This is a genomic window from Acidovorax sp. sic0104 (assembly GCF_019219095.1).
Lineage (GTDB): Bacteria > Pseudomonadota > Gammaproteobacteria > Burkholderiales > Burkholderiaceae_C > Acidovorax.
The window spans coordinates 112,127-166,298 of record NZ_JAHUWH010000005.1 but is presented as its reverse complement, the minus strand read 5'-3'; the positions used below and the strand labels follow the sequence as shown (position 1 = coordinate 166,298).

The window sequence follows — 54,172 nt, the reverse complement described above, 5'->3', positions numbered from 1 at the left end:
GCCAGCGAAGCGGCGAGTGCGTCGCTCATTGCTCCCACCAGAACGATCTTGTCTTTGACGCTGCCCGGTGCGAATCGGCCCTGGATCACGTGGGTCAAGGAGGTCAATGGGAAGGCGGAAGCCGCACCCTCGCCAGGCGCAGGGAATCTTGGGCGCAGTCTTGCAAGGGCATCGGTAGCGACGTGCAAGCCCCCCAGCCGGAGTCCTGTGGCTCCGCCGTCGACGCGGACCTGACCGGGGCCCAGGTGCAGGCTGTGGCGTGCTGCCAGCACGGCAAGGGACGGCATTGCAGACTGTCCGTGGCGCAACAGCATAGGCACCTGCCGCACGACGCCATCCGCGTCTGCTTCCGTTGCGAGGTGGCCTACTCCCGCCGCCACTGCACCCAGCGTTTCGATGGGATGCTGCCCCATCGCCGCAGAGGCAGCGAGGGCTCCGGGGTCCTGCAACGCGCTGCGCTGGGCAAAGGGAGGGAGTGGGGGGACGGCGCCCGTGTGAGCGGGCGTGTAGCGTGACACCAGAAACACATTTCCTGCCCGCTCCATGCTTGCGGCCAGGCGAGCATCGGTGTCCAGGCTGCTTTCAGCTTCAGCGCCCAGGCGGGCAATCTCGACGGCTGCGGCAGATGTGTCGCCACTGCGCGCCAGCGCCTCCCGGATCTTGCGGACGTGCGCGAGGCCACGATCAGACTGGGGCTCGAAGAAGGGGTCCGTCAGTACGATCGTCTTGGCGCCCGCCGCGGCCAGCCGGTCAACCACCTGGGCATACACGTCGCGGGCCCAGGGCTGGGGGCCCAGGGCCTTGATGCTGGCGTCATCGATACCAACGATGGCGATCTCTGCCAACGGGGGCTGCGACGAAGTGCTGACTGCGGTGTCATAGAGCCGGTTTTCCAGCTGGGTGACAGTGCCGCTGGCGGCCAGCAGCGCAGTAGCTGCGGCCGCCATCAGAACGGCCAGAAAACCGTCGGTACGCCAGGTGCCGCGTTGCCGTCCCGAGGTTGTTCGTCCCACTTGCTATCGTTCCGCTCTGATCAATGGAGCAACTTCGAAGCAATATCCGCGCCCAACGGTGAACGATGCTTTTCGTGGCCCGCCGGTGCCGGGCGCAGTGTCTTGGTCGGCCTGTGGTGCCGTTCTTGTCGCGCCCGCAAAAGATGGCAGCGATCCGCTGCCATTTTTGTCACACACGTGGCGTGTGTGCCTGCGGCTCAGGCGGCGGCTTTGCGGGAGCGATGGGCCCAGAACTTGCCCGCGCCGACGACGAGCGCCGCGCCCAGGGCGGCCGCCACGTAGTGCAGCGAGGGGTGCGCCACCACATAGCCGTGCAAGGCGGCGTCGTTGGCAATGGTTTCACCGCCCACCCAGCCGATCAGGGCGGCGCCCAGCAGCACGATGACGGGAAAGCGCTCCATCAGCTTGATCATCAACGTACTGCCGAAGATCACGAGTGGAATGCTGATGGCCAGGCCCAGCACCAGCAGCACCACATTGCCGTGGGCGGCCGCGGCGACGGCGATCACGTTGTCCAGGCTCATCACCAGATCGGCGATCAGGATGGTGCGCACGGCGGCCATGAGACTGCCGTAGGTCTTGGACTCGCCCTCGTCCTCCTCGTCATCGCTGAGCAGCTGAAAGCCGATCCACAGCAGCAGGCAGCCGCCGATGATCTGCAGGAACGACAGCTCCAGCAGCTTGGCTGCAACGACGGTCAGCAAAATCCGCAGCACCACGGCCGCGCCAGAGCCCCAGAAGACTGCTTTTCTTTGCTGATGCGGGGGGAGCGAGCGGGCCGCGAGGGCGATGACCACGGCGTTGTCGCCCGAAAGAATGATGTTGATCCAGACGATCTTCATCAGGCCGATCCAGAAATCGGCACTTTGCACGAACTCCATACTGAACTCCACTGTTATGAATGCAAGAAGCGCCGGGAACCAGGGTTCCGAGCGCTTCTCTTTTTATTGGAGTGGCCAGTTTATCTGGCCTGATGGCGGCAGGCGTCCGTAATTGTGCTTACGAATGCCCTCGCCGATGTGTGGCTGCTTACTTGAGCTGAGCCTTGAGCAGCTTGCCCAGTTCCGAAGGGTTGCGGGTGATGATGAAGCCCGACTCTTCCATGATGGCCAGCTTGGCATCGGCCGTGTCGGCACCGCCGGAGATCAGGGCGCCCGCATGGCCCATGCGCTTGCCGGGAGGTGCGGTCACGCCAGCGATGAAGCCCACGATAGGCTTCTTCATGTTGGCCTTGCACCACTGGGCGGCTTCGGCTTCATCGGGGCCGCCGATTTCGCCGATCATGATCACGGCGTCGGTATCGGGATCGTCGTTGAAAGCCTTCATCACATCGATGTGCTTCAGGCCGTTGATGGGGTCGCCACCAATGCCCACGGCGCTCGACTGGCCCAGGCCCACTTCGGTCAGCATGGCCACGGCTTCGTACGTCAGCGTGCCGGAACGGCTCACGACGCCGATGCGGCCCTTGCGGTGGATGTGGCCGGGCATGATGCCGATCTTGATCTCGTCGGGCGTGATCAGGCCAGGGCAGTTGGGGCCCAGCAGCAGGGTCTTCTTGCCGCCGGCAGCTTCCTTGGCCTTCATCTTGTTGCGCACTTCCAGCATGTCGCGCACAGGGATGCCTTCGGTGATGCAGATGGCCATGTCCAGATCGGCTTCGACGGCTTCCCAGATCGCGGCGGCAGCGCCTGCAGGCGGCACGTAGATCACCGACACGGTCGCGCCGGTCTGCGTCGCAGCTTCCTTGACGGAGGCGTAGATCGGGATGTTGAAGATCGACTCACCGGCCTTCTTGGGGTTCACGCCTGCCACGAAGGCGTTCTTGCCGTTCGCGTATTCCTGGCACTTTTCGGTGTGGAACTGGCCAGTCTTGCCCGTGATGCCCTGGGTGATGACCTTGGTGTCTTTGTTGATGTAGATCGACATGTGTGTTCTCCGGGCTTACTTGACGGCAGCAACGATCTTGGTCGCGGCTTCGGCCATGGTGTCTGCAGCGATGATGGGCAGGCCGGACTCGGCCAGCATCTTCTTGCCCAGCTCTTCGTTGGTGCCCTTCATGCGCACGACCAGCGGCACGTTCAGGTTCACGGCCTTGCAGGCGGTGATCACGCCGGTGGCGATGGTGTCGCACTTCATGATGCCGCCGAAGATGTTGACCAGGATGCCTTCGACCTTGGGGTTCTTCAGCATGATCTTGAAGGCTTCAGTCACCTTCTCGGGGGTGGCACCGCCGCCCACGTCCAGGAAGTTGGCAGGCTCGCCGCCGAACAGCTTGATGGTGTCCATGGTGGCCATGGCCAGGCCGGCGCCGTTGACCAGGCAGCCGATGTTGCCATCCAGGCTGATGTAGGCCAGGTCGAATTTGGAGGCTTCCACCTCGGCCGGATCTTCTTCGTCCAGGTCACGGAAGGCCACGATTTCGGGGTGGCGGAACAGCGCGTTGGCGTCGAAGTTGAACTTCGCGTCCAGGGCCATCAGGTTGCCCTTGGAGTCGCAGTTCAGCGGGTTGATTTCCACCAGCGACGCGTCGGTTTCCATGTAGCACTTGTAGATCTTGGCGAAGATGTCCACAGCCTGGTCGATGGAAGCGCCGGTCAGGCCGATGGCTGCTGCCACCTTGCGGCTCTGCGCTTCGGTGATGCCGGTCAGCGGATCGATCATCTCGGTGATGATCTTCTCGGGCGTGGAGTGGGCCACTTCCTCGATGTCCATACCGCCTTCGCTCGAAGCGATCAGGGCGACCTTCTGCGTGGCGCGGTCGGTGACCAGCGACACATACAGTTCGTTCTTGATGTCGGCGCCGTCTTCGATGTACAGGCGGCGGACCTTCTGGCCTTCAGGGCCGGTCTGGTGGGTCTTGAGCTGCATGCCCAGGATGTCGCCGGCCAGCTTCTTGACGTCGTCAATGGTCTTGGCAACCTTCACGCCGCCGCCCTTGCCACGGCCACCGGCGTGGATCTGGGCCTTCACGACCCACACGGGGCCGCCGAGCTTCTGGGCTGCTTCGACGGCTTCTTGCACCGTGAATGCGGGAATGCCACGCGGAACGGGCACACCAAAATTGCGCAAGATTTCCTTGCCTTGGTATTCGTGAATCTTCATGAGGTCTCTCTCAGGGAAGGGTGGTAGTTACCCGTTTGCCATGAACATTTGTCTGGCCGCGGGCTTGGGACATGGCAACCCGCGACTGTATCATGCTGCAACGCACCATCCTTGTGCAGACCTGACGACCCCAGGGTCACCCCGTGGGGATCCACCTTGTTTCCAGCGGTGATCTCGCCGCCTTTCTTGCAGGAGCAACTCATGTCCAAAGTCTTTATCGATGGCGAAGCCGGCACCACGGGCTTGCAGATCCGTGAGCGCCTGCAGTCCATGCCGCAGGTCGAGCTGGTGAGTATCGCGCCTGAGCTGCGCAAGGACCCTTCCGCCAAGCGCGACCTGATCGCGGGCGTGGACCTGGTGGTGCTGTGCCTGCACGACGATGCTGCTCGCGACACCGTGGCGATGGTGGACGGCATCACGCAAAGCACTGGCCGCAGGATCAAGATCATCGATGCCAGCACCGCGCACCGCACCGCGCCGGGCTGGGTGTTCGGCTTTCCCGAACTGGCCGCAGGGCAGGCGCAGGCTGTGGCGCAGGCGGATCGGGTATCCAACCCCGGCTGCTACGCCACGGGCGCGATAGCGATGCTGCGCCCCCTGGTGGATGCGGGCCTGGTGCCCAAGGACTTTCCGCTCGCGCTGCCTGCGGTGAGCGGCTATTCGGGCGGCGGCCGCACCATGATCGAAGCGTACGAAGCAGGCACCGCTGCGCTGTTCGAGGCGTACGCGCTCACACTGCAGCACAAGCACTTGCCCGAGATCCTGCGCTACACCGGCCTCACCCGCCGGCCCATCTTCGTGCCATCGGTAGGCAACTTCCGCCAGGGCATGCTGGTGCAGCTGCCCTTGCACTTGGACCAGCTGCCCGGCGCGCCCAAGGCGGCCGACCTGCACGACGCGCTGGCGGCGCACTATGCCAAGAGCAATACGTCCGAGCAGTGGGTCAGCGTGCTGCCCCCCACGGCCGACGGGAAGCTCGACGCCACCGCCCTCAACGACACCAACAAGCTGGAGCTGCGCGTGTTCGCGAACGAAGAGCATCGCCACGCCGTGCTGATCGCGCGCCTTGATAACCTGGGCAAGGGCGCCAGCGGTGCCGCCGTGCAGAACCTCAAGTTGATGCTGGGGCTCTGAGGGGCTCTCTGCGCTCGGGCGACCCGTTGCTGGTGGCCTAAACCTCCGGCGCCTCGCCGCGCACTACGCGCGATGTGATCTCGCTGGAGAACCCGCGCGTCATCAGAAACCGTACCTGCCGCGCGCGCTGCCGTGGGTCTTCGGCCACTGCGCCGAACTTGCGCTGCCATACGGCGTACGCGCGGACCCATTCGGTGTCCTGCAATTGGGCGAGCGCATGTTGCACGGCGTCAGCGTCGATCCCCTTGGCTTGCAGTTCCTGGCGGATGCGGCTGGCGCCCAGGCGGCTGGCGCGCTGGTGGAGCACCGACTCCACCACCCTGTCCTGGCTGATGAAATCGCGGGCCTGCAGGTCGTCCAGCAGGGCCGCCAGGTCGTCGCCCTCCTGCACATGGGGGCTGAGCTTGCGCTGCAGTTCACAGCGCGAGTGTTCGCGCTGGCTTAACAGCCGCAGCGCTCGCCCTTTGAGCGACAGTGTGGTGAAACCCATGGCCGGTTGCTATTGTATTAATAGCTAAAGCCGCTTGCCAATCAAGCGGTAGCGGGCTATTTTCTTGAGAATTCGCGCTTTTTCGGTCTGGCTTACTCGTCGCTCGCGCCGGCTACCAGCGCTGCGGGCAGCAAGGCCACGCCCAAGCCTTCGCGCACCTTGTTCTCGATTTCGCGGGCCAGATCGGGGTTCTCGCGCAGGAACTCGCGGGCGTTGTCGCGGCCCTGGCCGATCTTCTCGCCGTTGTAGGCATACCAGGCGCCCGACTTCTCCACGATCTTGGCCGTCACGCCCATGTCGATGATCTCGCCCTCGCGGCTGATGCCTTCGCCGAACAGGATGTCGAACTCGGCGGTCTTGAAGGGCGGGCTCACCTTGTTCTTGACCACCTTGACCTTGGTTTCGTTGCCGATGGCTTCGTCGCCCTTCTTGATGGTGCCGGTGCGGCGGATATCCAGGCGCACCGAGGCGTAGAACTTGAGCGCATTGCCGCCGGTGGTGGTTTCGGGGCTTCCGAACATCACGCCGATCTTCATGCGGATCTGGTTGATGAAGATGACCATGCAATTGGTCTTCTTGATCGTGGCCGTGAGCTTGCGCAGCGCCTGGCTCATCAGGCGGGCCTGCAGGCCGGGCAGCGAGTCGCCCATTTCGCCTTCGATTTCCGCCTTGGGCGTGAGCGCGGCCACTGAGTCCACGACGATCAGGTCCACCGCGCCCGAGCGCACCAGGCTGTCCACGATTTCCAGCGCCTGTTCACCGGTATCGGGCTGGCTGATGAGCAGGTCGGGCACGTGCACCCCCAGCTTTTGGGCGTACTGGATGTCCAGCGCGTGCTCTGCATCGACGAAGGCGCAGGTGCCGCCCTGCTTTTGCATCTCGGAGATGACCTGCAGCGTGAGCGTGGTCTTGCCCGACGATTCCGGGCCGTAGATCTCGACCACCCGGCCGCGGGGCAGGCCGCCGACGCCCAGGGCCACGTCCAGGCCCAGCGAGCCGGTGGATACCACCTGGATGTCTTCGATCACCTCGCCTTCGCCCAGGCGCATGATCGTGCCCTTGCCGAACTGTTTTTCGATCTGGGCCAGCGCAGCCGCCAGCGCCTTGGCCTTTTCGGTGTTTGCGGGGTTGGTGCCTTTGACTGCGACGTCCATGAAAAACTCCTAGTAAAAACAACGGGTTGGATGGTTGCATCCGTTCTGCGGTTAATCACAGGCTGGATGCTTGAACAGTAGTTTATGCGACCTGTTTCGCCAAAACCAAGTGGTATTTAGTCAGTTTGCCTGACAATGTGGCATGGCCGAAAGCTCCCCGCCCAGCACCCCTGCCCACCCTCCGTCCGGGGTTGCCTGGGCCCGCGCCGACGACGGCTGGCGCCAGACCCACCTCGGTCGTCTGCTGGGGCATGCGATGCGTCGCTTCGACGCGCGGGTGCTGGAGCTCATGGCGCACAACGTGGAGGTACCGCTGGCGCTGTCCAACCTCGCAGCGCGCGACCAGGTGACGGCAGCGCATGTGCACATCACCCGCCACCTGGCGCTTTCGGGCGACCGGCTGACCGACCTGGCCCAGCGTGCCGGCATGACCAAGCAGGCCATGGCCAACCTGGTCGACCAGTGCGAAGCCTGGGGTCTGGTCACGCGCGAGGCCGACCCGCGCGATGCGCGCGCCCGGCGCGTGTCCTTCACACCCACGGGGCTGGCATGGCTGCAGGCATTCCACGACGCGGTGGCTCAGGCCGAGGCTGAGTTCCGCAGCGAAGTGGGCAACGAAGTGGCGACGGTGGTGGCCATCGGGCTGGAGGCCTACGCAGGTGGCGACGCGCAATGGCTGGTCCGCGACCGCGCGGGCTGAAGGTGTCCCGCGGGCTGCGGGCGTTCGCGGCCACGCACTTGCCCCCTGGCGCTGCCATGGATGGCGCCGTGTCGGCCTGGTGGGTCGGGCCAGTGCCCGCACCCCATGCGATCCCCCGAAAAGATCTTGAACGGGTTCTCAGCAGTCGCGCAGTGTGCTGCCGAGCGCTGCGGGGCTGGCGGGACCCGCGCCCGCAGGCTCGGCGCAGGCCAGCAGCCACCGCAGGAAGCATTGCAGCGCATGTAGCTGGGTGCGGCCTTCCGGATAGCAGAACCAATAGCCCATGTCGCTCTGGTAACCGCCGCGCAGAGGCTGTTCGGCCAGGGGCTCGCGCACCAGCCCGGCGGTGATCTCGTCCTGCACCAGGCAACGCGGCACCAGCGCCAGCCCCATGCCGGCCATTACCGCGCGGATCATGGTCTGGAACTGGTCGAACTGCGGCCCGGCCAGCGGGTCGACCAGACCCTGTACCCCGTGCGTTTCACTCCAGCGCAGCCAGGCGTCGGGCACCGTCACGTGACGTAGCAGCGTGTGTCGTGCAAGGTCTCTGGGGCTGTGCAACGCCCAGTCGGCCACGCGGGTGCGCGGGGCGATCAGCGCCACGTCGTTGCCGGTGAGGTAGTGCGCATGCGCACCGGGCCAATGGCCTTCGCCGAAGAGGATGGAGCAATCGAGCTCGGGCCGCTCGAAGTCGTAGCTGTGCACGTAGGGCACGAAGTGCAGCGTGACCTGCGGGTGTTGCTGCTGGAACTGCGGCAGGCGCGGAATGAGCCACTTGGCCCCGAAGGTGGGCAGGCTGGACAGATGCAACGCTCCGCCGCCGTCATCGCTGGTGATCAGTTCCAGCGTGGCGGCTTCGAGCTGGGCCAGCACGGAGCGCACCGCCTTCTCATAGCGCTCGCCTGCCGGGGTCAGCGCCAGGCGTTTGCGGCTGCGCTCGAACAGCATCACGCCCACCCAGCCCTCCAGTTCCTTGACCTGCTTGCTCACGGCGCTCTGCGTGAGGTGCAGGGCGTCGGCGGCGCGCGAGACGCTGCCAAACCTCGCCACCGTGGAGAAAGCCCGCAAGAGGTGCAGAGGGGGCGCGAGGCGCCGCAAGCTGGACATTACCCATCTCCTTTCATTCCTTAATGGAATGTTATCAGGCCAATCTTTTGTTTGTCCATGGCGGTTTCGCGGCGTACGCTCAGGCAGTCTATCAATGGAGAAGCCCCATGCAACGCCGTCACGTGCTTTCTGTTCTGGCTGCAACAACTTTCGCATCCGGAATGATCTCTGCCCAGGAGTCCAAGCCTTTGCGCATCATCGTGCCGTTCCCGCCCGGCGGCGCCACCGACATCACGGCGCGCAGCCTGCAGGAGCCGCTGGCCCGCATCCTCAAGCAGCCCGTAGTGCTGGAAAACCGGGGCGGAGCGGGTGGCTCGATCGGCATGGCCGAGGTCGCACGCGCGCCGGCCGACGGGCTGGTCCTGGGAGTGGCCACGCTGTCCACGCATGGTGTGAATCCCGCCGTGTACAGCAAACTTCCGTACGATCCCCTCAAGGACTTCGTCGGCGTGACCGAGATCGTCCGCGCGCCTGGCGTGATCGTCGTCAACCCGGCAGTGCTGCCGGTCAAGGACCTCGCGGAGCTCGTGAAATACCTCAAGGCCAACCCGGGCAAGGTTTCGTACGCCACCCCTGGCAACGGCACCATAGGCCACATGTGGGGCGAACTGTTCAAGCGCAGCTCAGGCACCTCCATGGTCCACATCGCCTACCGAGGCGCGGGACCGGCCATCAACGACGTCCTGGCGGGGCAGGTGGGCGTGTACTTTGATCAGGTGGCCTCGTCGCTGCCGCACATCAAGGCCGGCAAGCTCAAGGCGCTGGCGGTTTCCTGGCCTGTGCGGCTGGACGTCCTGCCCGATGTTCCCACGTATGCCGCCTTGGGCTACAAGCAGGCCAATGAGCCTTCCTGGTTCGGCCTGGTGGCCCCGGCGGGCACACCGGCAGCGGCGGTGGACCGCATTCAGCAAGCCGTGGCGCAGGCGCTGAAGGAGCCTCCCGTGCGCGACCGTTTGGCAGGGCAGGGCCTTTATCCTTCGGGGACGACCTCCCGGGAATTCACCGCACAAATCGCCCATGAGATCGACAAAATGAAGGGTGTTGCGGCCTACGCCAAGGTAGCGCTGGACTGAGAGGCGGCCGCGCCCTGCGAACTCAGCCGCGATCCTTTCTTGCCCGATGCGCACACCTTGGCGCCCCGAATAACCCCAGCCCCAGCCCGGTCGGGCTGGGCGTGCAGTCTCCCCTTGCGCACACTCTGCCTATGCATTCAGCCTTGAAACTGATCCAGACCCGATTTCTTCATTCCCAACCGGGCGCCAGTGGCCAGTCCAGCCCGGCCAGGGGCGTCGCCGCGCCCATGGTGACGGCCGTGCCCGGCACCACGCCACTGGTGCTCGACTCGCCGCACAGCGGCACGCAGTACCCGGCCGATTTCGGCTCGGCGTGCGATCTGCCCACCCTGCGACGTGCCGAAGACACGCACGTCGAGAAGATCTACGCCTTCGCCCCCGCGATGGGCGCGGCCTGGGTCGAGGCCCACTTCCCCCGCATCTACCTCGATGCCAACCGCGACACCACCGAGCTTGACACCTCCCTGCTCGATGGAGAGTGGTCCGACCCCGTCTCCACCGACCCCAAGGTGCTCAGCAAGGTGCGCCTGGGCAAGGGCCTGGTCTGGAAGTTCACCGACGAAGGCGAGCCCATCTACAACCGCCTGCTCACCGTGGCCGAAGTGCGCGCGCGCATCGACCGCTGCTGGCGCCCTTACCACCAGGCCGTGGCCCGGGCCATCGACGCCGCCCACGCGCGGCATGGCTACAGCATCCACCTCAACTGCCACTCGATGCCTGCTGTAGCCGGCCGCTTCGCCACCGAATTTCCGGGGCTCGAACATGCCGACTTCGTGGTGGGCGACCGCGACGGCACCACCGCCAGCCCCGCGCTGTCGGCACTGATCTGCGAGCACCTGCGCGCCTGCGGCTACAGCGTGGAATACAACCACCCCTACAAGGGCGTCGAACTGGTGCGCCGCTACGGCAACCCCGCGCAGCACCGCCACAGCATCCAGGTCGAGATCAACCGCAAGCTCTATATGGATGAGAAGACGCTCGCGCAGAACCCCGAAGGCATGGCCCGGCTGCAGGCCGACCTCAAAGCCCTGGTGGAAAAGCTGCTGGCGCACGACCCGCGCTGAGCGGCTCGCTGGCCCCGCAGCCGCCGGGGCCGGCGCGATGGTGCTCAAGACCTCCTCGGTGCGGTGCTGCCCGCCTAGAATCGGCAGCAGGCGCGGCGCCAGACCGCGCACCCACCAGGAGACCCCCGCATGCGCATCCTCATTGCCGAAGACGACCAGGTGCTGGCCGATGGCCTGCTGCGCACTCTGCGGGCATCCGGTGCCGTGGTGGACCATGTGGCCAGCGGCACCGAGGCTGACGCCGCGCTGCTCACCAACAACGAGTTCGACCTGCTCATCCTGGACCTGGGCCTGCCCAAGCTGCATGGCCTGGAAGTGCTCAAGAAGCTGCGCAGCCGGGGCTCGGCGCTGCCGGTGCTCATCCTCACCGCGGCCGACAGCGTGGAAGAGCGCGTCAAGGGCCTGGACTTCGGGGCCGACGACTACATGGCCAAGCCCTTCTCGCTGCAGGAGCTCGAAGCCCGCGTGCGGGCCCTCACGCGACGGGGCATGGGCGGCACCAGCAGCGCCATCAAGCACGGCCCCCTGGTGTACGACCAGGCCGGCCGCGTGGCCACCATCGACGGCAAGATGATCGAGCTGTCGGCGCGCGAGCTGGGCCTGCTGGAAGTGCTGCTGCAGCGCGCCGGCCGGCTGGTGAGCAAGGAACAACTGGTGGAGCGCCTGTGCGAATGGGGCGAAGAGGTCAGCAACAACGCCATCGAGGTCTACATCCACCGCCTGCGCAAGAAGATCGAAGGCGGGCCCATCCGCATCGCGACCGTGCGCGGCCTGGGGTACTGCCTCGAGAAAATCCCGGGGTAGGAAACCCCTTGAGTCGCTGCGCGCCTTCCCCCGCAGGGGACGCACCCGGTGGTCTGGCGGAGCCAGTTCCACGGGTGCACTGGCCTTGAGCACGCCAGTTTCGGCGGCAGCGGTGCCAGGTGATGTCTGAGTTATTTGCAATAAAAATGATAGCTGCTGGCGCTTGATGGATAAGCGGTAGCGGCCCAAAAACCTTGAAAATCTTCCAGCGAGAGCAGCGCTCCCTCTTCGGCGAGATCCTTGACTGGATGCTCACGCCGCTGCTGCTGCTGTGGCCCGTGAGCCTGGCGCTCACCTGGCTGGTGGCCCAGGGCCTGGCCAACAAGCCGTTCGACCGCGCGCTCGAATACAACGCCCATGCGCTGGCGCAGCTGGTGTCGGTGTCCGGCGGCAAGGTGCAGTTCAACCTGCCCCAGCCCGCCAGCGAGATCCTGCGGGCCGACGACTCCGACATCGTCTACTACCAGGTCATCGCGCCCGGCGGCGAATTCCTGTCGGGCGAGCGCGAGCTGCCCGAGCCGGCCAGCGACGAAGTGCCCCAGTCCGGCGAGGTGCGCCTGCGCGACGCCGAGATGCGCGGCATCGAGATCCGCGTGGCCTACATCTGGGTGCGCCTGCCGCTCGAAGGCACGCCCATGGCCCTGGTGCAGGTGGCCGAGACGCGCGAGAAGCGCAGCGTGCTGGCCACCGAAATCATCAAGGGCGTGATGCTGCCGCAGTTCGTCATCCTGCCGCTGGCGGTGCTGCTGGTGTGGCTCGCGCTGGCGCGCGGCATCCAGCCGCTGAACCAGCTGGAGCAGCGCATCCGTGCGCGCAACCCTGACGATTTGTCGCCGCTGGACGACCGCACCGTGCCGCTCGAAGTCGCGCCGCTGGTCTCGTCGGTGAACGACCTGCTGCAGCGCCTGAACGATTCGCTGGCGACGCAAAAGCGCTTTCTGGCCGATGCCGCGCACCAGCTCAAGACCCCGCTGGCAGGCCTGCGCATGCAGGCCGACCTGGCCCAGCGCGAGGGCACCAGCACCGAAGAGCTCAAGCGCTCGCTGCAGCAGATCGGGCGCTCCAGCATCCGCGCCACGCACACCGTCAACCAGTTGCTGGCCCTGGCGCGTGCCGAGGGCAGCGGCGTGGGCATTGCGCGCCAGCCCTGCGACCTGGCGCGGCTGGTGATCGAGGTGGTGCGCGACTCGGTGCCGCGCGCGCTCGACAAGCACATCGACCTGGGCTACGACGGCGCCGAGCCCGGCTCGCCCGGCGTCCTGCTGGACGGCAACCCCACGCTCCTCAAGGAGCTGGTGCGCAACCTGCTCGACAACGCCATCAACTACACGCCCTCCACACCGGCCAGGCCCGGCGTGGTCACGGCCCGCGTGCTGGCCGACACCTTCGGCCACGTGCTGCTGCTGCAGGTGGAGGACTCGGGCCCCGGCGTGCCCGAGGCCGAGCGCGAGCTGGTGTTCCAGCCGTTCTACCGGGCCCTGGGCAGCGAGGCCGACGGATCGGGCCTGGGCCTGCCCATCGTGCTGGAGATCGCGCGCAAGCACGGTGCCGAGGTCACGCTCGAAGATGCGCGCCCCGGCCACCAGCCGCCCGGCGCGCGCTTCAGCGTGCGGTTTGCGGCGCGGGATGTCGCGGCGGGGGGCTGAGCGCCGGACTTCACGGCAGCCATCAACGCCCGTCTTGCAGCGTCTCTCGGTGCCCTCTGTGCCCAGCTGAGCCTGCTCCCCCACAACGCCCCCTCATCGCTGGGCCGGGTGACCCCGGTCCGCCTGCCCGGAGAGTTTGCCGCGCAGCGCATCACCCTGGGCTCATCAGCCCCCACGCGCCTGTCGTTCGCGCAGCAGCGGCTGCCCGCCGCAAGGGGGATTTCGGGACCTGGCGCCCAACCAGTCAGCGTCAATAGCTATCTTTTCAATAGCAATCGGTCATCCGCAGTTGCGCAGCGTCTTGCCCGCCATGGCCGTGCGCAGCACCTCCAGCTGCGGGCGCAGAGCGTCGGTCACTGCGGGCAGGCGCAGGGTAAAGCCCGCCGTGTCGGGCCGCTCCTGGATCACGCGGGCCGTGCGCACGCCTTTGGTGGCCAGGTTGGCCAGCTCGCGCTCGGCGGCGTCCTTGGAGGCAAAACGGCCCAGCGACAAGCCGAACTCCAGCGTGCCGCCGGCGCGGTCGTGGTCCACCTTGCGGGCGCGCAGCTCCGCGCGCTTGCGGTCCAGCGCTTCCTGGTCTTCGAAGCGGCCCATGTAGACCATCCAGCGGCCGGGCACGGGTGTCGGGTCCAGCACCCAGCTGCCCTGCGGCAGGGGGGCCGCAGCCGTGCGCAGCGCCTCGGCCTGGCGGTCGTCGAACACGCCGGCCTGCAGGCATTCGGCGGATTCGGAGGGCGGGGTGGGCAGGGCGGAGGTGGCATCGGCCGATGCGGTGGCCGTGCCCGAGGGAGAAGCCGGGGAGCCCGGCGAAGATGAAGAAGTGCCCGAAGACGAGGGCGGCGGGGAAGTCTTGCCCGGGTTCACGCGCAGGATCTGCAGCGTCTCGGGGCGGATCTGCTGGTCCATGCGCTGGGGTTCCGCCTGCTCCTGCGGGGCCAGTCCCCAGCTCTTGAGGAGCCCCTGCGACCACGCGTAATAGCCCGCATTGGCCAGCAGCAGCACGATCACGGCAAGTCGCAGCATGGGGTCCTTTCAGTCATGGTGCCCGACCAGCGCAAGTCCAATGCGCCTGCCCTCAAAACTGGCGCTACATCCGCCAGCGCCACCGTGGAACTGGCTCTGCCAGGCCACGGGTGGCGTCCCCCTTTGGGGGATGACGCGAAGCGGCTCAGGGGGAGTCTCATGCCACCGGCCGCACGCTGATCTCGGAACTGGTGACCGCCTGCATGCCACCGGCCGTGTGCACCAGCAGCGCGCCGTCCTCGCCCACGCCATGGGCCGTGCCCGCCGTGCCGTCGCTCAGCGTCACCGCGCGGCCCTGCAGCACGTCGCGCGCCGCAAAGCGGGGCTGCATGGGACCGAAGCCGTAGCCTTCGAACGAGCGCAGCAGGCTCACCAGCGGCGGCATGATGCGCAGCAGTGCGGTGGGTGCATCCAGGCCCGGCTCAACGTCCTGCAGGCTGCCGGGGGGCATGCTCATGCCATCGCCGCTGCGCGGCAGCACGTTGATGCCGACGCCCACCACCACATAGCGAGCGGTACTGGCCGAAGGGGCGCAGGCCGTGCCATCCTGCGGGGCGACAAAGCTGGCCGTCTCGACCAGGATGCCGCCCAGCTTGCGGTCGCCGCCGGCGCCACCCAGCCACAAGTCGTTGGGCCACTTCAGGCCCACGCGGGCCGGCTGGCCCGCCTGCGCAGGCGGCAGCACGGGCTGCAGGCTTTCGGCCACGCTCACGCCAACAGCCAGAGACAAACCCGACCAGTCGGCAGGCGCCAATGGCAGGCCCAGGGACATCATCAGCGACGATCCGACATCGCTTTGCCATGCCCTCCCCATGCGACCACGGCCGGCGGTCTGCTGCTCGGCCACCAGCAGCGTGGGATCGCACAGGCCGGAGCGCGCACGGCGCATGAGCTCCGTGTTGGTCGAATCGATGCTGGGCAGCACCTCGACCGTAAAACCGGGTAACAGCGGTGACACCGCTTCCCACACGGCCTCGGCGGGCCAGCGGATGGGGGCGATCACAGGCGGTGGCCCTTGGCGGGCTTTGCGGTTTTTGCGGCTTTCACGGGCTTGGGGGCCTCTGCAGTTTTCGTGGCCCTTTTGGCCGATTTCGCAGCCTTCGCTGGGCTGGGCGGCACAGGCGGCGCCCAGCCGCGCTTGGGCGCCAGCAGCGTGCCGCGGCAGTTGGCGCTGCCGCACCAGCAGGGGTACTCGGCCTTGAGCTTCGGGGTGTAGCGCTCTTCGATGATCAGGCCGTAGTCGTAATTGAGCTCTTCGCCTGCCTTGATATTGCGCAGCGCCGTGATGAAAATGCGGCCGTCCCGTTCGTCTGCGTAGCAGTTGGGGTTGCAGCTGTGGTTGATCCAGCGCGACGAATTGCCGCCGAACTTTGCGTCGATCACGCGGTCTTCATCCACATGGAAGTAGAAGGTGTGGTTCGGTTGCAGGGGGTCGTGCGGGTGGCGGTCCTGCGCCTCCTGCCAGGTGATGACCTCGCCGGTGTACTCCACCAGCACTTCGCCTTCGGCGATGTCCTGCACGGCGAACACGCCGTTGCCATGGACGCCCGAGCGCCGGGTCTGGATGCGGCGGCCCGGTGCAACAACAGGGGCGGCGGGCGGTGCGAAGCGGGGCATGGCAAAAACTCTGTTAACTTGATGGTGCACACACATGTGTGCGTGCGCGTGCGTGTATGCGTACGTACATGCGCGCGAAACCCGAATTGTAGAAGCGCCCGGGCCGGACCCGGGCGCCAGGCCCCAGAACATAGAACGAACGACGACAGGCAAGAGCCCCCCCAAAAATGACCAAGACCCTGGTAATTGCAGAGAAACCCTCCGTGGCGCAGGACATCGTGCGCGCGCTCACACCCGTGGCTGGCAAGTTCGACAAGCACGAAGACCATTTCGAGAACGACCGCTATGTGGTCACCAGCGCCGTAGGCCACCTGGTGGAGATCCAGGCGCCCGAGCAGTTCGACGTCAAGCGCGGCAAGTGGAGCTTTGCCCACCTGCCCGTGATCCCGCCGTACTTTGACTTGAAGCCCGTGGACAAGACCAAGACGCGCCTGAACGCCGTGGTCAAGCAGGCCAAGCGCAAGGACGTCACGCAACTCATCAATGCATGCGACGCGGGCCGCGAGGGCGAGCTGATCTTCCGGCTGATCGAGCAGTACGCCGGCGGCGCCAAGCCCCTGGGCAAGCCCGTCAAGCGCCTGTGGCTGCAGTCCATGACGCCCCAGGCCATCCGCGACGGCTTCGACGCCCTGCGCACCGAGCAGCAGATGGCGGGCCTGGCCAGCGCCGCGCGCAGCCGTTCCGAGGCCGACTGGCTGGTGGGCATCAACGGCACCCGCGCCATGACGGCGTTCAACTCGCGCGACGGCGGCTTCTTCCTGACCACCGTGGGCCGGGTGCAGACGCCCACGCTGTCGCTGGTGGTGGAGCGCGAAGAAAAGATCCGCAAGTTCGTGAGCCGCGACTACTGGGAAATCCACGCCACCTTCGGTGCCGAAGCGGGCGAGTACCCCGCCAAGTGGTTCGACCCCAAGTGGAAGAAGGGCGAGGATGTGGAAATGCGCGCGGACCGCGTCTGGTCTGTCGCCGAAGCCCAGGCCATCGCCAACGCCGTGCGCGGCAAGCAGGCCACGGTCACCGAGGAAAGCAAGCCCACCACGCAGGCGTCGCCCCTCCTGTTCGACCTGACCAGCCTGCAGCGCGAGGCCAACGGAAAGTTCGGCTTCTCGGCCAAGACCACGCTGGCCCTGGCGCAGAGCCTGTACGAGCGCCACAAGGCCCTGACCTACCCGCGTACCGACTCGCGCGCGCTGCCCGAGGACTATCTGCCGGTGGCCAAGCAGACCTTCGAGATGCTGGCCGACAGCGGCATGCGGCACCTCGCGCCGCACGCGCTCACCGCGCTGAACAACAACTACGTGCGCCCATCCAAGCGCATCTTCGACAACAGCAAGGTGAGCGATCACTTTGCCATCATCCCCACGCTGCAGGCGCCCAGCGGCCTCTCCGAAGCCGAGCAGAAGCTGTACGACCTGGTCGTGCGCCGCTTCATGGCCGTGTTCTTCCCCAGCGCTGAATACACCGTCACCACCCGCATTTCGGCCGTGGCGCCCCACAGCTTCAAGACCGAAGGCAAGGTGCTGGTCAAGCCCGGCTGGCTGGCCATCTACGGCAAGGAAGCTGCCGACGAGGTGGAAGGCGGCAAGGATGGCGACAAGGGCCAGAACCTGGTGCCGGTAAAGCCCGGCGAAAGCGTCAACACCCTGCAGGTCGACCCCAAGGGCCTCAAGACCAAGCCCCCCGCACGCTACTCCGAAGCCACGCTGCTGGGCGCGATGGAAAGCGCCGGCAAGCAGATCGACGACGAGGAACTGCGCTCTGCCATGCAGGAAAAAGGCCTGGGCACGCCGGCCACCCGCGCGGCCATCATCGAAGGCCTGCTGACTGAAAAGTACATGCTGCGCGAAGGCCGCGAGATCATCCCCACGGCCAAGGCCTTCCAGCTCATGACGCTGCTGCGCGGGCTGGAGGTCGAGGAGCTGTGCCGCGCCGACCTGACCGGCGAGTGGGAGTACAAGCTCTCGCAGATGGAAAAGGGCCAGCTCAGCCGCGAAGCCTTCATGGCCGAGATCGCCGCGATGACCGAGCGCATGGTCAAGAAGGCCAAGGAGTACGACCGCGACACCATCCCCGGCGACTACGCCACGCTCGAATCACCCTGCCCCAACTGCGGCGGCGTGGTGAAGGAAAACTATCGCCGTTTCGCCTGCGTGGGCAAGCCGGGTGCGGAAGGCTGCGGCTTCAGCTTCGGCAAGTCGCCGGCGGGCCGCACTTTCGAGACGGCCGAGGCCAACGCCCTGCTGCGCGACAAGAAGATCGGCCCGCTGGAGGGTTTCCGTTCCAAGGCGGGCTGGCCCTTCACGTCCGAGATCGTCATCAAGTACGACGATGAGGCGCACAACTACAAGCTCGAATTCGACTTTGGCGACGACAGGAAGGGCGAGGAGTCCGGCGAGATCGTGGAGTTTGAAGACGCGTCGCTCGGCGCCTGCCCCATCTGCGGGTCGGAAGTGCACGAGCACGGCAGCAACTATGTGTGCAGCAAGGCGGTTCCCACTGCGGCGCAGCCCACACCGAGCTGCAGCTTCAAGAGCGGCAAGATCATCCTGCAGCAGCCGGTGGAGCGCGAGCAGATGACCAAGCTGCTCGAGACCGGCAAGACCGACCTGCTCGACAAGTTCGTGAGCATGCGCACCCGCCGCAACTTCAAGGCCCACCTGGCCTGGGACAAGGACGCGGGCAAGGTCAACTTCGAGTTCGCTCCGAGCAAATTCCCGCCACGCCCGGGCGCTGCTGCAAAAACAGTAGCAGCAAAGGCAAGCAAGACGGGCGCCGTGGCCAAAAAAGCCCCTGCAAAGAAGGCCGCCGCCAAAACCACTGCCGCCAAAACCGCGCGCAAGGCCGCCGCCGGCAAGGCGCCCAGCGCTGCCCTGGCCGCCGTGATTGGCAACGAACCCGTGGCCCGCCCCGAGGCCGTGAAGAAGCTGTGGGAGTACATCAAGGCCCACAACCTGCAGGACCCGAAGGACAAGCGCACCATCGTTGCCGACGACAAGCTGCGTGCGGTGTTCGGCAAGGCCAGCGCGGGCATGTTCGAACTGGCGGGCATCCTGGGCAACCACCTGGGGGGTGACGAGTGAAAAAGCCTCACGCCACACTTGTGCCATCGCGTGCCCGGAGCCTGTGGCGCACCGCGCTGGCGGCCCTGGCTGTCGTCGGTGCGCTCGGTGGCTGCAGCAGCACATCGGGCTCCGCGCGCTCCAGCGACCCCGCCAGCCAGCAGCCCCGGCAGGGCGCCAGCGGGGTCACCGTGTTCGGCGACATCGATGTGAACGTGACGCGGGAGCGCACGCGCTGAGATGCTGGCTTGATCGGGTCGCCAGTGAACGGGGGATGTGATGGGCGAAGCGGCAGCACTGTCCTTGCAGATCGCGACCACCTTCCACCATCGCATTCACACGGTCACGGTGCGCATGGATTCGGTGGGCTGGGTGGTGTCGGGCACCAAACACCTCGTCACACCGGGCGGCGGGCACCGTTACCCCAGCGGGCGGGTGTTTGTGCTGCCGCGTGGCGCGCAGTGGGAGATCGTCAATGACCCGGCCCCGCAGGGCCGTTACGTGGCGCGGCTCCTGTGTTTTGCGCCCGAGCTGGTGGAGCAGTTCCACCGCCAGTTCGGCCAGTTTGCAGCCGTGCCCGCAGTGCAAGGCTGTGCGGGCCTGGCAGCCGATGCGGCGTTTGAAGACAGCTACATGCGTGCCGTGGCCGCGCTGGAGAGCGAGGCCAGCTCGCAGGCGCTGCGCGAGCACCGCGCACTCGAAGTGCTGCTGTTGCTGGCCGAGGTGGGCATCGTCTTCGCCCCGCCGGGCGAGCTGGGCTGGGCCGAGCGTGTGCGCCGCCTCATCGGCCCCAGCCCCCAGGCCGACTGGACGCTGGAGCGCATCGCCGCCGCCTTTGCCACCAGCCCCAGCACCTTGCAGCGCCGCCTGGCGCAAGAGGGCGAAACCGTGAGCCAGTGCCTGCGCGATGTGCGGCTGGAGACGGGCCTGGTGCTGCTGCAAAGTTCTGCGCTGCAGGTGTCCGAGATTGCAGCCCGCTGTGGGTACGAATCGCACAGCCGCTTCAGCGCCGCCTTCCGCGAACGGTTTGGATTTCCGCCTTCGCAACTTCGGCCCTGATGCGGGGGCCGGTGCCGGTCGCCATTCAAAAAGGCCAATCCGTCCATTGAGTGCATTCGATGCGCAGCACAGGGCTTCGACAGGCTCAGCCCGAACGGTGTTGGTGCGTTGAACGCGCATCGCCTCTGACGCGCCGCGCACAGCCTTTGACGCCGCCGGGCCAGTGCCATGGCCTGCCGCGCCGCACCATCAAGGCCTTGTGTCACCCCGCTATCGCAAGGAGCTTTCGGATGTCTTTTCCTCTGTCGCGCCCCCTCCGCGCCCTGTCCGTCGTCGCCACCCTGGGCCTGGCACTGGCGGCCCAGTCCCAGGCCCAGGCCTTCACCCTCACCAGCCCCGACTTTGCCGAAGGCAGCACCTTGCCCCAGCGTTTTGAATTCAAAGGCTTTGGCTGTGCGGGCGACAACCAGTCGCCCGCCCTGCGCTGGATCGGCGCACCCGCGGGCACGCAGAGCTTTGCCGTCACCATGTACGACCCCGACGCGCCCACGGGTTCGGGCTGGTGGCATTGGTCGGTGGTCAACATCCCCGCCAGCGTGACCGAGCTGCGGCCCGACGCGGGCGCTGCGGGCGGCGCCAAGCTGCCCGCAGGTGCGAGCCATGTGCGCATCGACTACGGCGTTGCCGCCTGGGGCGGCGCCTGCCCGCCCGAGGGCGATGTGCCACACCGCTACATCTTCACCGTGCATGCACTCAAGGTGCCGCGCCTGGATCTGCCGGCCGACGCCACCGCCGCGCTGGCTGGGTACATGATCAACGCCAACAGCCTGGGCAAGGCCACGCTCACGGCACGCTACGGGCGCCCTGCGGCCAAAGGCAAGCAGCCGTGACCGTGTGGGGTGGGGCGCTGTGATGTTTTAAGCTTGGTGGTCATCCACCACACCAAAGGCCCACCCCATGCGCAGCACCCGCGAACGAGCCCTCTGGTCCCTTCTGGCCGCACTGCTGCTGGCCGCCGCAGTGGCGGCCTGGTGGACGTCTGACCGGTGGTGGCCCCAGGCCGGGCCCTGGACCGAACAGGCCTGGCAGAAAATCACCCGTCCCGTGCCAGAGTCCCTGCCACCCGGCAGCCGCCCTGCTGCCACCCAGGCCCGCCCCGCGCAGGCGGGTGCGTCCCAGCCCCTGGCTCCGCAGCCCCGCAAATGTGTGCGGGATGGCCGCGCCACCTACACCGACCAGCCCTGCCCCAAGGGCAGCCAGGAGCTGCCGGTGGACGGGGCCGTCACCTCGCTGCCGCCCGCGAAGTAGGCGGGCTGGCGGCCAGGCCGTCGTCGTGAGAGCCCGTGGTGGGCATGTCGCTTTTTTCCTAGCCCGCAAGGCGGCTGCGCGGATTCAATCGGTGCACCGATCCACTACCCCCGGCTCCTCACTCTTCTGGGGCCGCATGCACCGATGCACCACCACCAACACCTGCGCGTTTTTCTTCTTCTGCTGGCCGCGCTGGGCCTGGCCATTCCCTGGTACTTCAACATCCTGTACTTTCTGGCCGGCGGCAGCGTGATGCCCGATGTCTTCTGGCGCGATGCCTTTGCCAATCCGCTCACCACCGGCATCACCTGTGACGTATACCTGGCCGCCGTGGCGTTCTCGGCCTGGGTGGCGGCCGACCGCCGCCTGGGCGCGTGGCGCTGGGCCTGCATCGCGGCCTGCTTTGGCATCGGCCTTGCGTTCGTGATGCCGCTGTACCTGGCTCAGCGCTTGCGGATGGATGCAGGCCGCTACGCCGGTTGATCCGTGCGCGTTTGCGCTCCGACCTGCAGCGGCCAGTGCGCGCTGAGCGGGCTGCGGCTGCCCTGCACCAGGGCCTGCAGTGGCTGGCCTGTCAGCCTGCGCACATCCCGCGCCATGTGCGACTGGTCGTAGTAGCCCTGACCCAATGCCAGATCGACCACAGGATCATCGGGCGCCGTCAGGGCGCCGCCCAGCGTGCTGTTCAACCGTGCGATCACCTGGAACTGCTTGGGCGTCATGCCCCAGTGCGCCACGAAGCGCCGCTCGAACTGCCGCTGGCTCAATCCCAGACGCTGGCTCGGGCCTGGGTCGTTGCCCGTGGCGTTGCCCGGGTCGTTGCCCGTGGCGCTGCCGGTTGCCGCCTGCAGCAAGGCCAGCGCCTGTTGCCGCCGCGTTTCGCAGGGCGATGGCGGCGCAACCAACTGCCGGACGAAGGCGCACAGCACCTGCAGCCGCGCACCGTCATCCGTGGCCGCCTGCACCGCGTGTTCCACCTCGGCCCACCCGGGGCCCGCCAGTTCTTCCAGCGGCCGCAGCGTGTCCACCAGCCCGCGCGTGCCGGCAAACAGCGCCGCAGCAGCCTCGGGCTTGAGCACCAGCCCCACGGCCCGCACCGGACCGCTGTGCTCGTACACCGTGGCCGTGGTGCTGGCGCTCATCCAGGCCGCTGGCGGCACGGGCTCGCCCCGGCACGCAACCTGCCCGGCCAGCCGCACCACCAGCATGCTCGCTACCATGGCCGGGAAATGCGACCGCGCCAGCGCTGCCGGGGCATCGACCACCACGGCGGCGGTCAGCCAGGGCTGTAGATCGGAGGGAACGGGCACCACACGCTGCATGCCCGGATTCTGCACACCTCGGGGCAAGCCCCGTGGGCAATGCCCCGGCCATGAGCAGGTGCGCAAGCCACCCGCGCGACACGCGCATGCCGCAGGGCCGGACTATGCTGTGCGCTTCGCCACCTGGCCCACCGCACCCCTGTGCCACGCACCATGCAGCCCGCACCGACACGATCCTTGCCCCTTGCGGGCGCCACCAACTTCCGCGACATCGGCGGCTATGCAGGCCACGGCGGGCGCACGGTCAAGTGGCGGCATATCTTCCGCTCGGACCATCTGGCCGGGCTCACGCCGCAGGACCAGACGCTGCTGGCCCAGCTGGGCGTCACGCGCGCCGTCGACTTCCGCGGCCAGGCCGAAAGCGCCGCCCATGCCTACGCCCTGCCCGGCGTGGCCTACCACCCCCTGGTGATCGAGCCCACCGTGGTACAGCGCGCGCTGGAGCTGCAGCGCACCGGCCGCCAGCTCACCGCACAAGACGCCGTCGGGCTCATGCAGGACACCTACCGGGGCTTCGTGCACGACAACGCTCCGCGCTTCGCCGCGCTTTTCCAATTGCTGCTCGAAGGCAGCCAGCCTTCGCCCCTGGTCTTTCACTGCACCGCAGGCAAGGACCGCACCGGCTTTGCCGCCGCCCTGATCCTGCTGGCCCTGGGCGTGCCGCGCGACGTGGTCATGCAGGACTACCTGCTCACCAACACCCTGTACCGCCGCCCCGAAGGCATGGGCAGCCATGCGCCGGAGGAAGTGCTGTCCGTACTGTGGCGCGTGCAGGAAGAATTTCTGGATGCCGCGCTGCACATGGTGGACAACGACTTCGGGGGCGTGCAGACGTATCTGGTGGATGTGATGGGGGTGGATGCGACGGCGCAGAGGGAGCTGGCGGGGCGGTATCTGCAGGAGGGGGTTTAGGCAGTCTGCATCAGCCCTCCCCGAAGGCCCATCCGCAGCGTTGCCAACGCATCACTGGGGCTGTACCCCAGCTTCGTTTGGCGCCTGGCGCCGGCAATAGGCGTGCTTTTCGTCGCATTCGTGGGCGCTGCACGGAGGCTGGCCATCAAGCCTGCGCAGTGAGAGTGCGTGCCTCTCGAATCGCGCCGCCCTGCCAAGTGCCCGCTATGCTCCCCCACCAACGCAAAACGACCCACACACAAGGCACCTGCCATGCACGACATCATCTGCCCCCACTGCAACAAGGCGTTCAAGGTCGACGAGACCGGGTATGCCGACATCCTCAAGCAGGTGCGCGACGCGGATTTCAGCGCGCAGCTGCACGAGCGGCTGGAGCTGGCCGAACAGGACAAGCGCAATGCGGTAGCGCTGGCACAGGCGCAAGTGGCCCATGAACTGCAGAAGTCGGCGGCCGCCAAGGACACCGAGATTCAAGCCCTGCAGGCCCAGCTCGGCGCGGGCGCGGTAGAGCGCGATCTGGCGGTGGCACAGGCCTTGAGCGTGGTGGAAAAGCAGCGCGACGCCATCGCCAGTGAGCTGGAGCAGGTGCGGCTGGTGCACCAGGCGGCGCACCAGATGGCCGAGGCGCGCCTCGCGCAGGCGCTGCAGGGCGCGGCGGCCAGCAAGGAGGCGGAGGTTCAGGCGCTGCAGGCCCAGCTGGATTCCGCCGAGGTCGCGCGCAAGCTCGCCGTGTCGGAGGCTCTGGGCTCCGTGAATCAGGAGCGCGATGCGCTGGCGAGTCAGCTGGAGCGTGCGCAACAGGCGCTGCAGGCGGCGCAACAGCTGGCACAAGCGCGGCTGGAGCAGGAACTGCAGGGCGTGGCCGCCCAAAAGGATGCGCAGATCCAGCAGCTGAAATCGCAGCTGGAGGCGGCCGAGGTGGCTCGCCGGCTGGCGGTGACCGAGGCGGTCACGGTGGTGGCGCGAGAGCGCGACGAGATCAGGAACGACCTGAACCTGGTGGTGGTGAAAAAGCAGCTGGAGGAGAACGCCATCAAGGAGCAATACGCCCTGCAGTTGCGCGACCGCGACGGCGAGATCGCGCGGCTGCGGGACATGAAGGCGCGGCTGTCGACCAAGATGGTGGGCGAGACGCTGGAGCAGCACTGCGAGACGGAGTTCAACCGCATCCGCGCCACGGCGTTTCCCCGCGCGTATTTCGAGAAGGACAACGACGCGCGCAGCGGCAGCAAGGGCGACTACATCTTTCGCGATGCGGACGAGGCGGGCAACGAGATCGTCTCGATCATGTTCGAGATGAAGAACGAGAGCGACGAGACCGCCACCAAGAAGCGCAACGAAGACTTCTTGAAAGAGCTGGACAAGGACCGTGCCGAGAAAGGCTGCGAATACGCCGTGCTGGTGTCGCTGCTGGAGCCCGAGAGCGAGCTGTACAACACCGGCATCGTGGACATGTTCTACCGCTACCCCAAGATGTACGTGGTGCGGCCGCAGTTCTTCATCCCCATCATCACGCTGCTGCGCAACGCCGCGATGAAGTCGCTGCAGTACAAGTCGGAGCTGGCGCTGGTGAAGGCACAGAACCTGGACATCACCAGGTTCGAATCGCAGCTGGAGGAGTTCAAGGGCGCCTTCGGGCGCAACTGGCGCCTTGCGTCGGACGGGTTCGAGGAGGCCGTCAAGCGCATTGACGAGGCCATCAAGGACCTGGAGAAGACCAAGGAGGCGCTGCACAAGTCGGCCAACAATTTGCGCCTGGCCAACGACAAGGCCGAAGACCTCACGATCAAGAAGCTGACCCGCGGCAACCCGACGATGGCGGCCAAGTTCGCCGACCTCAAGCAGATGGAGATTCCCGGCGGGGAGTGATGCCCGGTGACGTTGTGGGCGAGCAGCGCGTGGGTCGGAGCGCGTCAAGCTGGACTGCGTCCAGCTCGCGAGGGGCTCCTGTATGTATAGCTTTCAGCGCTTGCTGCATAAGCGTTTGAGGCCAATCTGGCCTGAAATTTTTCACTCCCAGGCACCTGGTAGCGCCCGGCTGCCCTGGCCGTCACGACTCCCGGCGTGTGGCGAGACCAGGTCGGGCCGCGCCCAGTAACATCCACCCGCCTGCAACCCGCCCCGAAGGGGCTCCAAGGAGACAAATCTATGTTCAGCCACATCATGGTCGGCGTGACCGACCTCGAAAAATCTCGCCGGTTCTATGACGCATTGCTCGCAACCATCGGCGTGCCGCCGGGCGTTGCCAACAAGAACCGGTACTTCTACCGCAGCCCCACCGGCACCTTTGCCATCTCCACGCCCATCAACGGCGAACCGGCCTGCCATGGCAATGGCAGCACCGTCGGGTTCACCATGCAGTCGGCCGAGCAGGCCGATGCCTTCCATGCGGCCGGCGTGGCCCATGGCGGCACCACGTGCGAAGACCCGCCGGGCTACCGGGAAGGTCCGTCGGGCCGGTTGTACCTGGCGTATCTGCGCGACCCGGATGGCAACAAGATCTGCGCGCTGTACAGGGCGCCTAAAACGGCCTGATCTGCCAGCGTTGAGGGGGCTGGGCACGCAGTTGTTGCGTTCGTTAAAAGGATGCGATTTTCGTGCGTGCTCAAGGGCAGTTGGCCGCTACCATGCGCGCCTCTTTCCTTACCCCCGTGCCGTGGCCCGGCACACTTTTTTCATGTCCCGAGTTGTATGGGTGGCGCTGGTGCTGCTGGGCTGCTTTTATGCACACGCGCGCTTCGTCTTTGCCGAGCCGTATGTGATGGACTGGATCACGCAGCACAGCGCGCGCGCCATGCAGGGGGACGCTGCCGCGTGCGACGACTACACGGACGACGTGAAGGTGGCGTTGACCGCCAGGGGCCAGAGCGGCCGCTGGGAGGTCGAGGGCGGCAAGGCCGAGCTGTGCGGCTATCTCAAGCAGTCGTCCGCCGCGCTCACGGTGCTGCAGGCCCGCACGCAGACCGAGTTCGGCAACGTGCGCCTGCAATGGGGTGGGTTCCCTTGGACCACGGCACGCCTGCAGTACACGCAGCGCACATCGGTGCAGGCGCAAGGGCTGGCTGGCATGAATGTGGTGAGCGAAGACTCTCTGGTGCTGGCCCGCACACCCGCAGGCCTGCGCATCCGCGAGCTGCAATCGGAATCCTCGGGCGGCCTGTGACCCGGTGCGCCGCATGGCGGGGCTGCCTGCGGCGCTCCTCAGACCTTGACCGAGGCCCCCGTGGCATAGAACTGACCGCCTGCCACATAGTGCAGCGTGCGCAGCGCGTCGGGCGCCTCGTCGAAGTGCCAGTGGCCGTCGCGGAACACGCGCTCGTCGGCCCAGGCTGCAACCACTTCGCCGATGAACAGGTCGTACGCCTGCTCGTTGCGGGGCTCGGGCAGCACGCGGCACACCAGCCAGCCGGCGCAGCCATGCACCAGCGGCACCGCATGGCCCGGCGCATGGAACAGCCGCACGCCATGCCGCTGCAGCTTGTCGGGCAGCGCCTTGGCGCTGTCGGTGCCGATGCCCACTGTCAGTGCGGCCATGGCGAGCGTGGGCAACTGCAGGGCAAAAGCGCCGCTGGCGTCCACCAGCTCGCGGGTGCGCGTGGCCTTGTCGATCACCACCGTGACCTTGGGTGGGCTGAAATCCAGCGCACAGGCCCAGGCGGCGGACATCACGTTGTGCGCCCCATCGTGCTCCGCCGAGACGAGCACCGTCGGACCATGGTTGAGCAGCCGATAGGCCTTGGCCAGCGGGACCGGGGTGAAATGCGCAGGGGCGGTGGAGCTGTGTCGTGGCATGGCCGCCATTGTGGCGCGGCCCCGGGCGTGCCCGGAACAAGCTTCAACGGCCGCGGGCCGCCGGACGGCGCACGGCGCGCACCTTGCCGCTGCCGCCACCGCCGCAATAGAACAGCCCGGCGCCATCGGATTCGAGCCCGCTCACGCCCATGCCCTGCGGCATGTCCAGCTGCTGCACCACGGTGCCGCTGGCGGGGTCGATGTGGCGCAGGGTGCTCTCGTCGCCCTCCCAGGTGCCGTGCCACAGCTCGCCGTCCACCCACGTGACGCCGGTGACGAAGCGGTCGGACTCGATGGTGCGGCGGACGGCGCCCGTGGCGGGGTCGATCTGGTGGATCTTGCGGTCCCGGTACTGGCCCACCCACAGACTGCCTTCCGCCCAGGTCAGGCCCGAGTCGCTGCCGCCGCCCGGCGCAGGGATGGTGGCCAGCACGCGGCCGGTGGCGGGGTCGATCTTGTCGATGCGCGCTTCGGCGATCTGGTAGATGTGCATGCCGTCGAACGCGGTGCCCGCATCGCACACCACGTCCAGCGTGCGGGTGGTTGTGCCGCTTTCGGGGTCGAACGCCACGAGGTGCTCACCCGTGGCGGCCCAGACGCGGTGGCCGTCGTGGGTCACGCCGTGGACTGCGCTGGCGTCTCCGAAAGGCCCGTACTCGCGCACCACCTCGGCAGGCAGGCGCGAGGCAATGGGCATGTGCCGGTGCGACGGCGGGGTGTCGCCAGGCTGGCTGCTGCAGGGGGTGTCGAGGGTGGTGGTGGCTGTCATTGCGGGGCTCCTTCAAGGGTTGGTGCTGCCACTTTAGGGAATCGGCTGCGCCGCAGGGAGTAACAAGATCGTCGTGAATCCGACGAGCGGCGCGGCCAGCCAGCGGCGGGCGCGGGCCTGCCCGATGGCGCGCACCTGGCCGTCCGCTTCCAGGTCGGCCAGGGCCCGCTGCACGGTGCGCTGGCTGTCGCCCAGGGCCAGCGCCAGGGCCGATGTGGACCACGCCGCGCCATCGGACAGCAGGGCCAGCAGCGCACCCTGCCCGCCCTCCACCGGCGGTGCCAGCACGGCCACGCCGCGCCCGCCGTGGGGGCGCAGCACGAAGCCGCGCGCCGTGGCCTCCACGCCCGCCACCGGTGCCAGCAGTGCGCGCAGGCGGCCCATCTCCACCCGCAGGCGGGCGCGGTGGGTGTCGTCGGGGTGGCGGGTGCGGAACACGGTGGCGATCAGCGATTCGCGATCGGCATCGCCAGGCCATGCCTCGCCCATTGCGCGCAGCAGCGCGAACAGAACGGGGCGGCGGGCCAGCGTGTGCCAGGTGCCGCCTGCATGCACGCCGTGGCGGCAGGCGTCCACCACCAGCGTGTCGCCGGATGCGCGCAGCGCCGCCACGTCGTGCAGTTGCAGCAGGTGGTCGGCGCCAGGACCGAGGCGCCGGGCCGCGGGCTGGTGCAGCAGCGCGTGGGCGCGATCCACCTCGGCCAGCAGCGCGGGCACGCCCGCCTGGCGCGCCGCATTGTCCGCACCTTGCAGGGCCGCGCGCGCGGCGTCGATGTGCAGGGCGCGCAAGGCCAGCTCGGCGTTGGTGAGCGCTGCCACCGCAGCCAGCGGTGCGGGCAGCCTCGGGGGCATGCCGGCCGCGTGGCTTGCGGCCAGCGTGGCCGAGGCCTCGCCCAGTCGTCCCAGCAGGATCAGCCTGCGTGTGGCTACCAGCCGCGCCTGCAGGGCATTGACCGCATCGCCGTGGGCCTGCAGCGTGTCGGCGGCGGCCATCAGTGCCTGGCCCTGCCCGCCCAGGTCGCGCAGGGCCAGTGCCACCTCGGCCTCGGCCACCACGCAGCGCGCACGGGCCACGGGTTCGTGGGCTCCAAAGGCGCGGGCGGCACGGCGCAGCAGTTCGCGGGCACGCGGGTGCTCGCCCAGCTGGGCCATGGCAATGCCGCGCAGGGCCAGTGCGGGCGGGTCGTCGCGCAGCGCCACGCGCTGCAGCGCGGTGAGCGCGTCGCCCGCCGCCAGCGCGCGGGCGGCGGCCGAGATCATGGAGTCCATGGCGACAGAATAGGGCCTTTGCCCCGCGCAGGGCCACGCGGCGGCTGTGGTTGTCCCGTGTGCGGGATACTCTGCCGCTCCTTCACGCCGCCCCTGCCACCTTTGCCCACAAGGACTGCCCATTGAAATCCGCCAGCGCCGACACCTTCGACGAGGCCTACTACCAGCGCTTTTACTTCGACAAGAAAACCAGCGTGGTGGACCCGCAGCACATGGAACGCCTGGGCACCTTCGTGTGCAGCTACCTCAAGTACCTGCGCGTGCCGGTGCACCGTGTGTTGGACGTGGGCTGCGGCATCGGGCTGTGGAAGGGCATCGTTGCGCAGCACTTTCCGCAGGCCAGCTACCAGGGCGTGGAGATCAGCCCTTACCTGTGCGAGCGCTACGGCTGGCAGCAGGGCTCGGTGGTGGACTATGCAGCGGACCAGCCGTTCGACCTCGTGATCTGCCAGGGCGTGCTGCCCTACCTGAGCCCGCCGGACCTGAAGGCCGCACTGCACAACCTCACCCGGCTGAGCCGGGGCGCGCTGTATGTCGAGGCGGTCTCGCGCGAGGACTACGAGCGCGACATCATCGACGAGGACCTCACCGACAACCGTGTGTTTCGCCACCGGGCCGAGCTGTACCGGCGCGGACTGCAGCAGGGCGCGATGGAGCTGGGCGGCGGCCTGTGGCTGAGCCGCCAGGCCGAGGTGCCGCTGTTCGCGCTGGAGCACGTGGGGTGATGCAATCGTACCGACCCAAGGCAGCGCGATGACCGCCGTGCCACCCCACGCCGTTTCGCGCTTGCGCGCCGAGCGGCTGGCCCGCAGCGCCAAGCCGTTCCTGGCGCGCGGCGGGCCCAAGGGCGAGCGCTGTGCGGGCTGCCGCCTGGTGCCCACCCACTGCCTCTGCGCCGTGCGCCCCGTGGTGTCCACGCGCGCGGGCGTGTGCTTGCTCATGGCCGACATCGAGCCGCTCAAGCCCAGCAACACCGGCTGGCTCATCGCCGACGTGGTGGCCGACACCTTTGCCTTCGGCTGGGCGCGCACCGTGGTGGCGCCCGGCCTGCTCGCGCTGCTGGCCGACCCGCAGTGGCAACCCTGCGTCGTGTTCCCGGGCGAGTTCGTCGATGCGGCGCGCGTGGTGTCGCAACTGCCCGGGCCCGAGACGCCGTCGGGCGCTGCCCCCGGTGGTGCGAGCGCGCCGCGCCCGCTTTTCATCCTGCTCGACGCCACCTGGCCCGAGGCGCGCAAGATGTTCCGCAAGAGCCCGTACCTCGACCGCTTTCCGGTGCTGAGCCTCGCGCCCGAGCAGGTCTCGCGCTACCAACTGCGCCGGTCGCGGCGGGATGACCATTTCTGCACATCCGAGGTCGCGGCGCTGTGCCTGGAACTCGCGGGCGAAGGTGGTGCCGCGCAGGTACTGCAGGCCTACCTGGACGTGTTCACGCACCATTACCTGCAGTCCAAGCACCAGCTGCCACCCGACTGGGAGGGGCCGGCGCACCAGGCGCTGCGCAGCGCCACGCTGCCGCCAGCCATCACAAGTGGCCAACACACTGCATAGCGCCGGGCGTGGGGGCGCAGAGTTTTCTCATGCACGTGCATGAAACATTGCACAAAAAGCATGGCGCGCGTAGCGCATGGTTACAGCTGCGCGGGCTGGCGCACTGCACAATCCGCAGCGCTTCGGCCGCCCGCCGGGCGCGGGCCGCTTGCCAGGGAGGAGTGAGCGGTCGCAACCGAAGCCAACCTTTTGAAAGAACCATGACAACACGCACGTTTGTGATCGCATCCCTGAGTCTGGCCGTTGCATCGCTGGCCCATGCCGGCAAGCCCGAGCGGGATTTCTATGCCGCCGAGGTGGCGCCCGCCGTGAAGACCGCCACGGGCACCCTCAAGCAGTCCTGCGGCTGTGATGTGAAGATGGATGTGAAGCAGGACAGCTTCCAGACCGTCGACCACCTGCGCCAGGTGCGCTATGCGGCCGCCACCATCGTGGACAACGCCCCGAAGTACTGCAACGATGCGCCGTCCAAGGCCGCCGTGTGCAAGCTCAAGACGCTGGAATTCGCGCGCACAGGCACTACCGCCTTCAAGTTCGCTGCAGGCAAGGGCGTGATCACCTTCGACGAAAGCTCCTACCCCAGCTGGGACATGCTGACCGCCGAGCTGGACAAGTAAACCGCCTCCGACCCCAACGCCCCGCTACTGCCTCGGGTGGTGCGGGGCGTTGGTGTTTGCAGCCCGCCAAAGCGGCCACCAGCCGCGCCTGCCATCGATCTGACAACCATGCACTCCATCTCCATCCGCAACTTTCGCAGCGGCGACGAAGCGCCGCTGCGGGCCGTCTTCCATGCCTCCGTGCACGGCCTGGCTTGCCGCAACTACACCCCCGAGCAACTCGCGGCCTGGGCGCCGCTCGAGCACGACAGCGCAACGTGGGCCGAGCGCATGCGCGCCAATCAGCCCTTCATCGCGCATGTGGACGGTGGCACGGCGGTGGCGGGTTTTGCCGACCTGCAGCCCGGCGGCTACATCGACATGTTCTTCGTTGCGCCCGCCCACGCCGGGCAGGGCGTGGCCCGTGCGCTGATGGCCCATCTGCACACGCAGGCTGCGCAGCGCGGCACCACGCAATTGCACGCCGATGTGAGCCTGACCGCAGAGCCTTTCTTCACCGCCAGCGGTTTCGAGGTGCAAGAACGCCAACAAGTGCAGCGCGCAGGCGTGGTGTTGCACAACGCGCGGATGGTGAAGCGGCTGTAACAGGTGGTTGCTATGAAAAATATAGCTTGATGCGCAATGTACCCGGGCGCCGGGCCCTGTTTTTTATCAGCGGCCTGGCCACAGCAGCGATGCGCGCCGCAGTCGGGCTGGTGCAGGCATCGGCACTTGGCTTACAGTAGCCGCCCCGCAGCACGCAACCCCACCGGCCCGCAAGGGCTGCACACGCACCCATGACCAAAGACCTCGCGCGACAGACCGAACTCAAACCCATGTCGCTGTGCGAGCCCTGCCAGGGCATCCAGCGCAACTGGCGCAAGGCCCCGGGCCATGCCGAGCTCGTGCAGCGCGGCAACCGCAAGGAAGACCGCGACCACGGCCCCGTGACCTTCACCCGCTACGTGTGTGACCGCTGCGGCACGGCGTGGGAGTATGAAAACGACAAGACCAACCAGCAGGCCGGCTGGTCGGTGGTGGGGCGGTAGCGGCCGGCCGCCCCGGCTGCGGGCGCGTTGCGCGGTCGTGACCCGGAACCGCGTCTGCAACGGCCTGGCGTCCGCCGGGCACTTTTTCACGTGCCACGGCTCCTACGGGGTCCATCGCACGAGACAGCCCCCATGCTCCACCGCAGAAGATTCCTGAACACCATGGCACGCGGCCTCGCCCTGGCCGGCGTGGCCATGTCGTCGCTGCGCACGGCGCAGGCGCTGCCCAGCTACACCGTGCCGCTAGAGCAACTGCAGGAGGCCGTGGCGCCCCGGTTTCCGCGCAGCGTGCCGGTGCAGGGGCTGGTGGACCTGACGCTGCTGGCGCCGCGCCTGCGCCTGCTGCCCGAGGTCAACCGCCTGGGCGCGGCGATGACGGTGGAGGCGGCAGGCCCCGCACTGCGCCGCAGCCACACGGGCACCTTCGACGTGGAGTTCGCGCTGCGCTATGAGGCCAGCGACCGCACGCTGCGGGCGCACCAGATCAAGCTGGGCCGGCTGGACTTTCCGAGCCTCAAGCCGGCCGTGAACGAGCTGCTCAACGCCTACGGCCCGGTGCTGGCCGAGCAGTCCCTGCGCGAGGTGGTGCTGCACACCCTGCGCCCGCAGGACACGGCCTTGTTCGACGGCCTGGGGCTGCAGCCCGGGCCCATCACGGTGACGCCCAAGGGCCTGTCGGTGGCGTTCGTGAACAAGCAGCCCTGAGGCCTGATCGCGCCAAAGCCATTCACAACATTCGATGGCTATCGAAACAGAAAGCCAATTGTCCTTGCTGATCTCGCGGTAGCGGCTTGCTGGACCGATGTGGTGGAGTGCCGCATCACTGCGGCCCGGCCTTCACCCGCCGCTGCGCCGCCCCGAACGCCTGGGTGCGCAGCCACTGCAGCGCCTGGCCGCGCCGGGCGCTTGCCATGGATGCGGGTGCCGTGGTGGCCACCACCAGGTCCAGGGGCGGATACACCCAGATGAACTGGCCGCCGAACCCGCTGGCCAGAAAGGTCGGGCGCGGTGCGGGCGAAGGCACCACCCACCACAGGTAGCCGTACGACAAACCTGCCGGTGGCCCGCCCGCGTTCTGCGCTGTCACGGATGCGTCGGCGAACGCCTCGGGCACCAGAGACTGGCCGTTCCACTGCCCGCGCTGCAGGTACAGCTGCCCGAGCTTGGCCATGTCCAGCGTGCGCAGGTGCACGCCGCCGCGCTGGTACGAAGGCTCGGCCAGGCCCAGCGGCCGCACCAGCTGCTCGCGCGCGTAGTCGGGCAGCGGCATGTCGGTGGCTTTCTCCAGCACGGCGGTGAGCAGGGGCACCACCGAGTTGTCATAGGCGAACGCCTGGCCCGGGTCGCTGGCCAGCGGCCTGGCCCAGGCATCGCGGGGCCGCAGCGGCGCCCCGGTGCCCGTGGGGTCGTTGACCGCAAATCCGGCCGTCAGCGTGAGCAGATGCCGCAACGTGATGCCTGCCGCGCGCGGGTCTGCGTTGGCGCCGGCCCATTCGGGCATCAGCTCCAGCACGCGCTGGTCCACGCTGGTGATGCGGCCCTGCGCAAGCGCGGTGCCCAGCAGCACCGACAAGGCACTTTTGGAGGCCGACTGCGTGTCGCGCAGCGCCTGCGGATCGCCGTCGCGGTAGAAGCTGTAGGCCACCCGGCCCCGCAGCACGATCACGGCGCTTTGCACGTCGGCGAACTGCTGGGCAAATGTCGCGTCCAGCCCGCCGAAGGCTGCGGCGTCCAGCGCCTGCTCGTCGGGTGTGGGTGTCTCTCGCCACACGAAGGGGGCGTCCGCCTGCGCCAGCGCCAGCGTGGGGCCGATGCAGGCCAGCAGGCCCAGGGCTGCGCAGGCAAGGCGGCGGGTCCGGCGGGTGTGCATGCAGGCTCCTTCGGGCGGTGTCGGCGGTGAAGCGGCAGTGTAGAGACAGCAAGCTTTGTGCAAGCCAAAGACTCGCCACTGCGCGGCGGCAACCCCGGGGCCTGAACGCAGGCCCGGCGACGCTCTCAGCCCGCCGGCACGGCCCGGCGCAGCGCCGCCCGCGCCAGCAGCCGCGTGGAGTCCAGCGTGGGCAGCGCCGAGTTCGCATCGCTGATGATGAGCGGGATCTCGGTGCAGCCCAGCACCACCGCATCGCAGCCGTCCTCGCGCTGCATGCGCGCGATCACCTCCTGGAAGGCCGCCACCGCCTGCGTGCGGACCACACCTGGAACCAGCTCGTCCATGATGATGCGGTTGATCTCGGCGCGCTCGGCCTCGGTGGGTCGCACGCAGGCGATGCCCTGCGCGGCCAGGGCGTCGGGGTAGACGCTGCTCTCCACCAGCCACCGCGTGCCCGTGATGGCCAGGCGCCGGTGGCCGCGCAGCGCGGCCTCGGCAGCCACCACCTGGGCGATGTGCAGCCAGGGCCGTGGCGAGCGGGGCTGCACCAGCGCAAACGCCTGGTGGATGGTGTTGTCGGGGCAGATCAGGATGTCCGCACCCGCCTGCGCGAGCTTGTGGGCCGATGCCAGCATCAGGTCGGCCACGCCCTGCAGATCGCCCCGGTCCAGGCAGTCCACGTAGTCGGCCAGCGAGGGCGTGTGCATGGATATCTCGGGGTGGGCATGGGCCCGGCCCATCAGCGCCGCGCCTTCGGTGCACAGGGTGCGGTAGCACAGCGCGGCGCCCTCGGCAGAACAGCCCACGATGCCGATGTGCAGCGGCGTGCCGCTGGCGCGCGGGTGGGCTGGGGAGGGCGTGGTGTGCGTGGCTGCAGTCATGTGAAGGCGGGCGCGGGGCCTGGTGGGTTGTAGCGGCGGGGACGCCATGATGCCAGCCACACAGGCCCGTGGCGTCGGGCCGTCCGCGCTTGCGCGGGCCTGCAGGCGCCTCAGTCGCCCCGCACCCGCTGCGCAAAGCCGCGCTGCGCGAACTGCTCCACGATGAAGTCCACGAATACCCGGGTGCGGGCGGGCAGCAGCTTCTTGCTGGGGTAGTACAGCGACGTGGGGCCCGCGTCCGCCCACCAGCCGGGCAGCACGCGCACGAGGTCGCCGCGTGCCAGCCAGGGCTGCGCGAACGGCATGGGGAGCACCGCCAGGCCCAGGCCCATCATCGCGGCCTGGCACATGGCTTCGGGGTCGTCGAAGACGATGCGCGGGCGCAGCTCGGCGGCCGCGGCATCGCCGGCCTTGTTGCGCAAGGTGGTCACCTGCACGCGGCCGGTGCGGATGGTGCGGCGTGCGATGCCGTCCCAGCGCGACAGCTCCGATGGGTGGCGCGGCAGCTTGCGGCCCCGCAGCAACGCGGGCGCCCCCACCACGACCAGATGGATCTGCCCCAGCGTGCGCGCCACCATGTCCGGGTTCAGGTTGAGGCCGCCGCCGATGCCCGCGTCGAACCCCTCGCCGATCAGGTCGACCTGGCGGTTCTCGAAGCGCCAGTCAGGCTGGATGGCCGGGTAGCGCCGCAAAAATTCATCGAGCAGCGGCACCAGGTAGGCGCGCCCGAAGGCCAGGCCCATGCTGACCTTGAGCGTTCCTGCCGGCTGGGCGTCCGCCTCGGCAGCGTGCGCCACCGCATCGGCCAGCGTGCCCAGCGGCTCGCTGATCTGCGCCAGCAGGCGCTGCCCACCCTCGGTGAGCGACAGGCGCCGCGTGCTGCGCTGAAAGAGCCGCACCGACAGGCTGGCTTCGAGCCGCGCCACGTTCTTGCTCACGGCGGCGGGCGAGAGGCCCATGAGCCGCGCTGCGGCCGAGAAGCTGCCGGATTCGGCGGACTTGACGAAGGATTCGAGGTGGCTCAGGGGCTGCATGGGGGTCTCGCTATGCCATTCATTTTCAACCAATGGTTGAAATAAATACAGCCCATTCATGGCTACCGAGGATGCAATGGTTTTCCGACACTGCAGGTGTTTCCAAAGCTTGTCCCTTGTCCTTCCCTCACCCTCATTCCTGGAGAAAAACCATGTCCACTCTCGGTTCAGCGCAGACTTCGTCTTCTTCATCCACCCCAGGCGCCCTTGCCGGCAAGGTGGCCTTCGTCACCGGCGGCTCGCGTGGCATTGGTGCGGCCATCGTGCGGCGCCTGGCGCGCGACGGCGCTGCCGTGGCCTTCACGTACAGCAGCTCCGAAGCGCCGGCCAAGGCGCTGGCGGCCGACATCGATGCTGCCGGGGGCCATGCGCTGGCGCTGCGGGCGGATAGCACCGACGCCGCCGGGCTCACGCAGGCCATCGACACGGCTGCCGCCACGTTCGGCCGCGTCGACATCCTCGTGAACAGCGCGGGCGTGGCGGTGGCGGGCGAGATCGACAGCTTCTCGCTGGCCGATTTCGACCACACCGTGAACGTGAACGTGCGCGCCGTGTTCGTCGCCACGCAGGCCGCAGTGCGCCACATGGGGCAGGGCGGAGCGTATGGCCGCGTGATCACCATCGGCAGCACCAACTCGGACCGGGTGCCATGGGCCGGCTTCAGCGTGTACGGCATGAGCAAGGCTGCCATCGTGGGCCTGACCAAAGGCCTGGCGCGTGATCTGGGTCCACGCGGCATCACCGTGAACAACGTGCAGCCCGGCCCGGTCAACACCGACATGAACCCGGCCGACGGCCCGATGGCCGGCAACATGCACGCGCTGATGGCGCTCGGACGCCATGCGCATCCCGACGAGATCGCGGGCATGGTGGCCTATCTGGCCGGGCCCGAGTCGGGCATGGTCACGGGCGCCAGCCTGCTGATCGACGGCGGCTTCGCGGCCTGACCGGCTGTCACTGCGCGGGCTTGCGGGGCCGGGGCTTCCTGGCGGGCGCGGAGCTGCCTGCGGCCAGCTCCTGCGGCGTGAGCACATAGGCCGCGTTGTTCGCCACCATCTCCACTGCCAGGTCGATGAAGGCCCGAACGCGTGCGGGCAGCGCGGTGCGGCTGCCGTAGTACACGTACAGCGCCAGGTGCTCTGCCACATGCCGGGGCAGCAGCGGCACCAGCTGGCCGCTGCGCACCAGCGGTGCAGCCGTGACGCCCACCAGTTGCCCCACCGCGTGGCCGCCCACCACCGCGCGGGCCTCGGCCTCGATGTCGTTGGTGCAGAACGTGGGGTGGATGGTGCGCGCCACGATGTCGTCGCCCACCTGGAACTCCCAGGGCATGGGCTTGCCGGTGGACGGGTGCCGAAAACCGCTGCAGCGGTGCTGCGCCAGCTCGTCGATGCTGGCAGGCGCCCCGTGGCGCGCAATGTAGGCGGGCGCGGCGCACACGATGAGCTGCAGCGTGAGCAGCCGCCGCGCCACCACGCCGCCCTCGGGCGGGTACCCCGAGCGAAAGCCCACGTCCACGCGGTCTTCCACCCAGTTGCCGATGCGGTCATCGAGCTGCACGTCCGGCTCCACCTGTGGGTGGCGGCGGCAGAACTCGTGCAGCACCGGCCAGATCACCTCCAGCAGGATGGAGCGCGGCGCCACGATGCGCAGCGGCCCGGCCATTGCCTCGCGCCCGCGCCGGGCACCCTGCACCGCGTGCTGCAGCGTGGCCAGACCCGGCTGCGCCGAGGCCAGAAACTGCCGCCCTTCTTCCGTGAGGCTCAGGCTGCGCGTGGTGCGGTGGAACAGCCGCACGCCCAGGTGCGATTCGAGCTGCACCAGCAGCTGGCTCGCCGCCTGGGGCGTGATGCCTTGCGCGGCCGCCGCCTGGCGCAGGCTGCCCAGTTCGGCGGCCTTGGTGAAGTTGGCGATGGCACGCAGTTCGTTGATGGCCATGGTGGAGGGCTGGGCGCGGTTGTTGGGGTGGCTGTTGGGTTGGGTATTGTGGGTTTTGAATTGGCAAGCAAAACTTGCCAATGAATCCATGAATTATGGGCTAGTAGATTGGCAATGCCTTGCCTAGAGTTCACCGCCATGGGGCCCTCCCATCGCTCGACACACTTCAAGGACCTGCCATGACTGCCGAACACGCCGCTTCCACCACAGCCACCAACTCCGGCTCTTCGTACCCCCGCGTCTGGATGATCACCGGCGCCTCGCGCGGCATCGGTGCGCGCATTGCCGAGGCCGCGCTGGCCCAGGGCGACGCCGTTGTCGCCACGTCGCGCAGCGCCGCATCCGTCGAGCAGCGCCTGGGCGCACACGACGCCCTGCTGCCCCTGGCGCTGGACGTGACCGACGAGGCACAGGCCCGCCAGGCCGTCGGTGCCGCGCTCGATCACTTCGGCCGCATCGACGTGCTGGTCAACAACGCGGGCTACGGCCTGCTGGGCGCGGTGGAGGAAGCCACGGCCGACGAAGTGCTGCGCCTGTATGACACCAACGTGTTCGGCCTGCTGCACGTGACCCGCGCCGTGCTGCCCGCCATGCGCGCGCGCCGCGCCGGGCATGTGGTCAACATCTCCTCGCTGGGCGGGGTGCAGTCGGCCGCGGGGTTCGGCCTGTACTGCTCCACCAAGTTCGCGGTCGAGGGCATCACCGAGGCATTGCACGCCGAGCTGGCGCCGCTGGGCATCCACGCCACCGTGGTGGAGCCTGGGTACTTTCGCACCGAGTTCCTGGACGGCAGCTCGCTGGCCGTATCGCCCCGCGTGCTGGACGACTACGCCCCCAGCGCCGGCGCCGTGCGCGAGGCGGCGCGCCGCATCAACCTGAACCAGCCCGGCGACCCCGTGCGCCTGGCCCGGGCCCTGATGCAGCTGGTGGCCAGCCCCACGCCGCCGCTGCGCCTGCCGCTGGGCACGGACACGCTCCAGACCATTGCCGACAAGCATGCCTTCGTGGAGAGGGAGACGGCGCAGTGGCGCGCGGTGGCGGCGTCGACGGACTTTCCTGCACACGAGGCCGCGCTCAAGGTCGCACGCGATGCCGCCCAGGCCGATGCTTCCGTTTTGATAGCTTGATGCCCTCTGCCAGAAAGCGGCAGGGGCTCTTCACGTTCAAAGTCCCGGGGTGAGCCGTGCGGTCGCGCAATGCGGCGGCTACACCGGCCGCGTGAACTCCATCACCCAGTTCACCTCCCAGGTGGCACCGTTGTCGCCGGAAAAGGCCTGTTGCCAGCGCGGCGCGCCGGTGTGCATCTGCGACCACTCGAAGCGCACACGCACGGTGCGGCCTTCGAGCAGTTCCTCGCCGTCGAAGACGCCCACGCCGTTGTGGAAACCGCCGACCACCGGTGGCAGCAGCAGGCCGGTGGCGGGGTCGAGCCCGCCCGTGGCGTTGTCCAGCCAGTAGATGCTCCAGCGCTGCGTGACGGGGCTGAACACCCGCAGCGTCATGCCCACGAAGCCTGGCTTCCAGGCCAGCGGCGTGAAGGCGTCGCAGTTGCCGATGCCGGCGGGCAGCGGGCGCGCGGTGCCGGTGGCGTCGAACACCTCCCAGTCGTTGCAGCCGGCCAGGCGCCGCACCAGCCGCGTGTTGCGGATGCGCCAGGGGCCCATGAGGAAGTCGAAGTCGCGCGCGGCGCTGGGAGCGACTGCGGGCGAGGGGATGGTGATGAGGTGGGGCGTGGACATGGTGGTGCTCCGGTGGGACATCCGGCCTGATCAGGCGTTGTCAGGCGTGTATTGCACTGCGCGCCGTGGGCTGCAGTCGCAGGGTTTCGGGCGCACGGGCCAGCCAGGGCGCCAGGCCCGGCGCCACGCCGCGCTCCCAGGCGCCGCTGGTGGCAAAGGCCTGCGCTGCCGATTCGCTGCCGAACAGCGCAAGTGCCAGCAGCACGTGCTCGCCTTCGCGCACGGGCAGGCGCGGAAAGGTGTTGGGGCTGGTCTCGGTGCAGTACCAGGCCACCTGCCGCGCGCCGCTGCGCTGCAGCAGCGGGGCCATGCGGTGGCGGCAAAAGTCCAGCAGCGCGGGCGTGGCGGCCTCGTGCAGGTGGAACACGGTGGCCGCCAGCAGGCCGGGGGCTGCGCCGCTGGCGGCGGCGGCACCCGGTGCGGGGCGCGGGTGCCGGGGCAACGCCGCCGTCGCGCCGGGCCATGCGGGGCGCAGCAGCAGCACGTTGTCCGAGTCGATCATGGTGGCGTTGGCGGCGCTGCGGTGCGCCGCCCAGGTGGGGCCGCCATAGAACGCTTCGAGCGCCTGGCGCCGGGCCGGCATGCTGGCAAAACCGCGCAGCCAGACGAACAGGTCGGGCCGGTCCAGGTCGCGGAACTGGCCCAGCACGCGCATGCCCTGGGCCTCCTGGGTCTCCACGAACTCGCGGTCGAACAGGTCGATGAGCACTTCGCGCTGGCGCGGGTGCAGCGTGTACTGGCGCAGCTCGACGATGGCGCATTCGTCGGTGGCGGCGGGCGGCGCCGGGGTGGCGGTGGTGCCGGACATCGTGGCGATAAGGGTGTCTTCGGGCATGCGGGCTCCTGGTGGATGGTCGGGTGAAAGGGGGGTGAGAAACAGAACTGCAGTCTGCACGCGCATACCTGCCAACGCATGGCAGGTATTTCGGCTATCTTTGCGATGGTCGTTTTTTCGGGCAGGCTGCGGCCTGCTGTTTTGGCCAGCCTCCCTCAACGCATTCACCTCGCCTGCCCCCATGCGCGCAAGCCGCCTGCTGTCCCTTCAGATGCTGCTCGAGACCCAGGGCCGCATGAGCGCGACCGCGCTGGCCGATGCGCTGGAGATCTCGGTGCGCACGCTGTATCGCGATGTGGACCAGCTCAGCGCGGCCGGCGTGCCCATCTATGCCGAGCGTGGCCGCCACGGCGGCTTTGCGCTGTTGCCCGGCTGGAAGACCACGCTCACCGGGCTTACGCCCTCGGAGGCGCAGGCCGTGTTCCTGAGCGGGCTGCCCGGCCCGGCCCAACAGTTGGGGCTGGGCGACGAGGTGGAAGGTGCGCGCCTGAAGCTGCTGTCGGCCCTGCCCGCAGCCTGGCGCGAAGACGCCCAGCGCGTGAGCACCCGCCTGCACCTGGATCCGGTGGACTGGTACCGCGAGAGCGACCCCACGCCGCACCTGGCCACGGTGGCCGCGGCCGTGTGGAACGGCCGCCAGATCTCGATGCGCTACGAGAGCTGGGCCGACACCGTGCAGCGCACCGTGAGCCCGCTGGGCCTGGTGCTCAAGGCCGGTGCCTGGTACCTCGTGGCGCTGCCGGCCGCCCCGGCGCGCGGCGAGGGCGGGCCGCGCACCTACCGCGTCTCCAACATCCTGGCGGCGCAGGCGCTGGAGGCGGCCGTGCGGCGCCCGGCGCGGTTCGACCTGCCCGCGTACTGGGCGGAATCCATCCGGCGCTTCGAATCCGCGCTCTACACCGGCGAGGCAGTGCTGCTGGCCACGCCTGCGGGGCTCAAGGGCCTGCGCATGCTCAGCAGCGCCGTGGCGCGGGCGGTGGCGGTGGCGGCGGCTGCGCCGGCCTCACGCCGGCAGGACGGGCGGGTGGCGGTGACGGTGCCCATCGAGTCGGTGGAGCACGCCTGCGGCCAGTTCATGCGCCTGTCGCCCCAGGTCGAGGTGGTCAGGCCCGCCGCGCTGCGCCGCGCGCTGGTGGAGCGGTTGCGCAGCACGGCGAGGCTCTACGGCCTGGCTCCGGACTGATTTGATTGCTATCAAATCAATAGCTGGTGGCGCTGGATGGTCGAGCGGTAGAGGCCGAAAAGTTTCTGAATCAGGCCGCGAGCAGTGCCGGTGTGGGGTGCGCGTGCGTCAGCTGAAAGCGGGTGTCAACGCGGAACACGGCCACCGATTGCACGAGCCCGTGGGTTTGCTGGTTAAGCGTTTGCGCGGCGGCGGCCATCTGCTCCACCAGGGCCGCGTTCTGCTGGGTGGACTGGTCCAGCTCGGCCACGGCGCTGCCGATCTGGCCGATGCCGGTGGTCTGCTCGCGGGTGGCGGCGCTGATCTCGCCGATCAGGTCGGCCACGCGGTGCACTTCGCCCACGATCTCCGTCATGGCCGAGCCCGCAGTGTTGACCAGGGTCGAGCCGGTCTTGACCTTGTCCGCGCTGGCTTCGATGAGCGACTTGATCTCCTTGGCGGCCTGGGCGCTGCGCTGCGCGAGCGTGCGCACCTCGCTGGCCACCACGGCAAAGCCGCGGCCTTGCTCGCCGGCACGCGCCGCCTCGACCGCAGCGTTCAGCGCGAGGATGTTGGTCTGGAACGCGATGCCGTCGATCACGCTGGTGATGTCGGCGATGCGGCGCGAACTGGTGGCGATGTCGTTCATGGTGTTGACCACCTGGGCCACCACCGTGCCGCCGTTTTCGGCGGCGGCGCGCGCGGAGGAAGCCAGCTGGCTGGCCTGCTGCGCGGTGTCGGAGTTCTGCTGCACGGTCGCGGTCATTTCTTCCATGGACGCCGCGCTCTGCTGCAGGCTGCGCGCCTGCTGCTCGGTGCGGTGGGACAGGTCGGTGTTGCCCGTGGCGATCTCGCGCGAGCCCGCTTCGATGGCGGTGGCCGCGGCGCGGACCTGGTCCACGATGCCCGCCAGCGCCGCCTGCATGCCGCCCAGCGAGGCGAGCACGCTGTCGGCCGGCGCCGCCGCGCCGCCGGGCACCGGGCCCAGGTCGCCCGAGGCCACGCGACGTGCCGCGGCGCTCAGCTCCACGGGGTCGGCACCGAGGGAGCGCATGAGGCTGCGGTTGATCAGCAGCGCCAGGCCCACTGCCGCAGCGATGGCGACGAGCGCCACGGCCACGAGCGCCAGGCGGTTGTCGCTGTAGTGTTCAGCGGCGATGCGGATCTCCTGCGCGCCCGACGCGGTGATGAGCTGCGTGTACTGCGACGTGGTGGCGATAAGCTGCTGCAGCAGCGGCTGGCATTCGGCGTTCATCTTGACCGTGGCCTCGTCCTTCCTGCCGGCCAGCGCCAAGGCCACGATGTCGAGCGCCACCGGGCCGTAGCGGCTTTCGATGGCCTCGAGCTTCTCGAACAGCGCGCGCTCGCCGGGCTCGACGTGCGTGCCGCGGGCCAGTGCCGCGCGCAGCTGGGACATCCCGTCCTGCACCCGCTCGTGCGCCGCCTTCACGGCGGCGGTTTCCATCGCGATGTCGGACGCGCCGGTGAGCAGGATCAGGTTGCGTGCCGAGATCGCCCGTGCGCTGGCGGCGGCGTGCACATCGCGCGCCAGGCTGCCACGGGTGAATTCGTTGCCGACGAAGCTCTGGAACTCGGCCTGTGCGCCGCCCAGGCTGCGCAGCGACAGGATGGAGACACCGATCAACAACGCGATCAGTACAAAAAATGCCATCGTCAGTTTCTGGGTGACGGTTTTGCTGTGGAAGTTCATGGTGGGTTTCGCAGTCTGGGTCAGGGCAGGCGCAGGAACTGCGGTTGGCAGGAGAGGCCCACGGCGACCAATAAGTATCGTTTGTGACTTAATGTTTCAGTTTGTGAATTATTGGTTTGCCGACAGTTGCGGCGTGTAGGCCGACTTCGACAACCCAGTCTAAAAACAGGTCTTCGCAGGGCTGTGGCGCTGATGGGGCGCACCTTGGCCGCTGAAGTCGCGCGTGCATGCGCCAAGATCCGCCCGGAATGGGCGGTGCAAGGAGACCTCTGACATACGGCGATGCGCAGCGGTATTGGGGTGCTGCGTGCCCCTTGGGGCGGGCGGCGGAGCCCGCTGATCGCAGTGGACGCCTGGCCGCCGGCGGGACGCGCTAGAGCCCCCGCTCCACCATGTCCAGCAGCCGCTGGCCCAGCACGTCCAGCATTTGCTGGGGCGTGCCGCGCAGCGGTCCGTCGATGGCCAGCAGGGCCATGCCGTGCACGGTGGACCAGGCCAGGTATTCCGCACCGGGGCGGCGCGCCGGGAGCAGCGCGCCTGCGGTCACCAGGTCATCGAGCGCCGCGCTCAGGTGCTCGAAAGGATTGCGCCCCGTGGCGCCGCCCATGGCCGGGTCCGGGACGCGCTGCACCGTGAAGCGGCCGCCGAACGCCGTGCGGAACAGCCCGGTCTCGGCGTGCGCAAACCGCATGTAGCCTGCGCCCACGGCGCGCACCCGGGCGTGGGCCTGCTCGGTGGGCGTGCCGGTGGCGGGCACCCGGGCCAGCTCGGCCTCCATGAATCGTGCGGCCGAGGCCACGGCGGCGGCGCGCACGGCATCGAGCAGGTCGTCGCGGTTGGCGAAATGCCGGTACGCCGCGTTGGGCGCCACACCCGCGCGGCGCGTGGCCTCGCGCAGCACCACTGCGTCGGGGCCACCCTGGCGGGCCAGCTCGATGCCGGCATCCAGCAGGGCGCGGCGCAGGTCGCCATGGCGGTAGGTGCTGCGTGCGGCCGGGGTGTTGCGGGTGCTTACGTTCATGGGCGGGGCAGATGTGGACACTGTCCATTATCTTTGGTATTGTTTGTGGACGGTGTTCACAATTGTGCGCCGCCCCCACACGAACCCAAGGAGACCGTCATGAAAATCGAGCCGTACCTGATGTTTGAAGGCCGCTGCGAAGAGGCCCTGGCTTTCTACCGAAGCGCCTTGGGCGCCCAGGTGACCATGCTCATGCGCTACAAGGACAACCCCGATCCCGCCGCCGGCCCGGGTTGCGCCGAGGGCGGCGGGCCCGGCCCCACGCCGGAGATGGTCATGCACGCCGCGTTCAGCGTGGGCGAGACGCAGCTCATGGCGTCCGATGGCATGGGCTCGGGCAAGGCCAGCTTCCAGGGCATTTCGCTGGCCCTGAGCCCTGCCGACGAAACCCAGGCGCGGCGCTACTTCGATGCGCTGGCCGACGGCGGCCAGGTGCAGATGCCTTTGACGAAGACCTTCTTCTCCAAGGCCTTCGGCATGGTGGCCGACCGCTTCGGCGTGTCGTGGATGGTGGTGGCACCCGAATGAGCGCGCCGATGCTTGCCCTCTACGGCCACCCCTTCTCGTCGTACACCCAGAAGGTGCTGACCGCGCTGCATGAAAACGGGACACCGTATGAACTGCGCAATCTCGACCCGGCCGCGCCGGGCGGCCACGCCGCCGATTGGCTGCGCCACTGGCCGTTGGCGATGTTTCCGGTGCTGGTGGACGGCGAGCGGACGGTGGCGGAGAGCAGCATCGTGATCGAGCATCTGCAACTGGCCCACCCGGGCCCCGTGCGCCTGACCGCTCGACCCAGAGGCTGCGCTGGAGGTGCGGTTCATGGACCGCTTCTTCGACCTGCACGTGATGGCCCCGGTGCAGCAGGCCGTGAGCGCTGCGCTCACCGGCGACGCGGCCCGCCGCGCAGAGGGCGTGGCCCGGGCGGCCGACAAGCTGCAAAAGGCCTACGCCTGGCTGGAAGGCGAGTGGGGCGGCAGGACATGGGCCGCAGGCGCAGATTTCACGATGGCGGACTGCGCCGCGGCGCCCGCACTGTTCTACGCCGACTGGACGCATCCCGTCGCCGATGCCTACCCGATGCTGCGCGCCTACCGGGCCCGGCTGCTGGCCCGCCCGTCGTTTGCGAAGGCGGTGGACGGCGGACGTCCCTACCGCCACTACTTTCCACTGGGCGCGCCAGACCGCGATTGAGCGCAGCGCGCTCCGCCTTCGACCCCCAAGGATCAAACCACCAAGGAGACCACCATGATGAACACCGAACCCCACGCCATGCACCGCTGGCTGCAACAGCTGCTGGGCGACTGGACCTGCAACTCCGACTGCGACATGGGCCCCGACCAGCCGGCCGAAAAGGGCACCGGCACGGAACACGTGCGCGCGCTCGGCGACCTGTGGGTCATCATGGAAGGCGCGGGCACCATGCCCGGCGGTGGCGGCGAGGCGCGCATGCAGATGACGCTGGGCTATGACCCTGAGCAGAACGTGTTCCTCGGCACCTGGGTCGGCTCGATGATGACCCACATGTGGGTGTACCGCGGCACGCTGGACGCCGGCCAGAAGGTGCTCACGCTGGAAACCGAAGGCCCGAGCTTCAAGGGCGATGGCGCCACGGCGCGCTACCGCGACGTCATCACCCTTGTCGGCCCCCATGAACGCACGCTCACCTCATTCGGCCAGCAGCCGGATGGAAGCTGGAAGCAGTTCATGCAGGCGACATATCGTCGCAAGTGATGGCAAGGCGGGCTCCGGTCCGCCGGGCCGGGTGAATACGGGATGAGACGCCCCAGGTGGGCAGTTCGAACAGTCAACCTCACAGGAGTCAGGATATGTCTTACATCGATGGTTTCGTGATCGCGGTCCCTACCGCCAACAAGCAGAAATTCATTGAGCACGCACGCCAGCTCGACCCGATATTCATCGAGCTCGGCGCTCTGCGTGTGATCGAAGGCTGGGGCGATGACGTCCCCGACGGCAAAGTCACCGATTTCCGCCGCGCGGTCCAGGCGACGGCCGAGGAGACGGTGGCCTTCTCGTGGATCGAATGGCCGGACAAAGCCACGCGCGATGCAGGCATGAAGAAGATGATGGAAGACCCGCGCATGGATCCCTCCACACCGGGCAATCCGCCCATGCCGTTTGATGGCAAACGCATGATCTTCGGCGGCTTCGTGCCGGTGGTCGAGGTGAAGGCCTGAGCCGCTGTCGCAGTCGTGCCGCCCGGGACCGGGCCATGGGACGAGAAGGGCGACCACCACGATGGCTGCCCTGATATAAAAACCATAGCTATCTGCGCTTTCCAGACAAGCGCGGAAGCCGAATTTTGTCAAATATCTCCGGCATGGCTGGGTGAGCCGCCAAGCCCCCACTGTCCCGCCCGGCGCACCGCACTGTCCTATCCGCCGCACTTCTGTTCAGGCACCATGGGCTCCATATTCGACAGGCAACCGTCCGATAGTGGCGGTGCACAACACGAGGAGCCCCCTGATGTCGTCGTCCACCTCTGCCACCACCCCCACGCTGGTCCCCATCGTCCGGGCCCAGCTGCTGGGCCCGCAGTGGCCCACCATGGACCCTTTCCTTTTCTGCGCCCACCACGACGATGCCTACCCGGCAGGCAACGCCGCGTTCGGTCCTGCCGTGCCGGTGGACGACCGCCAGATCGGCAGCGACTTCAGCGGCAAGGACGGCTGGAGCATGTACCACGGCGACACCGTGCCCGGCTTTCCCGGCCACCCGCACCGCGGCTTCGAGACGGTGACGCTGGTGCGCAAGGGCCTGATCGACCATTCCGACTCGCTGGGCGCGGCCGCACGGTTTGGAGGCGGTGACGTGCAATGGGTCACGGCCGGCAAGGGCATCGTGCACTCCGAGATGTTCCCGCTGCTCAACGCCACCGAGCCCAATCCGCTGGAGCTGTTCCAGATCTGGCTGAACCTGCCTGCGCGCAACAAGATGGTGGACCCCCACTTCACGATGCTGTGGGACGAGCGCATCCCGCGCCTGGTGCACAACGACGCCGCCGGCCGTGCCACCACCGTCACCGTGGTGGCCGGCGCGTTGCCCGGCGCGCCCGAGCCGCTGTCGCCGCCACCCGAGTCGTGGGCCTCGCAGCCCGAGGGCGACGTGGCGATCTGGACGCTGCGCATGGACCCCGGCGCCGAATGGACCCTGCCCGCCGCGCAAGGCGAAGGCACGCAGCGCATGCTGTATTTCTTCGTGGGCGACAGCCTGCGCGTGGGCCCGCAGGACGTTGACCGCCACGCCGCGCTGCAGGTGCGCGCCACCGAGGACTGGCTGCTGACCAACACGGGCGCCACCACGGTGGAATGCCTGGTGCTGCAGGGCCGGCCCATCGGCGAGCCCGTGGCGCAGTACGGCCCGTTCGTGATGAACACACAGGCGGAGATCATGCAGGCCATGAACGACTACCGCCGCACGCAGTTCGGCGGCTGGCCCTGGGACGACCAGGACCCGGTGCACGGCACCGAGGCCCGACGCTTTGCGCGCTACCCCGGCCAGGCCGAGGAAGAGCGTCCCGGTGAGGCGACCGCAGGGGCGCGGGCCTGAATACCTTCGCCCGGTGGGGTCGCCGGCGCTGCCCGGCAGGCGCCGGGCGGCTCGTGGACAATCCAGCCTTTCGATGCGCGCAGCGCCGCCACCGCGCCAGCCGGTGGCCCCGGCGCTGCGCCGCACCCCTTGACCCCAATACGAAAGCGCAAGCCCTGCCATGAGCACCACCATTACCAAAGACTCCGCCGTCACCATCACCTACAAGGTGACCACGCCCGAAGGCAAGCCGCTCGATTCCGGCAGCCTGGCGTACCTGCACGGCGGCTATGACAACATCTTCCCCAAGGTCGAAGCCGCCCTGGAGGGCCAGGCCGTGGGCTTTGCCACCACGCTGCAACTGGCGGTGGAAGACGCCTTCGGTGTGCGCGACGAAGGCCTGGTGCGCACCATCCCCAAGAGCGAGTTTCCGCCCGGCGTGAAGGTCGGCGGCCAGTTGCAGGGCGTGGGCAACGACGGCCAGCCCGCCGTGTTCAACGTGGTCAAGATCAAGGGGCCCGAAGTGCACCTGGACGGCAACCACCCCCTGGCAGGGCAGGCGCTCGCCTTCAGCTGCAAGGTCACCGCAGTGCGGGCTGCCAGCGCCGAAGAGATCGCACACCGCCATGTGCACGGCGCGCACGGCCACCAGCACTGAAAACCAAGACCGGCAGCACCCTCACCACGCATCGCACCGCCCGAACCATGCGTCTCATCGCGCACTCCGAGCGGGCTTTTTCGCTGCAGGACTTCCTGTCGGCCGATGAATGCGCGCAGCTGGTCGAGCTGGCAGAGGCCGGCGGCTTCAGCGCAGCGGGCGTGCGCACCACGGGGGGGCCCAAGGCCATGCCCCTGGTGCGCAACAACGAGCGCGTGCTGGTCCAGGCGCCTGGCTGGGTGGCGCTGCTGTGGCAGCGACTGGGCCAGGTGGCCTTGCCCGCCGTGGGCACGCAGCGCGCGCAGGGCCTGCCCAAGGACCTGCGGTTCTACAAATACTCCCCCGGCCAGCGGTTCAAGATGCACAAGGACGGCCCCTGGACGGAGTCGGGCCAGACGAGCCAGCTCACCCTGCTGGTGTACCTGAACGACGGTTTCACGGGCGGCGCGACGGACTTTCGCGACTTCGCTGTGGCCCCCCGCACCGGGGCCGCGCTGCTGTTCCTGCACGACACCTGGCACGAAGGCACTGCCGTCACCGAAGGCACGAAGTACGTGCTGCGCTCGGACGTCCTCTACGGCTGAACCGAGCGGGCCCGTGGGCAGAAGGCGCGGTGCATGCCGCGCCAGCCCTGTGGGGCGCCGGCCCTGGCCTTATTCTTGGCACAGCATGACCGATTCTTCCACCCGCTCCACCACGACCCGCGCACCCGGCGCAAGCTCTGCCCATCCGTCGGAAACCGCGCCAGAGGGCGGCAATGGCCTGCTCTGGGTCCTGTTGGCTGTCGCAGCCGTCTTTGCCGTGCTGCGGCCCCGCGCACCGATGGACTACCTGCAGCTGGTGGACTGGCAGACCGTGGGCGCGCTGGCGGGCCTGCTGGCCATCACCCAGGGCGTCGAGAAGAGCGGCATGCTGCAGGCCACGGCCCAGCGCCTGCTGGGCCGCATGACCGACCTGCGCAGCCTGGCGCTGCTGCTCACTGCCGGCGCTGCCGTGCTGTCCGCCCTGGTTACCAACGATGTGAGCCTGTTCCTGCTGGTGCCGCTGACGCGGGTGCTGGCCACGCAGGCCGAACTGCCGCTGGCCCGGCTGGTGGTGCTGCAGGCCCTGGCGGTCAACGCTGGCTCCGCGCTCACGCCGATTGGCAATCCGCAGAACCTGTACCTGTGGCACCGCTCGGGCGAAAGCTTCATCGGGTTCATGGGCATGATGGCGCCCACCGTCGCGGTCATGCTGTTCTGGCTCTTCGCGGCAGTGTGGGTGTTGGTTCCCCGCACCCCCATTGCGCTGCGCCCGGCGTCCGAAGTGCCGGCCGTGCAGCCGCGCCTGCTCACGCTGGCCGGCGTGCTCTTCGTGGCGTTCGTGGTGGCGCTGGAGCGGCACTGGCTGCTGGCGGGGCTCGCGCTGGTGTTCGGCGCGTTCCTGGTGTCCTACCCGCGGGTGCTCAAGGGCGTGGACTGGGCGCTGCTCGCCATCATCGCGCTGATGTTCATCGACCTGCGCCAGCTCGCGGAGCTGCCTGCCGTGGCCGAGCTGCTCAAACAGGCCCCCATCGCCGAGGGCTGGCGGGCGTACCTTGCCGCCATCGTGGCCTCGCAGTTCATCAGCAACGTGCCGGCCGCCATCCTGCTCGATGGACCGGTGCGTGACCTGCCGGCGCTGGCGGCCGGGGTCAGCGTGGGCGGCTTCGGGTGCGTGCTGGGTTCGCTGGCCAACCTGATCGCGCTGCGGTTGGCGCGCTTGCCCCGGGGCCTGCGCGAGTTCCACAAGATCAGCATTCCCTTCCTGCTGGTGTGCGCGCTGTCTGCACTGCTGCTGCGGCTGGGGTGAGCCTGGAAGGATTGGCAGCCCCAGCGTGCAGGCATGCATCGGCGCCGCTCAGCGCTTGCCGCTGCGGCCCCGTGCCAGGCCCCGGCCCTGCAGCACCGGCTCGGCGGCCAGCCGCTGCCGCGCGAAGTCCACGAAGGCCCGCACCTTGGCGGGCGCGCGGCGCCCGGCGGGGTAGACGATGTGCACGGGCACGGGGTCAGGCTCGTGCTCGGCCAGCACCACGCGCAGCCGGCCCGCACGCAGGCCGGCTGCGGCCTGGTAGGCCAGACAGCGCGTGAGGCCCAGGCCCGCCTCTGCGGCGGCGATGTCCACCTCGTTGCTGTTGCTGATCCAGGCGAGCTGCGGCGCTCCGATGGCGCCGCTGCGGAACTTCCAGGGCGATGCCGCGCGCGCATCGAACGAGAACGCGATGGCGCGGTGCCCGCCCAGTTCATCCGGATGGCGCGGCTCGCCGTGCTGCGCCAGATAGCCGGGCGACGCGACCACCATGCGGCGCAGCGCACCGACCTGCAGCGCGGTGAGCCCCGAATCGGGCAGGTGGGCAATGCGCACGGCCACGTCCATGTCCTCTTCCAGAAGGTGTACCAGCCGGTTGACGAACAGGGTGCGCGCCTGCACGCGGGGATGGGCCTTCAGGAAATCGAGCACCACGGGTGCGACGTGCTGGTTGCCGAACATCTGCGGCGCGGTGATCGACAGCAGGCCCTGGGCTTCGCCCTGCGCGCCGCTGGCCGACTGCTCCGCCTCGTGCAGGTCGTTCAGGATGGGGCGGCAGTCCGCCAGGAAGCGCTCGCCCGCCTCGGTCAGCCGCACCATGCGCGTGCTGCGCTGGAACAGCAGCACCGACAGGCGCGTCTCCAGCGCCGCAATGGCGCGTGTGACCGCTGCTGCAGAGCAGCCCAGCCTGCGCCCCGCCACCGCAAAGCCGCCTGCATCGGCCACCGCGACGAAGCAGCGAAGGGTCTCCAGATGGTCCATTATTTCGATTGGTGCAATTTTGAAAGTCGCAATATCGCTATTCACAGCGTTCAGTGCAATAGATAAGGTCCGGGCCTGCACAACTATCTGCCCCAAAGGACTGCACCATGGCCCCTACCCAACCCATCACGCTGTACCGCATGGCCGTGTCCGGCCACTGCCATCGCGTCGAGCTGATGCTCTCGCTGCTGGGCCTGCCGTTCGCGCTGGCCGAGGTGAATCTGTTGAAGGGCGAACACCAGCGCGCAGAACACCTGGCCCTGAACGCCCTGGGCCAAGTGCCCGTGATCGTGGACGGCGGCACGGTGCTGAGCGACAGCACCGCCATCCTGGTCTACCTGGTGCAGCGCTACGCCCCTGGCAGTGCCTGGATGCCGCAGGACCCGGTGGGCCAGGCGCGCCTGCAGCGCTGGTTCAGCCTGGCCGCCGGCCTGCTGGCACCGGGCGTGGCGGCACCGCGCTTTGCGGCCATCATCGGGCGCCCGGTGAGCGAAGCGGCCCAGGCCATCGGCCAGCGGCTGCTGGATTTCATGGAGGGCGAACTGCAAGGGCGCCCCTGGCTGCTGGATGGTGAGGCGCCCAGCCTGGCCGACGTCGCCATGGTGAGCTACATCTCGCAGGCGCCCATCGGCGGGCTGCCGCTGTCGGCCCATCCCCGTGTGGCTGCCTGGGTGGCGCGCATGGAGGCCCTGCCCGGCTATGTGCCGCTGGCCGACCGCCTTCCCGAGGCCGCTGATGCGGTAGCCGCATGAGCGCCAGCCTGCCGCTCGCCGAAGCTCCCGCCTTCCATGCGGGCGAGCAGGCCCTGCAGGAGCGCGTGGGCGTGCGCGAGCGCATGGCCGAGGTCGGCCCGGTGGTGATGCGCGACCACATGCCCGACCAGCACCGCGAGCTTTTCGAGAAGCTGCCCACGCTGCTGCTGGGCGCCATCGATGCAGGCGGTCAGCCCTGGGCCACCATGGTGGCCGGGCCGCCGGGCTTCGTGCACACGCCCGATGCGCGCAGCATGCAGATCGCGGTGCAGCCCGATGCGGCCGACCCGGCGCTCGCGCAACTGGCACAACACTCGCAACTGGAACACGGCGCACCGGTGGGCGTGCTGGGCCTGGAGCCCCATACCCGCCGGCGCAACCGCATGAACGGGCGTGTCGCCGCCTTCGGAGCACAGGGCCTGGAGGTCGAGGTGGCGCAGAGCTTCGGCAACTGTCCCAAGTACATCCAGGCCCGCGCGCCCGGCCTGCGGGATGTGGTGACCCCGCCCGTGCCGGCACAGGCGTTGGGACCGGCGCTCGATGCTGCCGCGCTTGCGCTGATCGAGCGCAGCGACACGATGTTCATCGCCAGCGCCTCGGCCGCGCGCCCGGGCGCAGAGCGCAATGAAGGCGTGGACATCTCGCACCGTGGCGGCGAACCGGGCTTCGTGCAGATTGCGCACACGCCGGACGGTGTGGTGCTCTCGGTGCCCGATTACCCCGGCAACCTGTTCTTCAACACGCTGGGAAATCTCGCCCTGCACCCGCTGGCGGGGCTGCTGTGGGTGGACTATGAGGACGGTGGCCTGTTGCACGTCGCGGCCCGTGCCGAGCTGCTGTGGGACGACGCCGCCCGCGCCCCCTGGCCTGGCGCACAGCGTGTGCTGCGATTGCAGGTGCTGGGCGGCGTGTGGCGGGCCAGGGCGCTGCCCTGGCGCTGGACGCCGCCGCAGCCCGCGCCGCAGTTCAGCGCGCTGCGGGCGCGTGCGACGGGGTGAGCGGGGAGATCCGCTTGCGCGGCGTGGTCGCCTCGGCCTGCACCATGTGCCCGCTGCGTTCATGCGCGCTGTGCGACAGCTCGGTGATCAGCGCGGCTTCGGGCAGGTTGCGCCAGTAGCGTGTGGGCATTTCCTTTTTCATCATGGTGGTCTTGAGCCGCGCGGGGTTGAAGATGTGGCGGTAGTAGGTGAGCCAGAGCGCCTCGCCCGCGTCGGGCGGTGGGGCATCGCTGCGCTGGCCGCCGGGCCCGACCTGCAGCGTGCTGCCGTCCCAGCGGACGCTGGCGTCCGGCGTGAGGATGGCCCAGTGCATGTGCGTGAAGCGCCGCACGAAGAACCCGGCGTTGGCTTCGGTGATGAAGTGATCGGGCTCGAACCAGGCAACCTGCACGGTGCGGCCCTCGCTGTCGGTCACGGGGCGAAAGCGCACGAAGGCGTGCATTTTGTGCATGTCGCGTGCCACGGCGCGCACCATGTGGTGGGCCTGCATGCGGTCGGCGTCCAGCGGGTCGTGGCGCAGCGCGCGGTCATGCGACAGTCGCCACAGCAGGCGGTACATGAGCGTGAACCGCGCGGGGTTGCGGTGCAGCACCAGGCGCTCGCACAACCGCACGAAGTCTTCGGGCACGCGCGGTGCCGGGTGTGCGGCGCGGGGCTGCAGCGCCG

The 54,172-nt window shown here is 68.4% G+C and carries 58 protein-coding genes and 1 pseudogene (2 of these 59 cut by a window edge); 35 read left to right on the top strand and 24 right to left on the bottom strand.

Annotated features, from left to right (window positions below):
* From KW835_RS10520 to sucC, 4 genes are all read right to left on the bottom strand, one after another.
* Window positions 1-1,013: the beginning of a serine/threonine-protein kinase gene (locus KW835_RS10520; RefSeq protein ID WP_339385531.1), read on the bottom strand. The gene continues 1,663 nt to the left of window position 1, outside the view; 1,013 of the gene's 2,676 nt are visible here — the first part of the coding sequence; its start codon is at window positions 1,011-1,013; its stop codon lies beyond the left edge, outside the window.
* A 197-nt stretch (window positions 1,014-1,210) separates the two neighbouring features.
* Complete coding sequence (locus KW835_RS10515; RefSeq protein ID WP_218382321.1) at window positions 1,211-1,894, bottom strand: TerC family protein; 684 nt, start codon at window positions 1,892-1,894, stop codon at window positions 1,211-1,213.
* Window positions 1,895-2,042: 148 nt separating this feature from the next.
* Complete coding sequence (sucD, locus tag KW835_RS10510; RefSeq protein ID WP_218382320.1) at window positions 2,043-2,939, bottom strand: succinate--CoA ligase subunit alpha; 897 nt, start codon at window positions 2,937-2,939, stop codon at window positions 2,043-2,045.
* 15 nt (window positions 2,940-2,954) lie between these two features.
* Window positions 2,955-4,115 carry an ADP-forming succinate--CoA ligase subunit beta gene (gene sucC / locus KW835_RS10505; protein WP_218382319.1) on the bottom strand — a complete coding sequence of 387 codons (1,161 nt, stop codon included), beginning with the start codon at window positions 4,113-4,115 and terminating at the stop codon, window positions 2,955-2,957.
* A gap of 201 nt (window positions 4,116-4,316) precedes the next feature.
* On the opposite strand from sucC, the gene argC reads away from it, so the two are divergent.
* Window positions 4,317-5,249 (top strand): N-acetyl-gamma-glutamyl-phosphate reductase, encoded by a 933-nt coding sequence (argC, locus tag KW835_RS10500; protein WP_218382318.1) that lies wholly within the window; start codon window positions 4,317-4,319, stop codon window positions 5,247-5,249.
* A gap of 37 nt (window positions 5,250-5,286) precedes the next feature.
* On the opposite strand, the gene recX is transcribed toward argC, so the two are convergent.
* Both recX and recA read right to left on the bottom strand, forming a co-directional pair.
* A complete protein-coding gene (gene recX / locus KW835_RS10495; RefSeq protein WP_218382317.1) occupies window positions 5,287-5,739 on the bottom strand; it encodes a recombination regulator RecX in 453 nt (150 codons plus the stop codon).
* A 92-nt stretch (window positions 5,740-5,831) separates the two neighbouring features.
* Entirely contained in the window at window positions 5,832-6,893 is a 1,062-nt protein-coding gene (recA, locus tag KW835_RS10490) for a recombinase RecA (protein WP_218382316.1), read from the bottom strand.
* 142 nt (window positions 6,894-7,035) lie between these two features.
* Here recA and KW835_RS10485 point away from each other — a divergent pair, with 142 nt between their 5' ends.
* On the top strand, window positions 7,036-7,593 hold the full coding sequence (locus KW835_RS10485; protein WP_218382315.1) for a MarR family winged helix-turn-helix transcriptional regulator: 558 nt from the start codon (window positions 7,036-7,038) through the stop codon (window positions 7,591-7,593).
* Window positions 7,594-7,731: 138 nt separating this feature from the next.
* On the opposite strand, the gene KW835_RS10480 is transcribed toward KW835_RS10485, so the two are convergent.
* Window positions 7,732-8,700 carry a LysR substrate-binding domain-containing protein gene (locus KW835_RS10480; RefSeq protein ID WP_218382314.1) on the bottom strand — a complete coding sequence of 323 codons (969 nt, stop codon included), beginning with the start codon at window positions 8,698-8,700 and terminating at the stop codon, window positions 7,732-7,734.
* A 107-nt stretch (window positions 8,701-8,807) separates the two neighbouring features.
* Between KW835_RS10480 and KW835_RS10475 the strand changes: the two genes are divergently transcribed.
* From KW835_RS10475 to KW835_RS10460, 4 genes are all read left to right on the top strand, one after another.
* The gene (locus KW835_RS10475) at window positions 8,808-9,773 is read left to right on the top strand and encodes a tripartite tricarboxylate transporter substrate binding protein (RefSeq protein WP_218382313.1); all 966 of its coding nucleotides are present in this window, start codon (window positions 8,808-8,810) and stop codon (window positions 9,771-9,773) included.
* A gap of 131 nt (window positions 9,774-9,904) precedes the next feature.
* Window positions 9,905-10,837 carry an N-formylglutamate amidohydrolase gene (locus tag KW835_RS10470; protein WP_218382312.1) on the top strand — a complete coding sequence of 311 codons (933 nt, stop codon included), beginning with the start codon at window positions 9,905-9,907 and terminating at the stop codon, window positions 10,835-10,837.
* 129 nt (window positions 10,838-10,966) lie between these two features.
* Window positions 10,967-11,641, top strand: a complete 675-nt coding sequence (locus KW835_RS10465; protein ID WP_218382311.1) for a response regulator transcription factor — start codon at window positions 10,967-10,969, stop codon at window positions 11,639-11,641.
* Between the two features lie 194 nt (window positions 11,642-11,835).
* The gene (locus KW835_RS10460; RefSeq protein ID WP_218382310.1) at window positions 11,836-13,287 is read left to right on the top strand and encodes a sensor histidine kinase; all 1,452 of its coding nucleotides are present in this window, start codon (window positions 11,836-11,838) and stop codon (window positions 13,285-13,287) included.
* Window positions 13,288-13,566: 279 nt separating this feature from the next.
* Here KW835_RS10460 and KW835_RS10455 read toward each other — a convergent pair whose 3' ends face one another.
* The 3 genes from KW835_RS10455 to KW835_RS10445 form a co-directional block, all read right to left on the bottom strand.
* Window positions 13,567-14,310 carry an SPOR domain-containing protein gene (locus KW835_RS10455; RefSeq protein ID WP_218382309.1) on the bottom strand — a complete coding sequence of 248 codons (744 nt, stop codon included), beginning with the start codon at window positions 14,308-14,310 and terminating at the stop codon, window positions 13,567-13,569.
* A 157-nt stretch (window positions 14,311-14,467) separates the two neighbouring features.
* Entirely contained in the window at window positions 14,468-15,313 is an 846-nt protein-coding gene (locus tag KW835_RS10450) for a biotin--[acetyl-CoA-carboxylase] ligase (protein ID WP_218382308.1), read from the bottom strand.
* A complete protein-coding gene (locus tag KW835_RS10445; RefSeq protein WP_218382307.1) occupies window positions 15,310-15,927 on the bottom strand; it encodes an SET domain-containing protein in 618 nt (205 codons plus the stop codon). The genes KW835_RS10450 and KW835_RS10445 overlap by 4 nt, the downstream gene beginning before the upstream one ends.
* Before the next feature lie 167 nt (window positions 15,928-16,094).
* Between KW835_RS10445 and KW835_RS10440 the strand changes: the two genes are divergently transcribed.
* The 6 genes from KW835_RS10440 to KW835_RS10415 all read left to right on the top strand — a co-directional run bounded on the left by KW835_RS10440 (window position 16,095) and on the right by KW835_RS10415 (window position 21,776).
* Window positions 16,095-19,007: a DNA topoisomerase III gene (locus tag KW835_RS10440; protein ID WP_218382306.1), complete on the top strand. Its 2,913-nt coding sequence runs from the start codon at window positions 16,095-16,097 to the stop codon at window positions 19,005-19,007.
* Window positions 19,004-19,225 carry a hypothetical protein gene (locus KW835_RS10435; protein ID WP_218382305.1) on the top strand — a complete coding sequence of 74 codons (222 nt, stop codon included), beginning with the start codon at window positions 19,004-19,006 and terminating at the stop codon, window positions 19,223-19,225. Before KW835_RS10440 ends, KW835_RS10435 begins: the two co-directional genes overlap by 4 nt.
* Before the next feature lie 64 nt (window positions 19,226-19,289).
* Window positions 19,290-20,045, top strand: coding sequence for a helix-turn-helix transcriptional regulator (locus KW835_RS10430; protein WP_255593448.1), 756 nt, complete (start codon window positions 19,290-19,292; stop codon window positions 20,043-20,045).
* 230 nt (window positions 20,046-20,275) lie between these two features.
* The gene (locus KW835_RS10425; protein WP_218382303.1) at window positions 20,276-20,875 is read left to right on the top strand and encodes a YbhB/YbcL family Raf kinase inhibitor-like protein; all 600 of its coding nucleotides are present in this window, start codon (window positions 20,276-20,278) and stop codon (window positions 20,873-20,875) included.
* Between the two features lie 67 nt (window positions 20,876-20,942).
* Window positions 20,943-21,293, top strand: coding sequence for a DUF4124 domain-containing protein (locus KW835_RS10420; RefSeq protein WP_218382302.1), 351 nt, complete (start codon window positions 20,943-20,945; stop codon window positions 21,291-21,293).
* A 144-nt stretch (window positions 21,294-21,437) separates the two neighbouring features.
* On the top strand, window positions 21,438-21,776 hold the full coding sequence (locus KW835_RS10415) for a DUF2834 domain-containing protein (RefSeq protein WP_218382301.1): 339 nt from the start codon (window positions 21,438-21,440) through the stop codon (window positions 21,774-21,776).
* Here the strand turns inward: KW835_RS10415 and KW835_RS10410 are convergent.
* Window positions 21,764-22,603: a helix-turn-helix domain-containing protein gene (locus KW835_RS10410; protein ID WP_339385530.1), complete on the bottom strand. Its 840-nt coding sequence runs from the start codon at window positions 22,601-22,603 to the stop codon at window positions 21,764-21,766. The two genes, KW835_RS10415 and KW835_RS10410, sit on opposite strands and share 13 nt — an antisense overlap.
* Before the next feature lie 165 nt (window positions 22,604-22,768).
* On the opposite strand from KW835_RS10410, the gene KW835_RS10405 reads away from it, so the two are divergent.
* The 4 genes from KW835_RS10405 to KW835_RS10390 all read left to right on the top strand — a co-directional run bounded on the left by KW835_RS10405 (window position 22,769) and on the right by KW835_RS10390 (window position 26,690).
* Window positions 22,769-23,527 carry a tyrosine-protein phosphatase gene (locus KW835_RS10405; RefSeq protein ID WP_218382299.1) on the top strand — a complete coding sequence of 253 codons (759 nt, stop codon included), beginning with the start codon at window positions 22,769-22,771 and terminating at the stop codon, window positions 23,525-23,527.
* A gap of 252 nt (window positions 23,528-23,779) precedes the next feature.
* Window positions 23,780-25,396, top strand: a complete 1,617-nt coding sequence (locus KW835_RS10400) for a DUF2130 domain-containing protein (RefSeq protein ID WP_255593447.1) — start codon at window positions 23,780-23,782, stop codon at window positions 25,394-25,396.
* 279 nt (window positions 25,397-25,675) lie between these two features.
* Window positions 25,676-26,062 (top strand): VOC family protein, encoded by a 387-nt coding sequence (locus KW835_RS10395; RefSeq protein WP_218382298.1) that lies wholly within the window; start codon window positions 25,676-25,678, stop codon window positions 26,060-26,062.
* Between the two features lie 142 nt (window positions 26,063-26,204).
* Window positions 26,205-26,690: a hypothetical protein gene (locus KW835_RS10390; protein WP_218382297.1), complete on the top strand. Its 486-nt coding sequence runs from the start codon at window positions 26,205-26,207 to the stop codon at window positions 26,688-26,690.
* 38 nt (window positions 26,691-26,728) lie between these two features.
* Here KW835_RS10390 and KW835_RS10385 read toward each other — a convergent pair whose 3' ends face one another.
* The 3 genes from KW835_RS10385 to KW835_RS10375 form a co-directional block, all read right to left on the bottom strand.
* On the bottom strand, window positions 26,729-27,319 hold the full coding sequence (locus KW835_RS10385) for a flavin reductase family protein (protein ID WP_218382296.1): 591 nt from the start codon (window positions 27,317-27,319) through the stop codon (window positions 26,729-26,731).
* 43 nt (window positions 27,320-27,362) lie between these two features.
* Window positions 27,363-28,016, bottom strand: coding sequence for a hypothetical protein (locus KW835_RS10380; RefSeq protein WP_255593469.1), 654 nt, complete (start codon window positions 28,014-28,016; stop codon window positions 27,363-27,365).
* Window positions 28,017-28,121: 105 nt separating this feature from the next.
* Window positions 28,122-29,357: a helix-turn-helix domain-containing protein gene (locus KW835_RS10375; RefSeq protein WP_218382294.1), complete on the bottom strand. Its 1,236-nt coding sequence runs from the start codon at window positions 29,355-29,357 to the stop codon at window positions 28,122-28,124.
* A gap of 122 nt (window positions 29,358-29,479) precedes the next feature.
* Between KW835_RS10375 and KW835_RS10370 the strand changes: the two genes are divergently transcribed.
* The 6 genes from KW835_RS10370 (at window position 29,480) to KW835_RS10345 (ending at window position 33,255) form a co-directional block, all read left to right on the top strand.
* Complete coding sequence (locus KW835_RS10370; protein ID WP_218382293.1) at window positions 29,480-30,082, top strand: trans-aconitate 2-methyltransferase; 603 nt, start codon at window positions 29,480-29,482, stop codon at window positions 30,080-30,082.
* Between the two features lie 28 nt (window positions 30,083-30,110).
* Window positions 30,111-30,905 carry a tRNA-uridine aminocarboxypropyltransferase gene (locus KW835_RS10365; RefSeq protein ID WP_218382292.1) on the top strand — a complete coding sequence of 265 codons (795 nt, stop codon included), beginning with the start codon at window positions 30,111-30,113 and terminating at the stop codon, window positions 30,903-30,905.
* Window positions 30,906-31,105: 200 nt separating this feature from the next.
* Entirely contained in the window at window positions 31,106-31,522 is a 417-nt protein-coding gene (locus KW835_RS10360; RefSeq protein ID WP_218382291.1) for a hypothetical protein, read from the top strand.
* A 108-nt stretch (window positions 31,523-31,630) separates the two neighbouring features.
* Window positions 31,631-32,107, top strand: coding sequence for a GNAT family N-acetyltransferase (locus KW835_RS10355; protein ID WP_218382290.1), 477 nt, complete (start codon window positions 31,631-31,633; stop codon window positions 32,105-32,107).
* A 191-nt stretch (window positions 32,108-32,298) separates the two neighbouring features.
* Entirely contained in the window at window positions 32,299-32,550 is a 252-nt protein-coding gene (locus KW835_RS10350) for a hypothetical protein (RefSeq protein WP_218382289.1), read from the top strand.
* A 132-nt stretch (window positions 32,551-32,682) separates the two neighbouring features.
* Window positions 32,683-33,255 (top strand): DUF1439 domain-containing protein, encoded by a 573-nt coding sequence (locus tag KW835_RS10345; RefSeq protein WP_218382288.1) that lies wholly within the window; start codon window positions 32,683-32,685, stop codon window positions 33,253-33,255.
* Window positions 33,256-33,370: 115 nt separating this feature from the next.
* On the opposite strand, the gene KW835_RS10340 is transcribed toward KW835_RS10345, so the two are convergent.
* The 3 genes from KW835_RS10340 to KW835_RS10330 form a co-directional block, all read right to left on the bottom strand.
* Entirely contained in the window at window positions 33,371-34,420 is a 1,050-nt protein-coding gene (locus KW835_RS10340; protein WP_218382287.1) for a serine hydrolase, read from the bottom strand.
* Between the two features lie 125 nt (window positions 34,421-34,545).
* A complete protein-coding gene (locus tag KW835_RS10335; protein WP_218382286.1) occupies window positions 34,546-35,301 on the bottom strand; it encodes an aspartate/glutamate racemase family protein in 756 nt (251 codons plus the stop codon).
* Between the two features lie 110 nt (window positions 35,302-35,411).
* Window positions 35,412-36,335, bottom strand: a complete 924-nt coding sequence (locus KW835_RS10330) for a LysR family transcriptional regulator (RefSeq protein ID WP_218382285.1) — start codon at window positions 36,333-36,335, stop codon at window positions 35,412-35,414.
* A 152-nt stretch (window positions 36,336-36,487) separates the two neighbouring features.
* On the opposite strand from KW835_RS10330, the gene KW835_RS10325 reads away from it, so the two are divergent.
* Window positions 36,488-37,282, top strand: coding sequence for an SDR family oxidoreductase (locus KW835_RS10325; RefSeq protein ID WP_218382284.1), 795 nt, complete (start codon window positions 36,488-36,490; stop codon window positions 37,280-37,282).
* Window positions 37,283-37,289: 7 nt separating this feature from the next.
* Here the strand turns inward: KW835_RS10325 and KW835_RS10320 are convergent, their stop codons facing one another.
* A complete protein-coding gene (locus KW835_RS10320; RefSeq protein WP_218382283.1) occupies window positions 37,290-38,273 on the bottom strand; it encodes a LysR family transcriptional regulator in 984 nt (327 codons plus the stop codon).
* A 179-nt stretch (window positions 38,274-38,452) separates the two neighbouring features.
* On the opposite strand from KW835_RS10320, the gene KW835_RS10315 reads away from it, so the two are divergent.
* Window positions 38,453-39,400, top strand: coding sequence for an oxidoreductase (locus KW835_RS10315; protein WP_255593446.1), 948 nt, complete (start codon window positions 38,453-38,455; stop codon window positions 39,398-39,400).
* Between the two features lie 78 nt (window positions 39,401-39,478).
* Here KW835_RS10315 and KW835_RS10310 read toward each other — a convergent pair whose 3' ends face one another.
* On the bottom strand, window positions 39,479-40,012 hold the full coding sequence (locus KW835_RS10310) for a hypothetical protein (RefSeq protein WP_218382282.1): 534 nt from the start codon (window positions 40,010-40,012) through the stop codon (window positions 39,479-39,481).
* A 40-nt stretch (window positions 40,013-40,052) separates the two neighbouring features.
* Window positions 40,053-40,847, bottom strand: coding sequence for an NIPSNAP family protein (locus KW835_RS10305; RefSeq protein WP_255593445.1), 795 nt, complete (start codon window positions 40,845-40,847; stop codon window positions 40,053-40,055).
* 181 nt (window positions 40,848-41,028) lie between these two features.
* On the opposite strand from KW835_RS10305, the gene KW835_RS10300 reads away from it, so the two are divergent.
* On the top strand, window positions 41,029-42,030 hold the full coding sequence (locus tag KW835_RS10300) for a YafY family protein (protein WP_218382281.1): 1,002 nt from the start codon (window positions 41,029-41,031) through the stop codon (window positions 42,028-42,030).
* Window positions 42,031-42,100: 70 nt separating this feature from the next.
* Here KW835_RS10300 and KW835_RS27045 read toward each other — a convergent pair whose 3' ends face one another.
* Entirely contained in the window at window positions 42,101-43,681 is a 1,581-nt protein-coding gene (locus tag KW835_RS27045; RefSeq protein ID WP_370633609.1) for a methyl-accepting chemotaxis protein, read from the bottom strand.
* A 412-nt stretch (window positions 43,682-44,093) separates the two neighbouring features.
* Window positions 44,094-44,741: a TetR/AcrR family transcriptional regulator gene (locus tag KW835_RS10290; RefSeq protein ID WP_218382280.1), complete on the bottom strand. Its 648-nt coding sequence runs from the start codon at window positions 44,739-44,741 to the stop codon at window positions 44,094-44,096.
* Between the two features lie 99 nt (window positions 44,742-44,840).
* Between KW835_RS10290 and KW835_RS10285 the strand changes: the two genes are divergently transcribed.
* From KW835_RS10285 to KW835_RS10250, 8 genes and pseudogenes are all read left to right on the top strand, one after another.
* On the top strand, window positions 44,841-45,269 hold the full coding sequence (locus KW835_RS10285) for a VOC family protein (protein WP_218382279.1): 429 nt from the start codon (window positions 44,841-44,843) through the stop codon (window positions 45,267-45,269).
* 8 nt (window positions 45,270-45,277) lie between these two features.
* Window positions 45,278-45,935: pseudogene (locus tag KW835_RS10280) on the top strand (glutathione S-transferase family protein).
* A gap of 54 nt (window positions 45,936-45,989) precedes the next feature.
* Window positions 45,990-46,475: a DUF1579 domain-containing protein gene (locus KW835_RS10275; protein WP_218382278.1), complete on the top strand. Its 486-nt coding sequence runs from the start codon at window positions 45,990-45,992 to the stop codon at window positions 46,473-46,475.
* Window positions 46,476-46,570: 95 nt separating this feature from the next.
* A complete protein-coding gene (locus tag KW835_RS10270; protein ID WP_056171024.1) occupies window positions 46,571-46,939 on the top strand; it encodes a DUF1428 domain-containing protein in 369 nt (122 codons plus the stop codon).
* Between the two features lie 289 nt (window positions 46,940-47,228).
* Complete coding sequence (locus KW835_RS10265) at window positions 47,229-48,311, top strand: pirin family protein (protein WP_218382277.1); 1,083 nt, start codon at window positions 47,229-47,231, stop codon at window positions 48,309-48,311.
* 160 nt (window positions 48,312-48,471) lie between these two features.
* A complete protein-coding gene (locus tag KW835_RS10260; protein WP_218382276.1) occupies window positions 48,472-48,948 on the top strand; it encodes a peptidylprolyl isomerase in 477 nt (158 codons plus the stop codon).
* Window positions 48,949-48,995: 47 nt separating this feature from the next.
* Entirely contained in the window at window positions 48,996-49,532 is a 537-nt protein-coding gene (locus KW835_RS10255) for a 2OG-Fe(II) oxygenase (protein ID WP_255593444.1), read from the top strand.
* A gap of 85 nt (window positions 49,533-49,617) precedes the next feature.
* Window positions 49,618-50,778 (top strand): SLC13 family permease, encoded by a 1,161-nt coding sequence (locus tag KW835_RS10250; RefSeq protein ID WP_218382275.1) that lies wholly within the window; start codon window positions 49,618-49,620, stop codon window positions 50,776-50,778.
* A gap of 48 nt (window positions 50,779-50,826) precedes the next feature.
* On the opposite strand, the gene KW835_RS10245 is transcribed toward KW835_RS10250, so the two are convergent.
* The gene (locus KW835_RS10245) at window positions 50,827-51,756 is read right to left on the bottom strand and encodes a LysR family transcriptional regulator (protein WP_218382274.1); all 930 of its coding nucleotides are present in this window, start codon (window positions 51,754-51,756) and stop codon (window positions 50,827-50,829) included.
* A 107-nt stretch (window positions 51,757-51,863) separates the two neighbouring features.
* Here KW835_RS10245 and KW835_RS10240 point away from each other — a divergent pair, with 107 nt between their 5' ends.
* Together KW835_RS10240 and KW835_RS10235 are read left to right on the top strand one after the other, a co-directional pair.
* Entirely contained in the window at window positions 51,864-52,508 is a 645-nt protein-coding gene (locus KW835_RS10240; protein ID WP_218382273.1) for a glutathione S-transferase family protein, read from the top strand.
* Window positions 52,505-53,506, top strand: coding sequence for a pyridoxamine 5'-phosphate oxidase family protein (locus KW835_RS10235; RefSeq protein ID WP_218382272.1), 1,002 nt, complete (start codon window positions 52,505-52,507; stop codon window positions 53,504-53,506). Before KW835_RS10240 ends, KW835_RS10235 begins: the two co-directional genes overlap by 4 nt.
* Here KW835_RS10235 and KW835_RS10230 read toward each other — a convergent pair.
* A protein-coding gene (locus tag KW835_RS10230; protein WP_218382271.1) for a TIGR03915 family putative DNA repair protein crosses the window boundary here: on the bottom strand, window positions 53,475-54,172 show its 3' portion. It continues 181 nt past the right edge of the window; only the last 698 of its 879 coding nucleotides appear in the window; its start codon lies beyond the right edge, outside the window — the gene reads right to left on this strand; it ends in the stop codon at window positions 53,475-53,477. The two genes, KW835_RS10235 and KW835_RS10230, sit on opposite strands and share 32 nt — an antisense overlap.

Bases quoted from the DNA above. Each gene is read 5' to 3' on its own strand.
- KW835_RS10515 (WP_218382321.1), bottom strand. From the start codon at position 1,894: ATGGAGTTCGTGCAAAGTGCCGATTTCTGGATCGGCCTGATGAAGATC.
- sucD (WP_218382320.1), bottom strand. From the start codon at position 2,939: ATGTCGATCTACATCAACAAAGACACCAAGGTCATCACCCAGGGCATC.
- sucC (WP_218382319.1), bottom strand. From the start codon at position 4,115: ATGAAGATTCACGAATACCAAGGCAAGGAAATCTTGCGCAATTTTGGT.
- argC (WP_218382318.1), top strand. From the start codon at position 4,317: ATGTCCAAAGTCTTTATCGATGGCGAAGCCGGCACCACGGGCTTGCAG.
- recX (WP_218382317.1), bottom strand. From the start codon at position 5,739: ATGGGTTTCACCACACTGTCGCTCAAAGGGCGAGCGCTGCGGCTGTTA.
- recA (WP_218382316.1), bottom strand. From the start codon at position 6,893: ATGGACGTCGCAGTCAAAGGCACCAACCCCGCAAACACCGAAAAGGCC.
- KW835_RS10485 (WP_218382315.1), top strand. From the start codon at position 7,036: ATGGCCGAAAGCTCCCCGCCCAGCACCCCTGCCCACCCTCCGTCCGGG.
- KW835_RS10480 (WP_218382314.1), bottom strand. From the start codon at position 8,700: ATGTCCAGCTTGCGGCGCCTCGCGCCCCCTCTGCACCTCTTGCGGGCT.
- KW835_RS10475 (WP_218382313.1), top strand. From the start codon at position 8,808: ATGCAACGCCGTCACGTGCTTTCTGTTCTGGCTGCAACAACTTTCGCA.
- KW835_RS10470 (WP_218382312.1), top strand. From the start codon at position 9,905: ATGCATTCAGCCTTGAAACTGATCCAGACCCGATTTCTTCATTCCCAA.
- KW835_RS10465 (WP_218382311.1), top strand. From the start codon at position 10,967: ATGCGCATCCTCATTGCCGAAGACGACCAGGTGCTGGCCGATGGCCTG.
- KW835_RS10455 (WP_218382309.1), bottom strand. From the start codon at position 14,310: ATGCTGCGACTTGCCGTGATCGTGCTGCTGCTGGCCAATGCGGGCTAT.
- KW835_RS10445 (WP_218382307.1), bottom strand. From the start codon at position 15,927: ATGCCCCGCTTCGCACCGCCCGCCGCCCCTGTTGTTGCACCGGGCCGC.
- KW835_RS10440 (WP_218382306.1), top strand. From the start codon at position 16,095: ATGACCAAGACCCTGGTAATTGCAGAGAAACCCTCCGTGGCGCAGGAC.
- KW835_RS10425 (WP_218382303.1), top strand. From the start codon at position 20,276: ATGTCTTTTCCTCTGTCGCGCCCCCTCCGCGCCCTGTCCGTCGTCGCC.
- KW835_RS10420 (WP_218382302.1), top strand. From the start codon at position 20,943: ATGCGCAGCACCCGCGAACGAGCCCTCTGGTCCCTTCTGGCCGCACTG.
- KW835_RS10415 (WP_218382301.1), top strand. From the start codon at position 21,438: ATGCACCACCACCAACACCTGCGCGTTTTTCTTCTTCTGCTGGCCGCG.
- KW835_RS10405 (WP_218382299.1), top strand. From the start codon at position 22,769: ATGCAGCCCGCACCGACACGATCCTTGCCCCTTGCGGGCGCCACCAAC.
- KW835_RS10400 (WP_255593447.1), top strand. From the start codon at position 23,780: ATGCACGACATCATCTGCCCCCACTGCAACAAGGCGTTCAAGGTCGAC.
- KW835_RS10395 (WP_218382298.1), top strand. From the start codon at position 25,676: ATGTTCAGCCACATCATGGTCGGCGTGACCGACCTCGAAAAATCTCGC.
- KW835_RS10390 (WP_218382297.1), top strand. From the start codon at position 26,205: ATGTCCCGAGTTGTATGGGTGGCGCTGGTGCTGCTGGGCTGCTTTTAT.
- KW835_RS10385 (WP_218382296.1), bottom strand. From the start codon at position 27,319: ATGCCACGACACAGCTCCACCGCCCCTGCGCATTTCACCCCGGTCCCG.
- KW835_RS10380 (WP_255593469.1), bottom strand. From the start codon at position 28,016: ATGCCCATTGCCTCGCGCCTGCCTGCCGAGGTGGTGCGCGAGTACGGG.
- KW835_RS10375 (WP_218382294.1), bottom strand. From the start codon at position 29,357: ATGGACTCCATGATCTCGGCCGCCGCCCGCGCGCTGGCGGCGGGCGAC.
- KW835_RS10365 (WP_218382292.1), top strand. From the start codon at position 30,111: ATGACCGCCGTGCCACCCCACGCCGTTTCGCGCTTGCGCGCCGAGCGG.
- KW835_RS10360 (WP_218382291.1), top strand. From the start codon at position 31,106: ATGACAACACGCACGTTTGTGATCGCATCCCTGAGTCTGGCCGTTGCA.
- KW835_RS10355 (WP_218382290.1), top strand. From the start codon at position 31,631: ATGCACTCCATCTCCATCCGCAACTTTCGCAGCGGCGACGAAGCGCCG.
- KW835_RS10350 (WP_218382289.1), top strand. From the start codon at position 32,299: ATGACCAAAGACCTCGCGCGACAGACCGAACTCAAACCCATGTCGCTG.
- KW835_RS10345 (WP_218382288.1), top strand. From the start codon at position 32,683: ATGCTCCACCGCAGAAGATTCCTGAACACCATGGCACGCGGCCTCGCC.
- KW835_RS10340 (WP_218382287.1), bottom strand. From the start codon at position 34,420: ATGCACACCCGCCGGACCCGCCGCCTTGCCTGCGCAGCCCTGGGCCTG.
- KW835_RS10335 (WP_218382286.1), bottom strand. From the start codon at position 35,301: ATGACTGCAGCCACGCACACCACGCCCTCCCCAGCCCACCCGCGCGCC.
- KW835_RS10330 (WP_218382285.1), bottom strand. From the start codon at position 36,335: ATGCAGCCCCTGAGCCACCTCGAATCCTTCGTCAAGTCCGCCGAATCC.
- KW835_RS10325 (WP_218382284.1), top strand. From the start codon at position 36,488: ATGTCCACTCTCGGTTCAGCGCAGACTTCGTCTTCTTCATCCACCCCA.
- KW835_RS10320 (WP_218382283.1), bottom strand. From the start codon at position 38,273: ATGGCCATCAACGAACTGCGTGCCATCGCCAACTTCACCAAGGCCGCC.
- KW835_RS10315 (WP_255593446.1), top strand. From the start codon at position 38,453: ATGACTGCCGAACACGCCGCTTCCACCACAGCCACCAACTCCGGCTCT.
- KW835_RS10310 (WP_218382282.1), bottom strand. From the start codon at position 40,012: ATGTCCACGCCCCACCTCATCACCATCCCCTCGCCCGCAGTCGCTCCC.
- KW835_RS10305 (WP_255593445.1), bottom strand. From the start codon at position 40,847: ATGCCCGAAGACACCCTTATCGCCACGATGTCCGGCACCACCGCCACC.
- KW835_RS10300 (WP_218382281.1), top strand. From the start codon at position 41,029: ATGCGCGCAAGCCGCCTGCTGTCCCTTCAGATGCTGCTCGAGACCCAG.
- KW835_RS27045 (WP_370633609.1), bottom strand. From the start codon at position 43,681: ATGGCATTTTTTGTACTGATCGCGTTGTTGATCGGTGTCTCCATCCTG.
- KW835_RS10290 (WP_218382280.1), bottom strand. From the start codon at position 44,741: ATGAACGTAAGCACCCGCAACACCCCGGCCGCACGCAGCACCTACCGC.
- KW835_RS10285 (WP_218382279.1), top strand. From the start codon at position 44,841: ATGAAAATCGAGCCGTACCTGATGTTTGAAGGCCGCTGCGAAGAGGCC.
- KW835_RS10275 (WP_218382278.1), top strand. From the start codon at position 45,990: ATGATGAACACCGAACCCCACGCCATGCACCGCTGGCTGCAACAGCTG.
- KW835_RS10270 (WP_056171024.1), top strand. From the start codon at position 46,571: ATGTCTTACATCGATGGTTTCGTGATCGCGGTCCCTACCGCCAACAAG.
- KW835_RS10265 (WP_218382277.1), top strand. From the start codon at position 47,229: ATGTCGTCGTCCACCTCTGCCACCACCCCCACGCTGGTCCCCATCGTC.
- KW835_RS10260 (WP_218382276.1), top strand. From the start codon at position 48,472: ATGAGCACCACCATTACCAAAGACTCCGCCGTCACCATCACCTACAAG.
- KW835_RS10255 (WP_255593444.1), top strand. From the start codon at position 48,996: ATGCGTCTCATCGCGCACTCCGAGCGGGCTTTTTCGCTGCAGGACTTC.
- KW835_RS10250 (WP_218382275.1), top strand. From the start codon at position 49,618: ATGACCGATTCTTCCACCCGCTCCACCACGACCCGCGCACCCGGCGCA.
- KW835_RS10245 (WP_218382274.1), bottom strand. From the start codon at position 51,756: ATGGACCATCTGGAGACCCTTCGCTGCTTCGTCGCGGTGGCCGATGCA.
- KW835_RS10240 (WP_218382273.1), top strand. From the start codon at position 51,864: ATGGCCCCTACCCAACCCATCACGCTGTACCGCATGGCCGTGTCCGGC.
- KW835_RS10235 (WP_218382272.1), top strand. From the start codon at position 52,505: ATGAGCGCCAGCCTGCCGCTCGCCGAAGCTCCCGCCTTCCATGCGGGC.